Genomic DNA, 55539 nt, shown 5'->3' with positions numbered 1-55539 from the left:
CGCTGCCGTTCTACCTCTGTCTGTCTGCTGTCTGTGCCGTCGCCGGACACAACTGGACGATCTTTCTTGGTTTTAAGGGAGGGAAGGGGGTGGCGACAAGCCTTGGGGTACTGATTGCATTTTCCATATTGATCGATAGATTTTTTATTCTTGTCCTCCTCATCACGGGATCATGGCTTATCCTCTTCCTCGCAACAGGTTTCGTGTCCCTGGCATCCGTTATCTGTTCGGCAGCGCTTCCCTTGCTTGGACTCATCCTTCAGCTTCCTGTCAGTATCGAGATCTTCCTCGTCGTTCTCGGCATCTTCTCGCTTGTCCGTCATAAAGCCAACATCTCCAGGCTGTTACAAAAAAAAGAATCCCGTTTCAATACCACCTCGCTGTTTAAAAAGATCTTTAAATAGCGGCATCTCCTTCGTCCCTTCCTAAAAAAATATCCTATCTCTTTTTTTTGCCAGACCTTACAGGAAAGCGCTTTCCCGCGAGGCCTTCCCAGCTATTGTTTTCACTTTTTTTCTGTGCCATATTTTTAATGCAAGATACTGGAGTCAGTTACGATACCCAGCTTCAAAATTTGCCGGGTTGCCATAAGTAAAACAGGCAAAAAAGAAAGGCAGCTCGGCTCGTTTTTTATATGGGGCGGGGAGGAACGCGGATAGCGCGAAAGGATCTCATGAGAGACATGGTCTTCAAAAACCTCACTTCGATGGACAAGAGAAAGAGGGTCCTGTGGGCTTCCGAGACCTTCAATGAGGACGGCATTCTCACGAAGATCCACAAGTATCTCATTTATATCATCAAGGAAGTCCCTGTCCAGGAAAACTACACGAACGAAAAGCCAGAAATCTATGTCCTCAAATACAGGGACACCGGCGAAAAGACGGAAAAATTCCACATCCGCATGAAAGGCGGCATTTACTGCATCGCCAACGGGAAGTGCTTTTTCGTCACCTTCTGCCATACCTTAAAGATAGACCTCTGCGAGGCGCCTCAAAACGCCCATTCGTAAACGGCCGATCCTTCCGAATTCCTGTTCTTCTCTTAAGAACGCATTTGTGATACAATCTTTTCATGTCCCCCGGTTGCCCCCACTGCGGCAGATGGATCCAAGATGACGACGCTCTTTTGTGTCTTTATTGCGGGTCGTCTCTGCGGAGAGGATCCGGGTTCCTGGGGCAGATCAAGGCCGGAAGATGGAAATACGCAGCCCTGATCGTCCTTGCCATCATCATCGCAGCGTTCATCCTCCTGCAAATAATATAGAAACCGATCTTATGTTTATCGAACTCGCCAAACATCGCCAGAGTTGCCGGTCCTACCTGCCCAAAAACGTCCCGCGGCAGATGGTGCTCGACTGCCTGGAAGCCGCGCGTCTGGCGCCAAGCGCCTGTAATTCCCAGCCGTGGCATTTCATTGTCGTAGACGAGCCGGCCACGAAAGACACATTGTGTCAGGCGTCCCTGAGCGGCCCTTATGCGATGAACCGTTTCGTCAAAGAAGCGCCCGTGATCATCGCCGTCGTCACGGAGAAAGCCGGGTTCCTGACCCGTGTGATAGGTTCTTTGCGCGGCACGCCCTATTGGCTGATGGATATAGGAATCGCCGTCGAGCACTTTGTCCTGCAGGCCGCCGAATCAGGTTTGGCTACTTGCTGGATCGGATGGTTCGACGAAAGACAAGCCGCAAGGGTCCTGCGTGTGCCGCGCGCCAAAAAAATCGTCTGCCTCATCTCTTTGGGCTACTCGGATGAGACGCTGCGCGAAAAAAACAGGAAACCCGCCCAGGAAATATACTCGTTCAATCAATATAATGCCACGGGCCTAGAACCAAAAACGCCCCAATAAAAAGGAGGAAATATGTCCAAAGCCCAATTGAGCAAACAGATCCTCGTCACGACCAATGATAAGGTAGGTGAATTTGCCAATGTCACGACAGCCTTGTCGGACGCCAAGGTCAATCTCAAGGGCATCTGCGCATGGGGAGAAGAAGGCAAGGCCCACTTCGCCCTCCTCGCGGACAATAGCGCAGCCGCCAAGAGCGCATTGAAAAATAAGGGATTCCAAGTGGCCGAAGAAGACGTCGTCACGGTGATGCTGGAAGACAAGGTGGGAGCGGCGGCCGCCGTTGCCAAAAAGATCAAGGACGCCGGCATCAATCTGGATTACGTCTACGGGACGGTCTGCGGCTGCGCGCAAACCAGCGCCATGCTCGTCATCAGCTCCAAGGAAAACGCCAAGGTCATCTCTGTGATCAACGGATAGATCAACCTGCACAGATACGAGATAAAATTGTCTTGACTTTTGGAGAGGGGTATATAAAATTAAGGAATAGTTTTGATTCCTTGTATTGAAAAATCAGCAAAAAGACTCATTCCGCCAAAAACTGGATAAAGAAAGAAAAAGACTCCCCGCTTGACCTCTTGCCAATTTCGCTCGCAGGCGCCTTGGTCTCGCCGGAGGCAAGCCAGGGCGCTCGCGAAATCGGCCTGGCCTGCCAAGGGGCAGGCAGGAAGTCATCTCGCCAGAGGCGGAAGTAAGGAGGTTCGATGTTAGCCTGGATCCTGATCGTCATCGGCGTTTTATGCAGATTTCTGCCTCATGTTCCCAATGTCACCCCTGTAGCCGCGATAGCGCTCTTTGCTGCCGCGCACCTGCCTAGTCGCAGACTGGCTATCATCGTGCCGCTCGTCCTCATGATCACCAGCGACCTGTTCCTCGGCATGTACAACACCGTCATCTTCACCTGGGGGTCCGTCCTTTTGATCAGCATGATCGGCATCTCCCTGCGCCATGCCCGTGCGGTCACGACCGTCCTGGCCGGCTCGCTTTTGTCTTCCCTGGTCTTTTTTGTCGTGACAAATTTCGGCGTCTGGCTCGCCGGGTGGTACCCCCAGACCCTGCAGGGATTGCAGGCGTGCTTCATCGCCGCCGTGCCTTTCTTCAGATATTTTCTCGCTGGAACGCTTGTTTCCAGCGTCGTTCTCTTCGGCACCTACGAGATTGCCGCCAGGCTCGTCAAAGGAACACGCCTGGAAACCGCTCTTTTGAAGTAACATTATTATTTCTATAGGCCGTTCCGTCAGCACCACCCAGTAACGGAACAAGGGAAGTGTCGTGATTCAGCACGAATTTTATTTAAAATTCATGCTGGAAATTCGGCCGCGGTCCCGCCGCTGTAATCCTGCGTCCCGGCTAGAATTGCCGGGGCAAAGCAGAGACTCACACAGCCACTGCTCTTTTTTTAAAAGAGCGGGAAGGCTCGTCTCTTAAGCTGCAGGTAAGCCAGAAGACCTGCCTATAGTTTCAGACCTTTTGGCTGCGAGGGTTCAGGCCGAGGCACGATACATTTGGTGCTTTACCCTTGACTTCTTTATGAGGTCAAGGGTTTTTTATTTTGGGGGGAGTGTCATGAGAAAAAGAACAGGGATCGTTGTGGCGATGGCCCTCGTCTTGTCATCCGTCCGGATGGCCTGGGCCGAAACAAAAGGAAAGAAAGAAGACGTCATCGAAATGGAACGCATCGTGGTGACGGCATCACGTGCAGCCGAAGAGATCAAGAACGCAAGCAAATACACGACCATCATCGACGAAGAGGATATCCGGGAATCCAATGCCCAGACGATCCCGGACATCCTGCGCGCCCAGGCGGGAATCGAGATCCGCGACTATACGGGTACGGGGAAAACAGTCAATGTCGATATGCGCGGATTCGGCGAAACAGGGCCCAGCAACATGCTCGTCCTGATCGACGGCCGCAGGGTCAATGCCATCGACCTCAGCAATACCGACTGGAGCCAGATATCCCTCTCGCAGGTCGAACGCATCGAGATCGTCAGGGGCGCTTCCAGCGTCCTTTATGGCGACAACGCATCGGGCGGCGTCATCAACATCATCACGAAGAAAGGAAAAGGCCGGCCTGCCTTCAAGCTGGAAACAAAAGGAGGCAGCTACAACACCTTCGGCACGCTTGTGGAAGTCTCGGCGGCCAACGATAAAAGCTCGGCATGGGCATCCGGCGAATATTACGATACAAAAGGATACCGCCAAAACAGCAACCTGCTGCGCGACGATTTCGCCATGCGGCTGAACCATGCCTTCGGCCAGGCCTGGTCCAGCGGCCTGTCTTTTGGTTATCATACGGATAATTATCGCCTCCCGGGCGCCTTGAGCGAAGCCCAGATGCTCGCCTTCGGCCGGCGCGCCACGACCAAGCCCGACGACCTGGCGCAGACGGAAGACTACTATACGGATCTGGAACTCAAGGCGGATTTTAAAGAAAAGGGACAACTTCAAACCAACGTCTCCTTCCGCAACAGGGACGTCGATTCACAGTATTTCTCGTCGTCCTGGTCGAACGAGAACCACATTACGACCGTCGGCATCACGCCCAAATATACGATAGACGCTTCTCTGGCCAATATGCCGAACACGCTTATTTTCGGCGCCGACCTGTATTTTGACGAAGACAACATCTTAGACGGCATGATGGGCGCTGCCAACGATAAGATCCTCATCACCAAACATACACAAGGCATCTATCTGCAAGACCGTATCCAGGCGACGGATCGCCTGTCGCTCAAAGCGGGTTACCGCCACGAGATGGCGCAATATCTCTTTCACCAGATCACGCAGGTCGACCTGAAAGAAAAGAAAAACCTCACAACAGACGTCTATGACATAGGCATTGTCTATCTCCTCGGAGACACGACAAACTTTTACTGCGACTATTCCTCAAGCTTCCGCTTTCCTCTTGTGGACGAATTTTTTACCTCCAACACCTGGGGTTCCGGAGGACTCAACACAGGACTCAAACCCCAGGAAGGCAAAGATATCGAGGTGGGCATCCGCCACAAGATCTCCCGTCAGGCCAACGTCACCCTGAACTACTTCCATCATGCGATCACCAATGAAATATACCTCAATCCAATGACCTACCAAAACAGTAATTACGACAAGACAACCCACCAGGGCCTCGAAGCCCAGGGCGAATACGCCGTCAACTCTCAATTCAAACTCACGGCCAATTACACTTATACGGACGCCGTGTTCGGCAAGGGATCGTTCGAAGGCAACACCATCCCCGCGGTCCCCATGCATAAGGCTTCCGGAGGCTTCCGTTGGACGCCTGACCAGGCCTTCACGCTCAATTTTCTGGTCAACTATGTCGGATCCATGTATCTCGTCAGCGACCAACAAAACGCTTATCCAAAAATGGCTGATTACGTCACGGTCGATCTGAATGCGAGCCGTCGCTGGAAGAATATGGAACTCTTTGCCGGCATCGACAATATCTTTGATGCGGAATATTCCGAATACGGCGTTGTCTCCGTATTCAGCAGCACGCGCAACTTCTATCCGGCGCCCGGACGGCGGTTCATGGCCGGCTGCCGCCTGACGTTCTGAAATGAAATAAGGATCCCCGCCCCGGTCATGTCCGGGGCGGGGAGGATCACGTTGCCATCCAGCCATATATTCTGTTACAATATTGCTATGAAGGAAAACACCCTTTTCTACAGGTGTCTGGCGTTCTCAGCCATCTTCCACGCTGGATTGATAGCGGCCCTGCCTTACCACATCCTGACATACGCGCCGAGCCAAAGGCCTATCGAAGTCGCTTATGTCCAGAGCTTCGGTCATGAAAAAGAAGGCAGGGATATCTCGCCTGAGCCGGTCGCCCAAAAAGAACGCATTCAGACACCGAGCCCGCAGATACAAGCCTCTGAAGACCGCAAAAATATCCTTGATGATTTCCTCAAGGCGGAGATCTTCCGGCAGGAGCGGGAAGAAGACCTCCCTCAACAAATGAAGCCGGCAGCCGAGGGCCCAAAAAAGAAATCCGTCCAGACCCCCAATATCCCCGGCGAAGTTTTTCAGTCGCCGGAATATAAGAATTATTACCAGATCGTACGCGAAAAGATCCGCAGACAGGCGTACAGGAACTACAGGCATATCCAAGAAGGAGAGGTCTTTTTGACTTTCACGCTCACGCGCTCAGGCGAACTCAAAGAAGCGCATGTGGATACGGCCAAATCCGTGAATGACGAGTATCTGCGCCGGATTGCCTTAGAGAGCGTCCAGGAATCATCGCCTTTCCCGGAATTCCCGATAAAACTCCAGGATAAAGAACAGCTTGCCTTTAATGTCATCATCTCTTTCGAGCTGAAATAATACGCCCTCCTCGAAGAGCCAGGCAGGCGCAACAACAAGAACCGCAAAATGTTGCGGCTTTCAACACGCCTGAAACGGATGAATCTGCCTGTTGACAGCTTTGAAACGAAATGATATGATTAGCGAATTGTGAAGAGGGGAAAGGGACAAACGTTACCCCTTGTGTTTACATCTTGGAAATTTCTGTCTCACCCAGCCTCGTCTCGGCCCTGACCGACAGGTCGGGCCAGGACTCGGACGGGCCCCGTTACAAATTCCATTTGTAACGGGGCGGGTTCCGCAGGAAGCGGAATACCGCCACAGGAAATGGTGCACTTGCCGGTCAGATAAGGCAAGGTGTGGCCCGTTCATCTGGGGCCAGGTGCAGCCATAAATTCTCAAGATACACCGCCGCAGGAAGCGGCGCACTGGCCTTTCCGATAAGGCCAAGTGGTGGAGTTAACCCAGAAAGGGTAGGCCTCCGCAATACCACATAGCGGAGGGCCTAATTCCGCCAGAGGCGGAAAAATACATCAAAGAGAGACTCTTCGGCCAAAACGCTTGTCAATTTCACTCACAAACGCCAGAGTCGTTCGTGAAATTGACTTAACGCAGGCCTCAGAGTCATCCCGCCAGAGGCGGGATGAGGAGAATCGATGTCGGAAGTTGAAGTCAGGAAAGACGAGTCTTTCGAGGCGGCACTTCGGCGTTTCAAGAGGAAGATCGAACGCGAAGGCATCCTCAAAGAGGTCAAAGACCGCAAGCACTACGAAAAACCCAGCGAAAAGAAGAGAAAAAAGGCCCGCAGGAAATTCTGACCTATGTTGGCGCTGTCCACCGTCTGGAATGCCGGCCGAAGAGAGACAGGCCTTGAGGTTATCAAAGAAATCCAGGACACCGGCATCTCTTGCGTTGAGTTGAACTTTTTTCTCGACTCAAAGATGGTGGAAGAGATCCTGGATTATTGCCGCACGCACGGACTTTCCATCGTCAGTCTCCATAATTTTTGTCCGGTCCCCGATGGACTGGAACGCCTCAAAACTCTTCCAGATCACTTTTCGCTTGCCAGCCTTGACGAAACCGAAAGGCTTTTAGCCGTTGCCCATACACGCAATACCCTGCTTGTGGCCCACCGTTGCGGGGCGTCGTGTGTCGTCCTGCATTGCGGCCGCGCGGAGATAAGAGACAAGACGCGGCATCTCATCCGGCTGGCGCAGGAAAGCAAGAAGGAAACGCCGCAATACCGGGAGGATTTCGCAGCCTTCGTCAAAGAACGCAAAACCAAAAGCCGCGACCACATCCCGCAACTCATCAAAAGCCTAAAAGCCCTGAGCGACACGGCCGAAGAATGCGGCCTCAAGCTCGGCATCGAAAACAGGTTCTATTACCGCGAAATCCCCTTTCTGGACGAATTCAGGGAAATCTTTTGCGCGCTCAAAGGCAGGCCCGTAGGATTATGGCTCGATGTCGGCCATAACTTCATCCTCGAGCAGCTGGGTTTTCTGCCGCACGGAAAACTCCTGAAAGATTACGGCGACCGCTTGATCGGCATTCATCTGCACAATGTCAACAACCTCGTCGACCACCAGGCGGCCATGACCGGCCAGGTGAATTTCAACGATTTCAAGCCTTACGTCCGGCCTGAAACCATCAAAGTCATGGAGCTCCACGGCCACGTGACGCAGGACGAAGTCAGGCAATCGGCCGTTTATTTCCGGGAGACCTTCGGTGATTAGGCAACCGGCTGTCGCAGGCCAGTTCTATCCTTCGGATCCCCAACGTCTCAAAAGCCTCATTGCCTCTCTTCTGGACAAGAAAGAGACAAAGAAGGAGCGGGCCGTCGCCTGTGTCCTGCCGCATGCAGGTTACGTCTATTCAGCCAAAGTAGCGGCTGCGGTGCTGTCTTCGATCGACCTGCCAGATACCTGCGTCATCCTCGGGCCGAACCATACGGGTTTCGGGACACCTGCCGGCATCATGACAGAAGGGAAGTGGCAGATGCCTTTCGGAACGATCGACATCGACGATAAAATGGCCCATTCCATCCTGAAACGCTCCAGTTATCTGCAGGAAGACGAAGTGGCCCACGCCTATGAACACTCGATCGAAGTCCAGCTGCCCCTCATCCGCCAGATCAAAGGCGCAACGTTCCGTTTTGTGCCCATCATCCTTGCCAGCGATGAAAAATTGATGTATAAAGATATAGCGCACAGCATCGCGACGGCGGTCCAGGAGGCTAAAAAAGACGTCCTCATCGTTGCCAGTTCCGATATGACTCATTACGAACCGCAGAAACTGGCGATGGAAAAAGATCAAAAAGCCATCGAGGCGGTCCTGGCCCTGGATGCAGACGGCCTGGAAGAAAGAATCCAGCGCCTCCAGATCTCTATGTGCGGATACATACCGGCCATCGTCGCGATCATGGCAGCCAAAGAACTCGGGGCCAGGACCGCACGGCTGGCCGCTTATCAGACAAGCGGAGATGTTTCCGGCGACTACTCATCAGTCGTCGGGTATGCCGGGATCGTGATCTCTTAATATGAATTCGACAAAATAACAGCGAGGGCGCATGATGGACGAAAATTTAAAAAAGAAAGTAGACGAGGGTTGGAAAGACAAGATCAAGCAGGAACCGGCAGATGTCCCGCCGGATGCCGGAAAAGAAAAAGAAATACCCGAGCCGAGCTTTCGCCTTTTCGTGACAAGTCTGGCCATGCAGGCGTGGATTGCCCTGGGGGCCATCCCGAATCCCATGACCGATAAAACGGAAGAAGACATCGCCCAGGCCAAATTCCTGATCGACAGCATTGAGATGCTCGAACAGAAAACCAAGGGAAATCTCGACAAAGAGGAGGCGGAAATGCTCGAACACCTCCTTTATGAATTACGCATGGCCTACGTGGGTAAAACAACGAAAGTTCAATAAAGGATAAACCATGAAAAGAATCCTCGTGATCCACGGCCCCAACCTGGACCTTTTGGGAAAAAGGGAGCCTCAGGTCTACGGCAAAACAAGCCTGGCCGAAATCAACCGCTCCCTGAAACAAACGGCTAAAAAATCAAAAATCAGCCTGACCATCGCCCAATCCAATCATGAAGGAGAGATCGTAGACCTTATCGGCGGCGCCCGCGGAAAATTCGACATGATCATCATCAACCCGGCGGCTTACACCCACACGAGCATCGCCATCAGGGATGCGATTGCGGCTTCTGCGGTCAAAACCATCGAAGTGCACCTGTCGAACATTCATGCCCGCGAAGAATTCCGGCAGACCTCTCTGATCGCGCCCGTTTGTATCGGCCAGATATCCGGCTTCGGCGCCCGGAGCTACTCTCTGGCGCTTTTCGCCGCCGAGGCGCTCCTCAAGAACAGGAACAAGTGAAGGCCGACAAACGCCTCTCAAATATCCGCGCCCTGCTCGTCCAAGAGGGCATCGACGGCCTGTTGCTCAATTCAGAGGCGAATGTCTCCTATGCCGCCGGCTTCGATGCGCCGGATGCCTACGGCTTTGTCTCCGGGAAAAGCGTCTCCATCATTACAGATTTCCGCTACGTCGAAGACTTCAAGCGGTTTGCCAAATCTCCTGTCCATATCCTCCAATATGAAAAATCCCTTTTTGACACAGCTGCCCGCCTGATCCTTGAACACAAAACAAAAAAGATCGGCTTTGAGGCGCGTCATCTGACATTCGCAGAATGTGAAGTCCTGAATAAACTGCTCGGAAAAAAGGCCTCTTTCATCCCCTTGCAGCAGACCATCGAACACCTGCGGGAAATCAAAGACGCACAGGAGATCGCCCATATCTGCCAGGGCATCCGGATCGCCCAAAAGACCCTTGCCTTCGCCAAGGCAAAGGTGAAACCAGGCCGCTCGGAGATGGCAGTTGCCGCAGATATCGAACGGTTTGCCCGCCTCAACGGCGCGCACGCCGTCGCTTTCGAAACCATCGTGGCCTCAGGCCCAAATTCGTCCTATCCGCATGCCCGCCCGACCGACAGGATCCTCAAAGAAGGAGACGCCGTGGTCGTGGACATGGGTGTCGAGGTCAACGGCTACAAAAGCGACTTGACACGCACATTTTTTTTGGGTAAAATTAAACCCGTTGTTCTTAAAGCCGCAAAGGTTGTCCGCAAGGCCCAGGAACTGGCTATCCGCGGTATCAAACCTGGGATCCCCATCTGTTCCATAGACGAAATTGCGCGCCATTATATTGCGCAACAAGGATTTGGAAAGAATTTCGGGCACGCGTTAGGCCATGGAGTCGGTCTCGAGGTTCACGAATCGCCTTCCATCAATAAAAAGAACACTCGCAAGCTTGAACCAGGAATGGTTTTTACGATAGAACCCGGCATCTACCTTCCGGGCCGATTTGGAATACGGATGGAGGAAATGGTGCTTGTAACTCAAGAAGGAGTGGAGGTACTAAGTGGCAACAATAGGGATTAACCAGGTAAAAGTGGGGCTGACCATCGATTTGGATGGGACGCCGTTTATGGTCGTTAATGTCGAACACGTCAAGCCCGGCAAAGGCTCTGCTTTCGTGAGGACAAAGCTTAAAAGCCTCAAAAACGATGCGGTGCTGGACAGGACGTATAAATCCGACGACAAGATCGAAGAGGCCTTCATCGAAGAGCGCAACCTTCAGTATTCTTATCATTCCGGAGATTTTTACCACTTCATCGATTCGGAATCCTATGAAGACCTCGCCATAGAAAAGAACAAGCTTCGCGCGACCGAAAAATTCCTGAAAGACGACCTGGAAGTCGCCGCCCTTTACTACAAGGGAGAGCTGATCGCCGTCAATCTTCCCAATTTCGTCGTCTATACGATCACCCACACCGAACCGGGCATAAAAGGCGATACGGCCAAGAGCGGCACAAAACCGGCAACGCTGGAATCCGGCGCCGTCGTCCAGGTCCCGCTCTTCATCGACGTGGGGACGCGCATCAAGGTCGACACCAGGACCGGTGAATATATTGAACGGGCCGTATAACGGGCCGTGCCGTCTGTTTGTTCTTAAAAGCGGAGATTGAAGGCAAAGGGAGGCCTGCGGTATGAATATCAAAGAGATTAAGGAAATGATTAATCTCATGAATGAGAACAATCTCACGGAACTCGAGATTGAAAAGGAAGGCCTGCGGGTTCGGCTAAAAAAAGGCTCCGAAGGCCAGGTAATCGTTGAACAGCCGCAACATAAAACACCCCTGTCTGTCCCGGTCATGCCGGAGTTCCATCCCGTCCAGACGCCGGCCGCCGCCAAAGAGGCCCCCCGTGAACGCGCATCGGGAAAAAACCTTATCGAGATCAAGTCTCCCATGGTCGGGACGTTCTATCGAGCCCCGTCTCCGGAATCGCCGCCCTTCATCGAAATCAACCAAAACGTGGAAATCGGCCAGGTCGTCTGCATCGTCGAAGCCATGAAGCTGATGAACGAGATCAAATCCGAAATCAGAGGCAAGATCGTCGACATCCTGGTCAACAACGCCGAGCCCGTCGAATTCGGACAGGCATTATTCCTGGTTGAGCCGGCCTAAAATCTCATGTTCTCGAAAATCCTTATCGCCAACCGTGGTGAAATCGCCCTGCGCATCATCCGCGCCTGCAAGGAAATGGGCATCAAGACGGTCGCCATCTATTCCGTGGCCGACAAAGATTCCCTGCATGTGCGCATGGCGGACGAGGCCGTCTGCGTCGGTCCCGCCGCGCCGTCGGCCAGCTATCTCAACATTCCGGCCGTCATCAGCGCGGCCGAAATCACGGATGTAGAAGCCATCCATCCGGGCTATGGGTTCCTCTCCGAAAACGCGCACTTCGCGGAGATCTGCGAATCCTGCCAGATCGCCTTTATCGGGCCGTCGCCGCAGAACATACGCCTTTTGGGCGACAAGATGGCCGCCAAAGAGACCATGAGCAAGGCGGGCCTGCCCATCACGCCCGGCTCAAACTCCGTCGTCAAAACCAAGGAAGAAGCGCTTAAAATCGCCCGCCGCATCAAATATCCCGTCATCATCAAGGCGACCGCCGGCGGCGGCGGCCGGGGCATGCGTATCTGCCATAACGACATCCGCCTCATCAGTTCGCTGATGACGGCGCAGGCAGAGGCGGAGAAGGCCTTCGGGGTCCAGGACGTCTATATCGAAAAGTACATCGAAGAACCCCGACACGTCGAATTCCAGATCATCGCCGACCATTACGGCAACGTCATCCACCTGGGCGAACGTGACTGCAGCATCCAGAGACGCCATCAAAAACTCCTGGAGGAATCCCCGTCATCCGCCCTCGACAGCAAACTCCGCAAAAAGATCGGAGACCTGGTCATCAAAGGCGTCAAGGCCGCAGGCTACCGTAACGTCGGCACGATCGAGTTCCTGCTGGATAAGGAAAAAAATTTCTACTTCATGGAAATGAACACGCGCATCCAGGTCGAGCATCCCGTCACGGAGATGGTCACGGGAATCGACCTTATCAAGGAACAGATCAAGATCGCGGCTGGAGAGAAGCTTAAAATACGCCAGGAAGACGTCAAGATAGAAGGCGCGGCCATGGAATGCCGCATCAACGCCGAAGACCCCCAGAACAATTTCATGCCTTCGCCCGGCCGTATCGAGACCCTCAACCTTCCGGGCGGACCTCGTGTACGGATAGACACCCATGTCTACCAGGGATACCAGATCAGTCCGCATTACGATTCGATGGTCGCCAAATTGATCGTGCACAGGGAAAACAGGCACGAGGTCATCAAAACGATGCTGCGCGCGCTCGACGAATTCGTAATTGAACCCATCAAAACGACCATCCCTTTCCATAAACAGCTTCTCAACCACCCGTCATTCCGAAAAGGGGACATCTCGACCCATTTTATCGAGCAAATCCTCAAAACAAACACGGAAGGGGAATCCAAGGAGGCAAAAACGTGATCCCCGAAGCAGACAAAACAGAGCTGGGCATCATCAAGATCCACAATAATGTCATTGCCTCCATCGCCTATCTGGCGGCATTGGAGATTGACGGCGTTTCCAGGGTATGCGATGATATGAAATCGCGGATGCTGCACTTCATCGGCAAAAAGACCCAGAGCGGCGCCATTGACATCCGCTCGGAAAAAAACGAAGAAATCTCCATCATCGTGCCCATCATCATCAAATACGGACACAAGATCCCGGATGTGGCCATGAAAGTGCAAGAGAGGATAAAGGCGGCCGTAGAGGAAGCCACGGATTTGACGATACGCGACGTCGTCATTAAAATCAAAGGCGTGGACAAATGAAGCTCCGCGGACGAAAACCGCGGGATCCCGAACCGGGGTCGAACGGAAAGATTTAGCACGCGAAAGAGAGGGAGCTCATGAGAACCGCATTAAGCATATTTTTTTATACGGTCGTCTTCGCCTTCCTGGGAACGCTTGCCATGTGTTTTGCTTTCCATGTCTTAGACATCCGCGATGTCGTGATGCAGCTCAACCGTTTCTATACCGACAGCTATCTGCGCTTCCTGACGGGGTTGTCCGGATTCATTTTCATTCTCCTGAGCTTTGCCGCGGCCCAGGCGATCACAGGAAAGATCCAGAGAGAAAAAACAATCGCCTTCTCCAACCCCAACGGCCAGGTCACCATCACCCTTTCGGCCGTCGAAGATCTGATCAAACGTCTCGCCCAGCAGATGAGCGAGATCAGGGAGGCCAAGGCGGATGTCCGGGCGCATAAAAAAGAGATTTCCATCGGCATGCGTGTCGTTTTGGCGCAGGAAACGCATATTCCCGATTTCACGGCCAAGCTCCAAGACCTGATCGCCACGAAGATCCAAGAGGTCTTTGGTATCGACGAAGCGATCAACGTCAGGATCCATGTGGCCAAGATCGTCTCGGGACCGGACAAAAACAACAAGAAACGGCAGGAACCTCCGCGGGACGAGATCTCCATCCCTTATCAGGGGATCAAGATCTAAAGGTCAAACCATAACGGTCCCTTGTCTCTTAAAAAAAGACGCTGATGGAGACGCGGGATCGATTTCAGACAAAACGATTCAGCGGGAAATCGAGAGGACTAAAACATGAGAATCGGAGTACTCACGGGCGGAGGGGACTGCCCAGGATTAAACCCCGTCATCCGCGCCATCGTCAGGAAAGCGTATAACGACAAGCATGAAGTCATCGGTTTCAAGAACGGCTGGAAAGGCATCATAGAAGGCGACACCGTGCCGCTGGACCTCAACGCCGTTTCCGGCATCCTGCCGAAGGGCGGGACCATCCTGGGCACCAGCCGCACCAACCCTTATAAAAAAGACAAAGGCGTCGAGAATGTCAAAGAATCGTTTAAAAAATTTAAACTCGACGCCCTCGTCGCCATCGGCGGAGAAGACACCCTGGGTGTCGCCAATAAACTCGTCAAGGAAGGTCTCAACGTCGTCGGCGTCCCGAAAACGATCGATAACGACCTCAACGCAACAGACTACACCTTCGGTTTCGACACGGCCGTCAATATCGCCATGGAGTGCATCGACAGGCTCCATACGACCGCGGAAAGCCATCACCGCATCATGGTCGCCGAAGTCATGGGCCGCCACGCAGGCTGGATCGCCACGCACGCCGGCATCGCCGGCGGGGCGGACGTCGTCCTGATCCCGGAGATCCCCATCGATCTCGACAAGACATGCGAGATCCTCAAAAAGAGACACCAGAGAGGCCGGACCTTCAGCATCGTCGTTGTCGCCGAAGGCGCCCGCCTCAAAGAATCCGATGTCACCAAAGATCAAAGTCTGGATGAATTCGGACACGTGAAGCTCGGGGGCATCGGCGATTACCTGGGCAAGGAGATCGAGAAACGCACGGGCTTCGAGACGCGCGTCAGCGTCCTGGGCCATATCCAGAGAGGCGGATCCCCCACGGCCTTCGACAGGGTCCTGGGCACGCGCTTCGGCATCAAGGCCGTCGAACTGGTCGAGAACAAACAGTTCGGCCAAATGGTCAGCCTCGCCGGAACAAAGATCATCGGCGTCCCCCTGGAAAGAGGCGTTGAAAAACTCAAAACCGTCGATATGGAGCTCTACGATATCGCCAAGGAATTCTTTGGCTGAGCCGAAGGATAAGAAGATGAAGCAAGCCATTAAAACCCTTCTGCGGGATTCTCTGGATATTCATACCAGGATCCTGCAGGACGAGGATGCGGTTTCCCGCATCGAGAAGGCGGCCGGCATGATTGCGGCTGCCCTGAAATCAGGGAACAAAGTCCTTATCTTCGGCAACGGCGGAAGCGCAGCCGACAGCCAGCACTTCGCCACAGAACTCGTCAGCCGCTTCCAGAAAGAACGGGAAGCCTATGCGGCCATTGCACTCACGACGGACACATCCCTCTTGAGCGCCATCGGCAACGATTACGATTTCAGCAGGGTCTTCGCGCGCCAGATCGAAGCTTTGGGACGCGCCGGGGACATTGCCTTTGCCATCTCGACAAGCGGAGGGGCCAAAAATGTCGTGGCTGCCGTCCAGACCGCCAAAGCCAAAGGCCTGAAAACGATCGCCCTGACAGGCGGCACAGGAGGAGGGCTGGCCCAGGAAGCCGGCCTGGCCTTGATCGTCCCTTCAAAAACAACAGCCCGGATCCAGGAAATCCACATCCTTGTCATCCATATCATCTGCCAGATGATCGAAGACCGCGCGTAGGCCATGCACAAAAAAATCGTAACGCTCCGCCGCCTGAAAGATATTTTACGGTGTTCTTCCGCGAAAAAAGTCGTCTTTACCAACGGCTGTTTTGACATCCTGCATTACGGACACGTGGCCTACCTGGAAAAAGCCAAAACACTCGGCGATATTCTCATCGTCGGACTCAATAGCGATGTCTCTGTCCGCCGCCTGAAAGGAAAAAAACGGCCCGTCAACGATGAAACAGACAGGGCGCACGTCCTGGCGGCCCTGGCATGCGTGGACTATGTCGTTCTGTTCCGCCAGGACACGCCCCTGGAACTCATCAGGGCGCTCAAACCCGATGTCCTGGCCAAAGGGGGCGACTGGAACGTCTCCCGCATTGTCGGCGCCGAAGAAGTCCTCGCCGACGGAGGCAAGGTCTGCGTAATCCCTTATATCAAAAACAGATCGACAACCGCAATCATTGAGAAGATCAGGCGGTTATCTTAAACTCCAAAAACCGAGTGCAAAAAAATTCCAAAGACGCCGAAAGAGAAATTTACAGGGTCTTGGACGCAAATGTCAACCGCGCCAAAGAAGGCCTGCGGGTCTGCGAAGACATCGCAAGATTTTGCCTCAAAGACGCATCTCTCAGCCGACGCCTGCGCTGCCTGCGCCATGCCGTAACAAAAATCCTCAAATCCAGCCGTGTCGACCGCCTCAGGATGGTCCTGGAACGCAAGAGCGCGCAAGACCCTGGCAGGACATTCGCCAATAAGACGACGAAACGCTCTACGGCCCACCTTTTTTTGGCGAACATGCAGAGGACAAAAGAGGCCCTCCGGGTCCTTGAGGAATTTTTAAAACTGCTGGACAACCAGGCCAGCCGAAAAATCCAAAAGACGCGCTTCGACACTTATGAATTGGAAAAAACAAGTCTTAAAAAATTCCCGTCTTTACTTGATCCTCGATAAAGACGTCTGCGGGCCGCAAAAACTTAAAAGCATCATGGCTGCAGCGCTTGCAGGCGGCGTGGACATCGTGCAATTACGCGACAAGACGTCCATGGCAAGGGAAATGATCGCCTTCGCCAAACCGCTGGCATCCATGACCCGCAAGGCCGGACGCCTGTTCATCGTCAACGACCGTATCGATGTCGCGAAAGCGGTTGACGCCGACGGCGTCCATTTAGGCCAGGATGATGCGCCCGTTGCCGTGGCCAGGAAATTGCTCGGCCCAGATGCGCTTATCGGCATCTCATGCCATAGCTTAAAGGACGTGCGCGCAAGCCGCAAAATGCCGGTCGACTACCTGGGATTCGGACCTGTTTTTGCCACTCTTACCAAGCCCGGCATGCGTCCCCGCGGATTAGCACTTTTGCGTCAAGCCCTCTCCTTGACATCTCGACCTGTCTTTGCCATCGGCGGCATCGATCTCGGCCGTCTCCCAAGCATCCTGTCGGCCGGGTCGGACCGCACAGCCGTCTGCAGGGAAATCTGCCTGGCAAAGGATATCGCCTCAACAACCCGTAAACTCAAAGCCATTTTGAAAAAAAACCATGTATAATGAACTGCTCCGAGATGAACATTTCCGTGCAACGGCCGCGCTCGCCGCCGAAAAAGAGAAGATCTCTTGCGAAACACTCCTCAAAAGCGTGGCCGCCGGCCGTTGCGTCATCCCGCTCAATAACCGCAGACAAATCACGTCCCCTTGCGGCATCGGGGAGAATCTCTCCACTAAAATCAATGTAAATCTCGGAACATCGCCGGACAAGATCAACCTTAAAGCAGAGCTCGAAAAGCTCGCCTTGGCCGTCGACCTCGGCGCAGACGCCGTCATGGACCTGAGCCTGGGGGGCGATTTAAAAAAAATACGCCGGTCTATCCTTGAGGCATCACCGCTTCCAGTCGGCACCGTTCCGATCTACGAGGCCGCCATGGGGGCACAAAAAAAACGGGGTTCTTTTCTCAAGATGGAGGCCGAGGACATCTTCGATGTGCTGGAAGGACAGGCCTGCGATGGAGTTGATTTTTTCACGATCCATTGCGGCATCAACAAAAAAAGTCTTGAAGTCTTCCTGAAGTCCAGAAGGCTCCTGGATATCGTCAGCCGGGGAGGGGCCATCCTCGTCAACTGGATGAGGAAAAATGGAAAAGAAAATCCTCTCTTCGAATATTTCGACAGGGTGCTCGACATTGCGCGGCGTTACAGGATCACCCTGAGCCTCGGCGACGGCATGCGGCCGGGATGTATTGCCGATGCAACAGACGCCCCCCAGATAGCCGAACTGAAAGAACTCGGAAAATTGACGCAGAGAGCCAGAAAAGCCGGCGTCCAGGTCATTATCGAAGGCCCCGGACATATCCCCTTGCATGAAATCAAAAAAAATATGGAGCTGGAGAAAAAAATCTGCGATGGGGCCCCATTTTACGTCCTGGGCCCTCTGGTAACGGATATCGGAGCCGGATACGACCACATCACGGGTGCGATCGGAGGGGCCTTGGCCGCATATTACGGCGCCGACTTCCTGTGTTATCTGACTCCTGCCGAGCATATCCGCCATCCGTCCGTAGAAGATACCCGCCAGGGGATCGTGGCATCAAAGATCGCCGCCCATGCCGCCGACATCGCCCGCGGCCTCAAGGGCGCTGCCGGACAAGACCGTCTTATGGCTATCGCCAGAAAGCACAGGGACTGGCAGAAACAGATCCGGTGTGCCATCGACCCCAAAAAAACGAAAGAATACAAACTGTCTTCCAAACCAAAAACCAAAGGCGTCTGCACCATGTGCGGAGAATTCTGCTCGATCAGACTCATCGATACCTGCCTGCCGACCCGGCCGATCGCCAAAGGCAGACCTACCGGTAAAAAAGCCAAAAGCCATCATTAAGACTTATTGACGAAGATTCCTCCTGGTGATAGAATAAAACACCTGTGCGGACAGGATGTTTAAAAATTTGCGAGCTACCTGATTTGCGGGTGTAATTCAATGGTAGAATGGCAGCTTCCCAAGCTGTACACGGCGGTTCGATTCCGCTCACCCGCTTAGGAAAAATTTGTGGGTTCCCTGCCGGGGATTCCTCTTGCTCGCTTAAAATTCGTTTAGCTGTCGGTTTCATTATATGTCTTACATAAAATTCCTCGTAGCTGTATGGCTTGTGGTTGGATTATCTGCATGCGCAAGCGCACCAACAACGCCCCAAGCCCGTCAAGACACCGTTGCCGCCCTGCCCGTCGTATCGCCTTCTTCCTCATTACCGGCAACCACACATACGGTCGCCGCAGGAGAAACCCTCTGGCGCATCGCCCGCATGTACCAAACGGACCCGGAAGAGATTGCCCGTTTCAACAAAATCCAGGATTCAACGATAATTTCGGCAGGCCAAAGGCTCGTCATCCCCGGAGGACAACGCAAGAAAATTACGCCGGCATCCAATTTTACGGCCGGCGGCGGCACCGAAGACTTCATCTGGCCCATCAAGGGACACATCACAGCCTATTTCCGTCAAAAAACCAGGGGAGCCAACAATAAAGGCATCGACATTTCGACACGCGACACGCAAAACATCATGGCCTCGCGGGACGGGCGGGTTGTTTTCATCGGAAAGCTGACGGGATACGGACAGACCATCATCCTGGATCATAAAGACGGATTACGCACCGTCTACTGCGGCTACGCGACATCCAGCGTCAAGCTGGGGGACGAAGTCAAACAGGGGACCGTCCTCGCCAAGGCAGGCAATGTTTCCGGCAAGGATACGGACTCGCTCCATTTTGAAATCCGCAGAAAACACAGGCCGCAAAACCCGCTCTTTTATCTGGATTGACATGGATAACGTCATTGCGTCTTTACGCAAAGAAATCTTGGATCTGCTCCATAAACGCCTCTCGGATTTCCGGGACGGATACCGGCAGAATGTCGCTATCCTCGGCGAAGAGCTGATCGGCAAGACCACCGTTCTGAAGAAATTCCTGGACGGGTTCAAAGAAGAGGGGATCATCCCGATCTATGTGGAAATCTTCCCCCATGAATATTCCCTCTTCCTCAAAAGATGCCTCAACAGCCTTTTGTTCAACTATCTTAAAGACGCCCAGCTTCTCTCCTCCAGAGAAACATTGGACATCCTGGTCAAACGCACCAAAGACCTCCTGCCCCAAACGGCGGCAGCTGCGGAATCCCTATTGAAAAAAATTGATAAAGACCGCCCCGAACGGCTGTTTTCGGAGCTCTTCGACCTCTTCGACCTCTTCGCTACGGAAAGCCAGCGCCGGATCGTCATCGTCTTCGACGAATTCCACCACCTGAAAAAACTAGGGTATGACGAGATCTGCAGCGATCTCGGCAAAAGGATCATGCTGCAGAAGAACACCCTTTTTATCTTTTCCAGTTCCCATAAAGCCCTTGCCAAAGACATCCTCCTGAGCGACCTTTCGCTTCTCTTCGGGAATTTTGAAACGCTGGAACTGGAAAATTTCACAGGGCCCGGCAGCGAACGGATCATTGCGAAAATCTTCGGCGATGTCGAGATCTCGAAAGATCTGATGGATTTCCTGATCTACTTCACGGGAGGCCACCCGTTTTACCTCAAGATCCTTTCCGAAGAAGCGGCCGTTGCATGCCGCGCCGCCCAGCAAAAAACCCTGACCGCCGACATCCTCATCCAGACCCTTGAAAAGCTCCTCTTCCACGACTGGGGGGTCTTCAACCTGCGCTTCACGATGCGCCTGGCCCTCCTGACCCTCGGACGCAATAAAAACGACTTCGTCTATCTTCTGGATGCCGTCGCCCTTGGAAAAAACCGCCTCAAAGACCTGGCGCCCCAGTTAAGACAGCAACGTTCACAGGTCATCCAGAAATGCAACAAACTCATCGATCTCGGCATCCTGACCAAGAACGGATCTTTTTATGTCATCACGGACAGGCTTCTGGCCTTCTGGCTCAAATTCGCCCACGCGGAAAAACTTAACAGCTTGAGCCACGACCTGACGGAACAGGTGGCCCATTTCCACCGCCAGATCCAAAACGAGATCGACGCCTTCTTCAACGTCTCCAAAAAACCGGTTGCCGACAGGATCTGCGAAGTCTTCAACCAGTTCGAGATCGACGATGAGATCCTCATCGACCGCAAGAAATTCCAGCTCGACGCCTTCAAAGAGCTTAAACTCGTCACGTTCGAAAATTCCAATCTGCGCGTCGGCATCTTCGGTAAAACCCAGGACAACCTCTGGATCGCCGCCATCAAAGAAGACGGCATCAACGAACACGACGTCACGGAATTCATTGCCATGGTCAAATCCTTCAAACAGAAAAAGGTACACAAGATCATCATCGGACTGGGAGAGATCGACCGCAATGCAAAACTCCTGGCCAAAGAATCCCGTATCGCCACCTGGGGTATCGAAAACATCAATGACCTCTTGGAACTCTACGGCAAACCGGGGATCATAAAATAATGCGCATCTGCATCATTTCCGATACCCATATACCGGACAGATATGAAGAACTCCCAGTCCAGCTCGTCTCAGAAATAAAACAATCGGATCTCGTCATTCATGCGGGCGACTTTACATCTTATGATCTCTATCAGCAGATCAGGCATCTCAAACCGCTCAAGGCGGTCCTCGGCAACATGGATACCCCGGAGTTACGCGAGCATCTGAAAGAAAAAGAAACATTCACCGTCAAAAATTTCAAAATCGGCATCATGCATGGTTACGGCAACCCCGCGATGATGCTGCAAACAATCAAGGAAAATTTCGATAATTCCTTCGACCTCGTCGTTTTCGGACATTCGCACACGCCTTTCCAGGAAAAATCCGGCAAGACGACCTATCTCAATCCGGGAAGCCCCACCGACAAGATCTTTGCTCCATATAATACCTTCGGGATCGTCGAGATCAACGGAGACTTGCGCGCAAAGATCGAAAGGATAGGGCCATGAATCCCGTTGCATCTTACGATGAAACATCTCCCGGGAAACTTGTGTTTTACGATGACACCGGCGTCTTATGGCGTGAAATCCACAAGAAGAGGGGGGTCTGGCGGAATGAATAAACTCTGGGCTCCGTGGAGGATCGGCTACATCAAAAAGATCAAAAAAGAAAAGGGATGCCTTTTCTGCCATGCCCGCCTGAAGAAAAACGACTGCAGGCATTATGTCTTCCTGCGCACCCGCACTTCCTTGGCCATGCTCAACATTTACCCTTATAACAACGGCCATATCATGGTGGCGCCCTCGCGCCATGTTGCCTCCTTGGACAGGCTAAGCAGGGAGGAAATGTCGGATCTGATGGACTGCCTCAAAAAATCCCAGGCGCTCCTGCGGAAGATCCTGAAACCCGAAGGATTCAATATCGGGATCAACGAGGGACGCGTGGCCGGCGCCGGCATTGAAGGCCATCTTCACATCCATGTCGTGCCGCGATGGCGGGGAGATTCGAACTTTATGCCCGTCATCGCCGATACGAAAGTAATTTCTCAATCTCTGCAATCTTTATACAAGGAACTGACGCGATGAATTCTCCCGTCAAGGCCGTCAGGAAAGCCGCCGCTCAAACCTCATCGACAGAAAAAGTTCCGGTCTTTCCTGGAGGAGTCAACATCCACGAACTGGAAGACCGGTATCTGGCATCTTACGCGGCCAAGTCGAAAGATTCCCGCGGCCGCCGCTACAAAGAACCGGAACACGCCTATCGCAGCCTCTATCAACGCGACCGCGACCGCATCATCCACAGCGCCGCCTTCAGAAGGCTGGAATACAAAACCCAGGTCTTTGTCAACCACGAGGGCGATTACTACCGCACCCGCCTGACCCACTCCCTGGAAGTCTCGCAGATCGCACGAACCCTGGCCAAGGCCCTGAGGCTCAATGAAGAACTTACGGAAGCGCTTTCGCTGGCGCATGATCTCGGCCACACGCCTTTCGGCCACGCAGGAGAAGAGATCCTCAACAAGCTCATGAAGGACTACGGCGGCTTCAACCACAATCTCCACACCTTAAAGATCGTCGATAAACTCGAGGAGCGTTATCCGGAATTCCCGGGCCTCAATCTGACATGGGAAACGCGCGAGGGGATCGTCAAACACACCACTTCCTACGACAAGGCGCGCATCCCCAGAGAGCTAGAACCCCATTTAATGCCTTCACTTGAAGCACAAATTGTTGACATCGCCGACGAAATCGCTTATGATAATCATGATCTCGATGATGGACTCACGTCGGGGTTGATCTCCGAATCGGCCCTGGAGAGCGTCGCTTTCTGGCGTAACACCAAAGAAAAGATCGAGCGGCGCTTTCCTGGCATCGAGGCATCAAAGAAAAAACACCAGATCATTCGCAACCTGATCGCCATCCTCGTGGACGACGCCATCGAGGAATCGAGCCGCCGCTTGAAACAATACAAGATCGGGAATATCGATGACGTCAGGAAACACCCGGGACGCTTGGTGGATTTCAGCGACGCCCTGAAACAACAGAGACAACCCCTGCGCGCGTTCCTGAAAAAGGAGCTCTACAGCCATTACCGGGTCAACCGGATGTCCGACAAAGCCAGAAGATTCATCGAAGAGATTTTCCGTGCCTACATTCATAATACGGCCATGCTTCCCGCCGAACATCAACAAAAGATCAAGACAAAAAAAGACGCCTACGAAGTCGTCTGCGACTATATCGCAGGTATGACAGACCGCTTTGCTCTCGATGAGCACGAAAAATTATTCAATCCTTACAAAAAAGTATAAGGCCCTAGTCTCGGCCCTGCATTCGATCTACCGACTGATCAACACAACCTACGATCTGACCGATCTGGCATCCCGCCTCACAAAACTCCTGTCCCAGATTTTCAAAGCCGATAACAGCACCTTTGTCCTCCTGACATCCTCCAAAAACAACAAAAAGATCGCAACGCGCTGCTTCATAGAAAACAACAAGCGCTTGTTATCCAACAAAAAGGTCCCTGTCAAGAGCAGCCTAGAAAGCAAACTGGTCGCCACAAGTTCCGCCATCAAAAAAGACGACATTCTGGCCGTTCCCTTGATCAGCGACGACATCATCGGCTACATCATCGTCCGGCGCAACAAAAAAACCATCAAAAAAGAGGGAGGATTCGACTATTTCGACCTCGAGACCCTGATGACGTTGGCCGGACAGATCGTCATGGCGATCAAAAACATCCAGCTTTACCTAGAGCAGGAAAAAATGGTAATGGGCACCATCAAATCCCTGGTCACAGTTCTTGATTCCAAGGTCCCGCCGGCCTATGCCCATACGCCGTATTTTTCGCGTCTCGTCAAGGCCTTGGCGGAAGAAATGCATCTGAACAAAAAAGAAGTCGACAGTCTCAAATATGCCAGCATGCTCCACGACGCCGGCAAGGTCAACATCCCGACTGAAATCCTGACAAAAACCTCTCACCTCACGGGAGAGGAATATGACATCGTCAAACGCCATCCCATCAAGAGCGCGGAAATCATCAAGCACGTCCAGATCCTCAAGCCCGTCCTGCCCATCATCCTTCACCATCACGAAAAATTCGACGGTTCAGGCTATCCTTCGCGTCTCAAAAAGAGCCAAATCCCCATCGGCGCCAGGATCATGTCCGTTGCCGACGCCTTTGACGCCATGGTGTACGGCCGCCCCTATAGGGAACGCGTTTCTGTCAAAGATGCCCTGGATGAAATCAGACAGTACAGCGGCACACAATTCGATCCTTCGATCGTCAAGTGCCTTATCAAGGTTTTTCATAATAAAAAGTTAAAAAAGTACTTGAATTTGACTCAATAGTAACTATAATAGTCCCAACATGATAAACACAAATTCCAGGGGCGAGCAGATCGAATTCGAAGTTTTTCCTAAACAGGACAAATCGGATTATTCGTATCTCTCTGGAATTAAAGAAGATGGGGCAAGAAATTCTTCATCGGTCAATGTTGTGCTCTCCTCACAGAGCATCATTATCCTTTTTATCTGCGTATTGATGCTTTTGATTGCCAGTTTCACGCTGGGTGTTGAAAAAGGCAAGCTGATCACGGCAAAAGCTGTAGGGGAAATCAAAGAACCGCAGCTGCCTGCTGCCCCGGAAAAAGTCGCCCTGCCGGCAACAGGCGAGAATCGCAACATAGCGGAGAATGCGGCCGCTGAACCTCAAAAGATTCAGATCGCCGCAGCCGCTGTAGCTTCCGCGCCGGCACCGGTTAAAGAAACACAGGCGCCGACAGGCGGCTACGCCATCCAGGTTGCGTCTTTAAAGAACGAGAGCGCTGCTAAGGGACTGTCGGAGACACTCGCAAAGAAAGGGTTCACGGCTTTTGTCAGGCCGTCGGGAAACTACCTCGTCGTCTTGGCGGGAAATTATTCCAGCAGGGAAGAGGCCCAGGGAAAGATAAAGGAACTGAAGAAAACATATTCTGATTGTTTCATTAAAAAAATCTAGCCCAGAAGGGGCAGACCTGCGCAATTCCGAATAAGCGCAGGGCCTAGTCCAGAAAGGACAGACCTGCGCATGCCGCAGAAAGTGGCATACTGGCTCATCCGATTGAGCCAGGTAATACCGAATAAGCGCAGGGTCTATAAAGGAACCAAATCACATGTCTATCCATCCATCTCTGGGAGCGGCCGTCAAAGGCAAACAGGCTAAATCAGTCCTCAAGAGGACCGAACGCATCAAGTACCTGATGAACAAGGGTCTCTGGAAAGAGGACAGCAAAGTTTTTGGTCTGCCCAAGATCAAGGCCGTTCGCATCAAGATCAAAAAAGAGAAAGCTGCTGAAAAACCGGCCGAAGAAGGCGCCGTTGCAGCAGCTGGTGCGCCTGCCGCCACCCCGGCTCCGGATCAGAAGGCAAAAGCCCCTGCGAAGAAGTAAAACGACCGGATACGCGCCACGCCGGCTTGTTTGCCCCGCAAGAGAATCCAGCACCATAACATGGGTATCCTGATATCCCTTTTGGTCTTTTTTTCAGCCATTGTCGTGCATGAATTCAGTCATGCCTTTGTCGCCTATAAACGCGGCGACATGACGGCTGCCAGGAGCGGACGGCTGACGCTCAACCCGCTGGCCCATATCGACCCTTTCGGCACAATCCTCCTGCCCATCTTTTTGATCGCTGTCAAGTCGCCCGTCCTTTTCGGCTGGGCCAAACCAGTCCCTATCGATTTTTCCGCGCTGAAAAACCCGAAAAAAGATATCATCTGGGTCGGCCTCGCCGGACCCGCAGCCAACCTCCTGTTGGCGCTCGCGGCAACGCTCGTCGTCAAATCAGGGGTTGTTTCCGAAACGATCCCGGCGCAGATCGCCGGATATGTCATCCTCGTCAATGTCATCCTCGCCGTCTTCAATCTAGTCCCCATTCCGCCCCTAGACGGATCCCGCATCGTCATGGGGTTATTGCCCCTGCCGCTCGCCATCCGTTACGCCGCGATAGAACCCTATGGATTTATCATCCTCTTTGCGTTATTATATTTAGGACTCTTCAATATCATCGTCTGGCCCATCGTCGGTTGGGTCATTCATATCCTCGGTCTCATATGAAAACGATCAAGGTCGTCCTGGGTTCCGGTTCCTACAACATCTACGTCGGCAAAAACATCCTCAAACACATGGAACGCCTGGCCAAAAATGCCGGTCTGCCCGGCCGCGGCGTCATCATCTCAACGCCCCCTATCCTGAAACTTTTTGAAAAGAAAGTCAAAAAAACCTCGGGGGGCATCCTGCTGCGCTTTCTCGCCATTCCCGATACAGAAAAAAGCAAAAATGCAAACCTCGCGCTGAAGATAATCGAAAAAATCTTGCCCTTTGACAAAAGCAGGGGGGTGTTTCTGGCGGCGCTGGGGGGAGGGGTCGCAGGAGATCTGACGGGATTCGTTGCCGCCATCTACAAGCGAGGAATCCCTTATATACAGATCCCCACCTCGTTATTGGCGCAGGTCGATTCGTCTATCGGCGGCAAGACAGCCGTCGACACACGCTGCGGCAAAAATCTCATCGGCGCTTTTTACCAGCCGCGTTTCGTGCTTGCGGACACCGGTCTTCTGACAACCTTGCCTAAAAAGGAACTTATGGCCGGCCTCTCCGAAGCCGTTAAATACGGCCTGATCAAAGATCCGGACCTTTACAGATGGATCGCGCGCAACGCCGGCAAACTTTTGAAACGGCATCCAGGCTGCCTGGAACATCTTGTATGCCGTTGCGCAGACATCAAGGCCCGCGTGGTCGGCAGGGATGAACGAGACACAAAAGATATCCGGATCATCCTTAACTTCGGACACACCATCGGCCATGCAGTGGAAGCGGCCTCGGATTTTTCCTTGTCGCACGGCCTATCCGTGGCCATCGGCATGGCCTGTGCCTGCGACATGTCCGCGGCCCTGGGGTTGCTCGACAAGAAAGAAAGGGACGATGTGGTCACCCTCCTGACAACCATCGGCTTACCGACAAATATCCCGAAAAAAATCCTGCGCAGGACAATGCAGGCGCTGGCTCATGACAAAAAATTCAGGGAAGGGAAGAACCGTTTTGTCCTGCTCAAACGCATCGGAGAAACACAGATCGTCGAAAATATTCCGACGGACATCATTCGGAAGGTCTTGCTAGGAAGGTTATCTTGACCGCAGGACGATTTTCTGGCCCTCAAAGCTCAATTCCACCTCATCAGAGCTGATCTTCTCAACCTTCGCGCCATCCACCGTACCGCCTTCAGGAACAACTTTGCCGTTGATCAAGGCCAGGCTTTCCGCATCGCTGTAAAGAATACCCGAAAGAGACAATGCGGGCATGGTCGAAGGGGCTGCTGATTCTGCCGGTAGCGTTTGAATCTGAGGCGTTTCAACAACAGGCGCGGACGCCGCGGTCGCAGGGGAAGAAGGGACAGCTGCCGGGGCGGGGTGAAGTTCGGGGAACTTCTGGGTCTTTTTAGGTCCGGAAAAAAACGCAAAGAGCGCGGCAGCCAGAAAAAAACCACAGACGCCAAAAACAACAATAAACCATAGCATCTTATCGGTCTTGAAGCAGGGCAACAACCCCTTGGCGACCGCGGCTGGCTCCTGTTTCTGAAGAGACAATTCTTCTTTTTGTCCTGATTTCAGTTCGGGATTCTCCATAGAATTAAGAAAATTATAACACTCGCTTTTTCTTTGTCAATCCCGTTAGAAAAGGACTGCAAGCCTTTCTAACGAAAAAGCTGACAGAGGGCTTTTTCTCCGTGCCTCCGCCTTAAAACATCCCGCCCATGGGCAGGGTTTTCTAACGGGATAAAACGCTAAATGGAGCCCCACGGCTTTACAGCCCTCGGCTTTGCCGAGAGGCGAGCCGTGGTGCCTGTCTGTCTTCCAGCGGTCAAACGGCATCTCGTCCGGTTTTCGGCGGGACCTCGCCGGCTGACAGCCGGCGGGCATCCACAGGTTCACACCCGTGGTTTTCCCGCCAGAGGCTCTCTGGCCCGTCCAAGGCGGCTGCGCGAAGGCGGATAAAACACAAAGAAAGACCGGAGACCCGACCACAAACTGTTTGACACAAAAAAACTTATGTGATATTCTTAGTTGGACTTGGAGCGATACCTATGAATTTTCAGGAAAAACGACAAGCCAAACGCATCCGCGTCAACCTGCCCGTTACCTATGAACTCCTTGGGACTGAGAGACTTTCAGGAAAGACGGTCTCCAAGGACCTGAGCACCACGGGCCTGCGGATGAACATGCCGTCTTTTTTCCCGAGCGAAAGCTCCTTCCTCATCAAGCTTAACTTTCCGGAAGTCAACAAGATCATCGAGGGAATCGCGAAAGTCGTCTGGTCTCAACGGATTGCGTTCTCCGATCACTACCAGGCAGGGCTCCATTTTTCGGAATTGAACCCCTATTTTAGAAAATGGCTCCAGGAATACGTCGTCATCAATGACGCGATGGCGCGGTAAGAATAACTTTGTGGCTCAATAAAAACAAACGGACCCCTCGCATTGACAACTTGAAAATTTTCTTCTACACCCAGTCTTCGCTCGGCCCGGAACCCGGGCCAGGCTCAGACGGGCAGAACTAAATTTTCAAGTTATGCTTCGGGGTTAACCCTGCCGGAGGCAGGGTTAAGGAGAACAATCGTGGCAGACAGCAAAGAATCCAAAAAAGTCAATTGCGCCAAATGCAATAAACCCTTAAAAAGAATAAAACGTTACTACAGGAACGGCAAATTCTATTGCAACAGAAAATGCTTTACCGCTTCCAAAGCGAAGGCCGCCGCACCCGCGGCATAACGCCAAATAACCATGACTTCTGCGCAGGAAAGAAGACGTTTCGCCAGGGCCGACAAGAACCTGGCCATTAAGATCAAGGACAGGGACGCCGACTTTGTCACCGAAACAAAAAACGTCAGTTGTATCGGCGCCTATTGTGAGATTGACGGCTACGTCCCCGTCCTGACAAAATTAAGGGTCACGCTTCTTTTGCCGAAATCCAGGAATCTCAAAGACTCCAAGCACATCACCTGCGAAGGGACGGTGGTGCGCATCGAAAAATCATCTCACCCGGTAGAAAGCAATAAATACAACATTGCGATCTACTTTAACCAGATATCAAAGTCGGACATGAAACTCGTCGACCGCTACGTCAAGCACTGCGTCGAGAACGCAGCGCTCAGCACGTCCCCGAAGATCCAGCTGTAGGCTCATGGGCACCCCTTTAAGGTCCCTCCCCGCAAAGCTCATCACAGGCCTGATCGCAAAAGACACCGAACGGCTTGAATGCGCCCGCAAATTCCTTGAAAGGCGTTTTGGGCGCGCCGATAGGACATCGGCCGTTTTTGCTTTCGACCAGACCCATTATTACGAAAGGGAGCTAGGCGAAGGCTTACGGCGGCAGTTTCTGTCTTTTGAAAGGCTCATCGCAGCGGACACATTGGCTGCGATCAAACAATGGACGAACAGCCTGGAAATCAGGCCATTCCGTGGAGCCCAGAAAAGAACCGTCAACATCGACCCCGGTTACATCAGCCTGGCAAAACTCGTTTTGGCGACCACAAAAAACCACAGCCACCGCATCTATCTCCGCCAAGGCATCTTTGAAGAAGTGACTCTCGTTTTCCGCGGCCATACCTTTGCACCCCTGGAATGGACATATCCCGATTACCGCCAAGAATCCCATATCGCTTTTTTCAACGAAGTCAGAAAAACATACAAACAACAGATAGAAAAAAAATATGGCGTATCCCAGTTATATCGATGCGTATAAACAGGGGGTGCTGGCCCAAAAATCCAAGGAAGCCCTGCGGATGCTGGAACACTGCATGATCTGCCCCAGGAGATGCGGAACGAACAGGCTGCGCGACGAACAAGGTTTCTGCCGCACAGGACGGCTGGCCGTTACCTGCAGCTATTTCGCCCATCACGGCGAAGAACCGCCGATCTCAGGTGAACGCGGCTCAGGAACCATCTTTTTTTCCCGCTGTAATCTCCGTTGTCTCTATTGTCAAAACTACCAGTTCAGCCAGAAAGACGAAGGGAGACCCATGGAGGCGCGGGAATTGGCAGATGGCATGCTCTCACTCCAAAAAGAAGGGTGCCACAACATCAACGTGGTCACGCCCACCCATGTCATGCCCCAGATCCTCGAAGCGCTCCTCTTGGCCGTCGGTGACGGCCTGGACATCCCCATCGTCTACAACACGTCGGGCTATGAGCTCCCGGAAACCCTCAAGATCCTCGAAGGCATCGTGGACATCTATTTGCCGGACATGCGTTACTCAAACGAAGAAGCGGCGCGGATATTTTCCGGCGCGGCCGACTATCCTGCCGTCAATCGCGAGGCCATAAAAGAAATGCACAGACAGGCCGGTGCCGCCATTTTTAACGACGACGGGAGCATCCGCAAGGGCATGATCATCAGGCATCTGGTCCTGCCGGAAGATATAAGCGGGACAGAAGAGATCCTCAGGTTTATCGCCGAAGAAATCTCATGCGAAACGTATGTAAGTCTCATGAGCCAGTACTTTCCGGCCTATCTGGCAGACAAACATCCCCCTCTCGACAGGCGTCTGCGTCTGGAAGAATTCGAAGAAGCAGCGGCAAACCTCAAAAAATTTGGTTTGAACAACGGCTGGATCCAAGAGTCCGGCGGCCTCCAGCGTTTTGCGGGAACCCACATCAAAAGAAATACCTGACGTGCCATGAATCCCGCTGGACCTCTCTGTTTTCGGGATCCCGTCGAGGCCAGGACGGACAGGTAATCCCGCCCGGATGCCTATGGCGGTGTCTTCGAGCACCGCCAATCTCTCCCTTTACAGGCGGGGCATTCTGGAAACGGGATAAAAACGCTCGTCGAAAGGTCTGTTGAGATGAAAATCAAGGCTAGGCCGGAAGATTTTGTCGTCGAAGAAATACTCGCTGGCGCGCCGAAAAAAAACGGCCCCTACACGCTGCTACGCCTCATCAAACGCCAGTGCAACACCCTTGATGCCGTCCAAGAGATCGCTGCACGCCTCCGCAAACCCCTGGCAGACATCTCCTACGGCGGCCGCAAAGACAAACACGCCTGCGCCACCCAGTTCATCACGGTCAAGGGGGCCGTTGCGTCCCTGCACACCAAGACGCCGAAATTCCGCCTCGAGACAGCAGGATATCTCGATCGCCCCATGGGACCGGACCTCATCGCGGCAAACAAGTTCCGTATCGTCGTCCGCAACGTAAACCGGCACGAAAAAGAGAAGGCCGTGCCGAGGCTCAAGGAAATTCCCCGCAAGGGCTTTTTCAATTATTTTGACGACCAGCGGTTCGGCCCCTTTGATCCTGCCCAGGGCTTCCTAGCAGAAAAGATCATCAGAAAACATTTCAACGGTGCCGTGAAATTTTACCTGACCCACAGGGTTTCCGAAGACAAAAAAGAGGACGTCCGGCGCAAGGCATTCTTCTTCGAACATTGGGGGGAATGGACGCTATGCCTCAAAGAAGCCGCCAGCCGCACGGAAAAGGGATGGCTGTCACACCTCTCTGAACACCCGAAAGACTTCCTTGCGCTCTTACGCAAGATCCCCGCCGGCGAGCTTGCTTTCCATTTTGCCTCCTTTCAGGCCTTCCTTTGGAATGAAGTCCTGCGGCGGCTCATCCGCCGCACAGCAAAGATCACCAGCAGATATCCAGGCTTGGCAGGAGACTATCTTTTTGCTGAAGAAGGAGCCGAAATAACGGGCGTCATCCCGACGATATCTTCCAAAATGCTCATGGCAGACAATAAAACCGCAGAGACGTACCATGAGCTCCTGCAAGAAAAAGGACTGAAAACCTCCATCTTCAACCTGACAAAAATCAGGCAGGCCTATTTTAAAAGCATCGATAGGACCATCCAGGCCATTCCGGAAGACATGACCTATACTTTCAGCCGCGGAGAAACGGAAAAAGAGAGGGAGGATCTGACGCTTGCCTTCACGCTGCCGCGCGGTTGTTACGCCACGATGCTTATCAAACAGGTGTTCGCTGCCGCCTGATCTCCATCTCGCAAAAATATACTCGCAAAAACATAAAAACCTGAGCCAAGGAAAGATCTAACCCAGAAAGGGTAGACCTCCGTCTTCCTCTAAACGGAGGGTCTAACCCGGAAAGGGTAGACCCCCGCATTCCACATAAAGGAAGGGTCTAATCTTCGCCGCATTCTGCGGCTCGAGTGGAATCTCTCCGCCGGACTAAAGTCCGGGGCTTAGGGGTTTCTTTCCTGGATGACCCCGTATCGTAAGATATCGTAAAAATTTCTCGCCCAGGGCTGCCGGGCACTAAATTTTTCCGATACTCTGCGGGGTTACCCAGAAAGGGTAGACCTTCCTCATTCTACATAAAGGAAGGGTCTAATCTTCGCCGCATTCTGCGGCTCGATTAAAGAATGATTGACACATCTTATTCTTTTAGATAGACTTATCACAAGAGGAAAAATGATGAATAAAAAACAGCTTATCGTTTTAGTCGCTGGAATTTTGGCCCTCATCCTCATCGCCTGGTTCACGCCCCGCTACAAAGTGACCGCCATCGGCGGCGACAATTACATCATCACCGAACAAACCAGCTCTCTCTACGAAAGGTCTCGCGGCGCCGTCAGGCTCCACTGGGACAAAATCCTTTTATACGAAGGCCTCGCCATCCCCATCTGCGGCCTTCTCATGTGGGCCTTCCGGAGGAAAAATGGATAATATTTTCTTCGAACTCAAGAACCAGGTCTATGAGACCGCCGTGCTTGTCGTCGCCTTTTGCAAAAGCGTCAATCTCTATATCGCCGGCGGCGTACTCCTGGTCTTTTATCTTGCTGTCTTGCGCAAATGGATGCCTAAAAAAATCCTGTCATTCTGTCTGACAATATCCTTGCTCTTCATCTTTTATCTCCGCATAGACAACCTGCTCTTGACGACTTTCTCGCAGGAGGCCTCGAGCTTCAGCATCGGCGTCTTCCGCACGGTCAGCATCATCACGGCAGGTGTCATCTTCCTGTATTATGCGACCATAAGACAGTGATATGTCGAAAAATAAAAAAATCCTCCTCGTCATTGAAGACCAGGGGCTGGAAAAAATCCTCACATATCTCCTGAAAGCCTGGAACTACGACGTCTTCGCCTGTTCCGACGGAAATCAGGCCTTGCCGACCGCCGCCCAGCGCTGCCCCGACTTGATCGTGATCGACGCCCATCTCACAGCGGCCGACGGCCTGAAGCTCTGCAAAATGTTAAAGCACGACTTTGTCACCTCCTACATTCCCATCATCATCCTGATCGAAAAAAAACAATTGCGCCGCAACCTTCTTGAGATCGAACAGGGCGTCGACGACTTCCTGATCAAACCGCCTGACCCTATCGACCTCGAAATCCGCATCGCCCTGTCCTTGCGCAGCGCTGCGCACCAATTTCATGCCAACGCGCTGACGAAACTCCCCGGGAACAAATCCATCGAAAAACTGGTGAAGGACCACATTGAAAACAACAAAATATTCTCCTTTGCATACGTGGACATCAATAATTTCAAGGCCTTCAATGACAAATATGGATATATCGCAGGAGACCGCGTCATCCTCCAGACAGCTAAAATCCTGACATCGGCCGTCAAGAAATTCGGCAACAGCGACGATTTTGTCGGTCATGTCGGCGGCGACGATTTCGTTTATGTGACGACACCGCAGAGAGAAGAGATCGTCGCCCAGGAGTGCATCGGCGAGTTCGACCGCCTGATCCCGCTGCATTATTCGGCACAAGACAGGCAAAACGGACACATCAAGGCCAAGGACCGCACGGGGCGGCTGACGGACATCTCGCTCATGGGGTTGTCCATCGCCATCGTCAATAACCGCAATTTCAAAATCGCATCCATCTTCCAGCTCATCGAAGTCGCTTTCGAAATCAAAAATTTCCTTAAAAAACACCGCACAAGCAACTATTTGGTCAACCGCCGTGTCACAGATGCGGGATTGCACGAACGCAAAAACCTTCAGGAAGAATATTCTCTGGAACTCAGGAAACATCATCCCCTTCTTAAATCCTGCAAGCCGATCGGCCAGATCATGCTGGAAACCCATCTTTTGAACGAAACGCAGCTCAATGAAACGCTGCACTATCACTGGACGACAGGACAACGCCTGGGCGAAGCCGCTGTTTCCATGGGTTTTGTGGAAGAGGCCGATGTCAAACGGCTTATCGACCATCAACCGTCATTTCGCCATACGAAGGAATAATTTATTGGAAAACAAATTCAAACAAGGGATAAACATTTATCTCTTGCTCAAACACTCGAAAATTTTTTCCATGAGGGCCTGACCAGCTTTGCTAGCCGGCCGCTCGGTAAAAATTTTCTTCGCGAGTTCGTCCAAGAGACGGGCAGGGTTGATTTTGAAGGTAAAAACCTTACTATAGGCAAAATCAGGGAGGGTTCATGAAACGCTGTCGTGTATGCAACATTCCGCTGGAGGGCCGGTGGGCCCGCATCCTCAAAAACATCCTACGTCTGGAACGAAGCGCTAAAGATTCCGACCTCTGCAACAAATGCGCCGCCAAGGGTGCAGACGCCGGGCCGTCCTCCGTTTACGTCTGCCCGATCTGTAGCAGACAGATCGACGAAAAAACGGCATTAACGCACGTCAAGACGGAAGAATATCTCATCGAGCTGATCCGCCGGGACCATCCGGAATGGAAAGAAGGACAAGGCGCCTGTCCGAAATGCATGGACTATTACCGCCAACTGATCAAGCAGGCGAAGATTTGAATGGAGAACCGAGGGAGGATATGATGAATCCAAAAATAATTTCCGGTTTCTGTTTCGGACTGCTGGTGGCGGTGACTCTCTGTGGAAGCGTCGCGACACAATCCGCTGCACAGGAACAGAAGGCGGCCGTCAAGCTCTTCTATGTTTATTCCGACAAAGGCGCCGCGAACAGCAACTTTTTCATTCCATCCGGCTGGATGGGGGATTATGCGGACCTGACGCTGGATAACGGCTGGTCCGATGATGTCTACGCCGGCGACACGTGCATCAAGATCAGCTATTCGAACAGGGCCTCCAGCGGCGCCCGCTGGGCCGGGATATACTGGCAAAACCCGGCCAACAACTGGGGAAGCAAGGAAAACGCCGGCGTCGACCTGCGAGGCGTATCCCGCCTCACCTTCTGGGCCCGTGGAGAGAGGGGAGGCGAAAGGATCGAAGAATTCAAGATGGGAGGAATCTCGGGTCCCTACCCGGATTCCGATACGGCCGGCATCGGACCCGTCGTCTTAACGCCGGAATGGAAACAATACAGTATCGACCTGCGGGGCAAAGACCTGTCCCATATCATCGGCGGATTTGCCTGGTCGGCCAACCTGGACGGCAACCCGAAAGGCTGCACATTCTATCTCGACGAGATTCGATATGAATGATCCGGCAAATAGCTATATGATCACGCTCAAGATCGTCCTCCTCGGAGCCATCCAGGGAATAACGGAATTCCTGCCGGTCAGCAGTTCCGGACACCTCGTCATCATTCAACGGTTCCTGGGACTGCAAGAGAATCTTGTCTTCCTTGACGTCTCTCTCCATATCGGCACGCTCGCGGCCCTGGCGACATTCTTCTATAAAGACATCGTCGCCGCATGCAAAGACACAAAAGCCATCTTGCGCATCCTGATCGTCACCGCAATCACGGGGATGATCGGAATGACGTTCAAGAAGACATTTGAATCTTTTTTTAATGCACCGGCGCCGGTGAGCGCTTTGTTGATCCTCAACGGACTCTTCATTCTTTCGACGGGCTTCATCAAAAAAGGCGGCCGCCTGCCGGGTTACGCCGACAGCGCTCTCATGGGATTAAGCCAGGGTATCGCCATCACGCCCGGCATCTCAAGATCCGGCTCAACAATCGGCACCCTTTTGATGAGAAAAGTTGAGCCGGGACAAGCCTTCCGTTTTTCCTTTCTGGCATCCATCCCGGCGATCGCCGGGGCGTTTGCGCTTGAAGCCAAAGATACCGACTGGACGAAAATCGCCGAATACCGGCCGCTAGATGTGACAGCGGGCATCATCACCTCATACCTTTGCGGCCTCCTGGCCCTCTTCATCCTAAAAAAGGCCCTGCTGGGCGGACGCTTTCACGTTTTCGGATATTATTGCGTCCTGGCGGGGGCGGCCTTTCTCCTCCTTCTGAAATGATGCTCCAAGAACAAAATATCTCCGGCAGCCTCATCGATATCCTCCTGCGTGCCCATCGCTATTACCCGGACAGGACAGCGCTGATCTTCGGCTCCAAAGAGATCAGCTATGCAGAACTCCTCCAGGAGTCTTGCCGCGTTGCATCCGCCGTAAGGAAGACGGGGGCAAAAGAAGGAGAGAGGATCGCTATCCTGCTGGACAATTCTCCGGAATTCGTCTATGCCTACTTCGGAATCCTGCTGAACCGCAATATTATCGTTCCCATCAACCACATGTTCAAAAGGGAAGAGGTCAAATATATCCTCGACGATTCAGGGGCAAAGGGATTAGTCACCTCCGCCGCCTATACGCTTGTCGCCGATGAATTAAAAACGATGGCGGCAAGTCTGGCGTTTGTGCTTCAAACTTCACAAATAAAAGGAGTGCCCGTCGAGGCGTCTCTGGCCCGGTTCGCCGACATCCCCAAAAGACCTGCGGATCCGGCTGTCTTCCTCTACACATCCGGCACAACAGGTCATCCCAAGGCCGCCATGCTGACGCACAACAACCTGTTATCCAACATCCGCTCATCGTCCCGGTGCATCCGCGTCACGCCGAAAGACACCTTTATCTCTTTTTTACCGCTCTTCCACTCTTTCGCAGCGACCGTTTGCATGCTGATGCCTCTGGATGCCGGAGCCAAAACCATCATCATGAAATCGCCCCGGCCGATCAAAAAGCTCCTGAGAACGATCCGTAAAAACCGCATCACGATATTCGTCGGCATCCCGTCCATCTACGGCATCCTCAAAGAAATGAAGTTGCCCCCGTTCCTGCCGCCGTTTCTTCTGAAATTTATAAACCCCGTCAGGCTCGCCATTTCCGGGGCCGCGGCCCTTCCCGTTGAAGTCTTCCTGGGATTTGAAAAAAAATTCCGCCTGCCGCTTTTGGAGGGTTACGGGTTGACAGAGGCGTCTCCTGTCGTCTCCCTTAATCCGCTCAAAGGACCACGCAAGCCCGGATCCATCGGCCTGCCCATCCCGGACATAAAAGCCAAAATCATCGATGAACACGGACAAGCTCTCGGCCCAGGACAAGAAGGAGAATTGTGCGTGAAGGGACCAAATGTCATGCTCGGCTACTATAAAAAAGAAGAAGACAACCGCCAGACCCTCCGGGAAGGATGGCTCTTGACGGGCGACATGGCCAAAATCGACAAGGATGGATACATCTTCATCATGGGGCGCAAGAAAGACATGGTCAATGTCCGGGGGTTGAATGTTTATCCGCGCGAGATCGAAGAAGTCCTCTACCGGGACCCCCGCATCAAGGAAGCGGCGGTCATCGGCGTTCCCGATCCGCACAAAGGGGAGGTTCCCAAGGGATATGTCGTCCTCAAAACAGCCGGATCAATGACAGAACACGACATTATCGCTTACCTGCGCGGGCATCTGGCCGACTATAAAATCCCTAGAAAAATCGAGATCCGGACGGAACTCCCGAAAAACTCAACCGGCAAGATCCTTAAACGCATCCTAATCGAAGAAAATATCGCTCCACCGCACAGAACCGGATGAGTTTCTATTGACACCCCCTGGGTTCAAGTCCATAATAATATATAAAAGAAAGAGTTTATTCATTTCTTTAAAATCTTTTTGGGCCCACGGGCTAAGAATGACCCTCCCGCGAGGCAGGGATACCGAGAAGCCATGACAGAGATCAAAAGCAGGAATTACAGAAAATCGCGGGCCAAAAACGCCTTGCGCAAAACATCAAAAAAAATCCTCCAGATGGGTATTGTTGTCATCATCGGAGAATACCTCCTTTTGAATGTCATCCAGCTCTCGCTGTCGGAACCGAATCCCTTGTTCTTCTACCGCAGCGTCCCTAACCGTATCGTCAATCTGGCTGTCGGCGAAAAACCCATCCTGAGGGTCGCCCAGGCCTACGACTCGATCAAGAACAACATGGAATTTGACAAGATAATCCAAAACCAGTTTCCCGCCCAGATCAAAGGAAGCCGTCCTGATTTCCGGACGACGGATCTCCAGGACCAGGAAGGCGCAAAGGTTGGTTACGTCGTTAAATTCTAAACCGAGCGAAAGGAGACAGATGAACGATCTTAAAAAAACAATCCAGAAAAAAATCGAAGAGGTCTGGCCAGACGCCCAAAAAAATATTTCCAAGATCAGCCATAAAACGCTCAAAACCCTGAAAAAAAGCGAAAAACAACTCCTGGCGATCTACGACAAGACAAAGAAAAAAACCGAACAACTGATCCTGCAGGCCAAGCGCGAAGAACTTTACTACGAACTGGGGAAAGCCATGGCGCCGCTCTTGTCCTCAGACCAGCTCAAGAATAAAACCATTTTAAAAATTTACAGCGAAATCCAGGAGGTCAATAAACAGCTGCGTTCAAAAGCCAGATCATGAAGGGCGCAGGCGTCTGCGGCGGCATAACGGCCCGGCAGGCAAACATCCTGGGTTTTATCCAAAAAACCGTCAATCACACCGGAAGACCTCCGACTATCCGGGAAATCGGCAAACACTTCGGTTTCAAATCCACGGGGACAACGCGCGGCCACCTCAAAAGTCTCTCGCGCAAAGGGTTTATTACCCTGACACCTCGCCAGTCGCGTGCCATCAATCTCAAGACGCCTGTCGCCTTCCGGATCCCCGTGATCGGCAGCATTGCGACGGGAATGACGGATATCTCCCTTGAGGAGGTCGATGAATACGTTTACCTCGACGAACTCATCCCGGGTCCGGAAAAACCGGTTTTTGCCTTGAAGGTTCAGGACGACAGCATGAAGGACAATGGGATCACTGCGGGAAACATCGCTATCGTGCGGCGTCAACGCATGGCCGATGCCGGCCAGATCGTTGCGGCGCTTGTCGGCCATGAAGCCACGATCAAAACCATCGAAAAAGACAAGGCCGGCTTCTACCTGAAGCCGGCCAATGTCTCTTGTCCCGATATCCGCGAACCTTTCAGCATCCTGGGCAGGGTCGTCGCGGTCATCAAAAAATTCTAGCCAAAAACGCTTCCCGTCCTTTCCAAAAGAAAAACTATACCAATCCTTCTTTGCGGCGCTTCTTCAAAACACACGCACTCCTGTCGCGCAGGACATAAAGAACAAGCAGCCCCAGAGGACCCAATATTCCCAAAAAACTCACAAGCCACCCATATCCTTTGCCGCGGCCATACATATACCCGCCGCAGGCCAAAAGGATATAGCCCCCCGCCATCATCGTGTAACCAAAATAGAAATAAGAAAATCCGAGACAGGAGACGATATAGCCGAGGCCGCCGAACAAAAAACCTCCCCACACACCCAAGATTGTCTGCGTTCTGTATTCTTTGAGCATCGCATCCTTTTCTGTTGGCGCCTGATGGAACGCATTGTACCACAGGCTTGCGCTTCTTTCATAAAGAATTGTCATCCGGGGACTTTTTATGTACAATATTTGTTATTATGGATCTTCTGATTTTCGTCATGGGGCTTGTATTTCTGGGGCTGATCGGTGCCGGTGTGTTCGTTCTTCTCAGGGAGCCGGCTTCTTCGAAAATGCTCGGCACCATGCTGGCCGCCAAACCGGCCGAAGGCGAGTCTGCGACCGCCGACCCCGTTCTGGGGCTCCAAAAGAAAATACTCCACCACGAAGAACGCATTGCCACCCTGGAAAAAGAACTGGAGGCTTCGCGCGAAGAAAGCGAACGGTTACGCGGCCGCGAACAAGAATTGTTGAAAGAGCGGTCGAATGCGGCCTTTGACTCCGAAAGCTTCGATAAACTTAAAGAAGAGCACAGCTCCCTGAAAAAAGAATTAACGACAAAGGAAGAGGCCCTTGAGAGCGAAATCTCCGTCAGACGGCGGCAGAACACGGAACTCACCCAGTTGCGCCTCGAACACGAAACCTTGAAGAAAAAAACAACGGAGACTGAAGACGCCTTGCGCAAGGCCCAAACGACGATCGAGGGCCTCAGGGAAGAGAATAAAAATATGAAGATCCTTTTGGAACAGCAAAAGAAAATTGTCGAAGAACATAATGTCAACAAGAACGAAGGACAATGGGTCTCACGCATCGAATTTGAAAGAGTGGAGGCGGCCCTGAAAGAAAAAGAACGGCTGATTGAAAAACTACAATCCCCGCAAAAAGAATGAACCAAAGACGCCGAAACACAACGATCTTTCTCTTCTGGACGCCGCTCCTCGTCTTTCTTTTGGCACAGGCACAGCCGTGTCAGGCGGACCCCAAAGTCACGCCGCCAAAAAAAATCGAATACGACGGCTGGCTCCTTTCGTATAACCCGTCATGGAAAAACGAAGAAACCTACCTGGAGACAAACCTCGATGACGACCCGGAACCCGAAATCATCATCAGTTTTGTGGCGATGCATGTCACGGAGCCCGAAAAATCCAAAGAAGAACCAAAGCCTTTCAGCGTGGCCGAAAAAGAACTCCTGCCTGTCTATAATTACGTCTTCTACCAGATTTATGACATGGGTCCCGACAAGAATTACCACCTCATCAGGACCCTGACAGGCATGGACCGCCCCGGGCAGGTTTATGTCGCGCCGCTGGAAAAAGCAAAATCGCCTGTCATCATCTTTGTGAACCCCGGAGGGACTCACTACAAAGATATTACCGCCTACCGGTGGCAAGAGGGAGGCTACCGTCAGGTATTCGACCACGGCACCAGCGGCGAGGTGGCCATCGTGACAACACCGGAAAAACCAAAGATCATCCTGGAGAAAGACACATATGTCTGGCAGGCTGAAAAAGGCCGTTTTGAACCGGAGAAGAGAGAAGAACCGGCGCAGGAAACAACTTAAAAAGATATAGAAAAATAACGGTTTTAGGTTATAATTGTAGACATGGAAGACAAATCTCTCGACATATTGCTTGTTGATAACGAAGCGGAATTCTGCGAATCGATGTCGTATTGGCTGGAGACCAAGCACCATCGCGTGCATGTCTGCTATTCCGGCGAAGAAGCGCTCACTTTGATCAAGAACACACCCCTGGACATCGTCTTTTTGGACATCCAGATGCCCGGCATGGATGGCATGGCCGTTCTGAGAGAAATCCGCAGCTTTAATACCTCCTTGCCCGTCGTGATGGTCACGGGATACCCCAAAGAAGAAAGAATGACCGAAGCCATTTCTCTGGGGGTATCAGGTTTCTTTCCGAAGACATCCAGTTTTGAAGAACTGGGGCGCATCATCAAAGCATCGATCCGGACGCACAAAGATTTACACTAGGATCCGTCATCCGCCTCCAAATGGAGATCCGCGCACGCCAAAAAAACAACATCATCATTCTTGACCTGATAGGCCGCATCGATGTAAATGCGGCCCATTTTGTCGAATGCGTCGGCCAATGCCTGCACGACGGCCTTACGGACATCCTCTGCAATTTTGACGAAGTCGATGCCATCGATTACATGGGCATCTCCGCCCTCGTCTTGGCGTACAAGGAAGTCACTAACAGCAACGGCCGGATGAAATTCTGCCAAATCCCCGTTCACGTCAAAAATGTCCTATCTGTCGCAGGGCTGGACCGCGTGATCGACATGCATCCGACGGAAGAAATCGCATTAGCGGCCTTCAACGAGGACCAAATCATAGAAAACATCCAAAAACTCCAGTTGCGCAGACGTTTCAAACGCCTCCCCATCGACATCAAGATCGAACTGCGGCCCAAGCATCAAAAAAATCAGGTCTGCCAGAAGGCTGAAATTGTGAACCTCAGCGGCATCGGCGCCTACATCTTCGGATGTCAGCAGTTCAATCTGGGCGATGAATTCGTCCTTACGATGCAACTCTCCCAAAAAGAAACGCCTCTCGTGCTCGACGTTAAAGTCGTCTGGCTCCCCGATAAACACATTCAACCGCATCTCTATCCAGGCGTCGGCGTAGAATTCCATAAGATCTCTCAATCCGACCAGCAAAAACTCCTGGATTTTATTGAAAAAAATCTTTCCAGGATCATTTCAGAAAAATAAATAGAACGCTCGCGAAGGAACAAAAGACCTATTCCAAGTATCGCTTGACAGGGTATGGGGGATTGCTATAATCAGCCTTAACTCGCTGAAAATAAAGCTGTTGCCCTGAAAAAGACGCTCTGCGTTCTCCGGGGCGGCTGAGAATATCTTACACTTCTAGGGAGGCGTTATGAAAACAGGTCTGGTGATCGCAGGTATGCTTTTTTTCTTGGTCGGTTGCAAAACCATGGAAGCGCAGCCCACGGAACAAAACGTCGAGGCAGCCGTGCCGGCGGCTTCTCCTGCGCCCGCACCTCCTGACACTTCCTCTTCGCCTGCCCCGTCTTCTCTAACGATGGAGATACCGAGAGGCAGCTCTCAGAACCCCGCCATAGCGCCGGCGGCGGCGGTGCCGACAGTTGTCGTTCCGGAAAAACCGACAAAAAAAGAGATCCAAACAGCCCTGAAGAACGCAGGCTATTACGCAGGCGACATCGATGGAAAATTCGGCCCAAAAACGAAAAAGGCTGTCGAGGAATTCCAGACAGCCAACAATCTGTCCGTCGATGGGGTCGTCGGGCCGCAAACCTGGGATCTTTTGAAAAAATATCTTAATTCTGAAACACAGCCATCGGAAACACAGCAACAGTAAACATCCCGGCTTAGTCAAAAGGAGAAGTAGCTATGTTCGCCCGCGCATTTCTTAAAAAGATCGGCCTAAAAACCTGCTTTGCCATGCTCTGCTGCGCCCTTCTGTCCGTTTACGGCACAGCCGCAGCTTCCACCAAGGAAGAAAAAAGAAAAACAGACATCCAGAACACCCAGGAAAAATTCTCCTGGTGGCCAACGGACGCAAAGCCGGAACCCGTCAAAGACGCCCAGCGCGGCGGCTATTGGTGGTGGCCAACCCAGCCAGGTCAGGAAGGACCGCTATGGGGCAACCGTGGTTATGTGTATGTCTACAAGATCATCTACGATTATAAATCGGATGAGTTGCCTGCCCCCAAACCGCAGGAACTCAGACCTTCTCTTGTGATCAAAAAGATCATCAAAAATGTCAAAATCTATTTTGACTACAACAAGAGCACGATCCGGGAGGACGCAGCGGTCATTCTGAAAGACGCCGCACAGACTCTCCGGCGCAATCCCGATTCCGATATCCTCGTGACAGGAAACTGCGATACGCGGGGTTCCGAAGCCTATAATGAAAAACTCGGCCGCAAGAGGGCGGAGGCCGTGCAGAATTTTCTCGTCGGCCAGGGCGTGGATGAAGAGAGGATACGCATCATCAGCCGCGGCAAGCTGGATGCCGTCGCGCCCGTCACAGACATCGTCGGGATGCAAAAAGACCGCAATGCGCAATTCATGATCGCAGAGGTCGAAGAGGTCATGATCCCCTATCAAGGAGAGGCTCCGGGAGAAGCCGCCTCGCAGGAACAGGTTGTGACGGAAGAAAGCTCCCCAGAAAACAAAGTTGTTGAGAAAGAAACGGTAGAAAGCGCCGTCCAGGTCGCGACCAAAGAATACACCGTCAAGAAAAACGACTCTCTGTGGTCTATCGCCAAGGCGGAACTCGGTAGCGGCCACCGGTGGAAATACCTCTACGAGATCAACAAAGACCGCATCAAGAATCCCAACAAACTGAAGGTAGGCACAAAGATCGTTATCCCCATCGAGTAAACCCGTTAGAGAGCTTCGTTCTCTAGCGGGGTAAAACACGAGGTCTCCCCCGGGGAAGAGATCTTCCCCGGGGGAGATCCATCTCAACAGCATGGGCATATCCAAAACCCTATGGGACCGATGCCGGGCCGTTGAACTCAAGCGGCAGACAACGCAAACTTATAAAAATACTGTCGGGACGAAAAAAAATCTTGTTTTTATCCTCACGGACCGCTGCAATTTCTCCTGCCGCCATTGCCTCAGGGGCCCGGACAAAAAAGACGACCTGGACCTCGAACTAGCCAAAGGGATCATCGAGGAATCCTGCCGTTTCGGCTTCCGGCATGTGGCGATCACGGGGGGCGAACCGTTCTTGTATCCGCGCCTGCCGGAACTTTTGGAATACATCTGCGCAAACCATAATACTTTTTCAATCGTCTCCAACGGTTCCCTCTTCGCCGAACACTTGAATACCATCAAGACCTGCCGCAGGAACTTGTCTTCCATCGCCTTCAGCCTCGAAAGCAGCGATCCCCGCCAACACGACCATGTCCGTCAAAACGGTTCCTATGAAAAGCTTATGGAGGCATTCTTTCTCTGCCGGAAGACCGGCATCCCCTTCACGATCCTCACGGCTGTCAGCACGGCAAACTTCGAACAACTCTTTGATATCGCTATTCTTAGCCGTAAAAAGGGCGCTCAACGGCTCGTCCTGACGACGATCTTGCCCTGTCCGCGCGCGCAGGACCACCAGTATGTGCTGGACGCCAAGCGGCGCGAAGAACTATTTCTGACCACGGCCGCTCTCTCGAAGGTCACCGGCATACCCATCGGCGTAGGCGCAGATATCCGTACAGCGGATCCAATCCGGATGTGTGCATCGCTCAGCCTCAACGAGATTACCGTCAACGCCGGGGGCGAGATAGTGCAATGTTGTGAATTGGCCAATTTCGATAATGAAAATATCCGCAAGTCCACCCTTGTCTGCTCCATGAAAGACAAGACGTTTGCGCAAGCGCTTGAGATTTGTTCCCAGCGGCTCTCTAGGCTGGAACAAGACCGTATCAAAGAACTCCAAAAGACGCAAGACCCGAACCACGTCGACGTCAACAGTTGTTTTTACTGCGTTCACAAACTAGGAAGTAAAGAATGGGCCCGCCCATGACATCCGACAGCCTTATTTACGGATTGAGCGTCCTGTTCTTTGCCTCAATCGTCTTCTGGGCTGTCTCAGCCTATGCCGAAATGATCATCTACAAAGCCATCAGGGAGGCTTCGTACCTGCTCCAGGACATTCTAAAAACGCGCGGCGAAAGCGGTAAAGAAAGACCGACAGACTACGCTATTGTCGAAGGCCGTTATAAAGACCGTACGATGATCTGCCGCATCAACAGGATCGCGGCCCGTTCCTGGTGGAATTTTAAACTCGGCCTCCATTGCCACATCGAGCCCTTGCGCGTGGCGACGCAAGGCCCTGCAGACCAAAATCATATTTGTTATCCGGCCCTGTCCACGACTTTTACCAGATCATTCGGCCCAAGCGAGAAACTTTCAAAAAACGACATCCTGAACATATTCGAAGACCTGACTAGGGCCGCAGAATTCATCGAAAACCCAACGGCCTCCTGAGACATAGATTCCAACATGACACCGTGTTATAATATTTTTATGTCCCAATGCCTTTCTTATCCCCTCAAAAACACCCCAAAAACCATCGAAAGCATCCTAACCCGCATCCCAAGGACCGCGTGGCTTGCGTTTTTCTTCTTTTGTATGTTCATGCCGGCAAAACCGGCGCTCGCGCAAGTTTGGCATACGGTCAAAAGCGATCACTTTGTCGTCTTCTATCAGGAAGGGGAATGTTTCGCACAAAAGGTCGCCGACAAAGCCGAACGGTATTACCAATCGATCGCTTACGACATAGGCTATCCCCGTTATTCCAAATTCTGGATATGGGAAAACCGTGTCAAGATTTACCTCTACCCGGACAAGCCGGATTACCTCAGAAACACCAGCAGCCCGGAATGGACAGAAGGCCTGGCGGACTACAAGAACCGCTGCATTGCCAGCTATGTAGGAAGCGAGAGCTTCACAGAAAACGTCCTGCCGCATGAAATCGCCCACCTGATCTTTCGCGATTTTGTCGGCTTCGAAAACGACATCCCTTTATGGCTGGACGAAGGCATCGCCCAATGGTGGACATCAGGAAACAAAAACCGGATCATCCAGGTGGTCGCCAAGCAACTTTATGCGCGGGACGCTATTTTGTCGATCGACGACATTTCAAATTTCGAGATACCGAAAATCCGGCAATTCCGCTACGTGGAAAAAGTCCGGACAAAAGACAACGAACCAGCCATCCTCATCCTGACACCGGAACAACTCATCAACACCTTTTATCTGCAATCCGCATCTCTGGTGGATTTCATGAGAAGGCGCTATGGCCAAGACCGGTTTACCAGGTTTTGCCGCGAATTGCGCGACGGCAAATCCATAGACAAAGCCATCCAGTCTGTCTATGGCGACTATTTCCAAGATCTGTATGGACTCGAAAGGACCTGGCGCGAATATCTTGCCAACTGATCATCCTGGAAGGCCGCCAACGGCCGACACGCCATGGAATTCATCCAAAATCGATGCCGTCTTCTTGGATGAAAAAATGCCCAGTCTGGAAGAGATACAAATCTCCAGCAAGGTCAGAAGGACCTATCCCGACAGGCGAACGATCATCCTAACAGCGCAACAGCTCCAGAAATAATCATCCAAGCGGTCAAAAGAGACATAAGGCAAAAAATGAAGAAAGAACATGTGGCCGACGGCATCTTATTTGCTGATTTTTACCAACTCACCATGGCCCAGCTTTACTATCGCACGGGGCTCCACAAAAAAACGGCCCAGTTCGATTACTCTTTTCGCCATTACCCCGATTACGGCGAACACCGGGCGGGATACTGTATCCATGCGGGCCTCGAAAGCTTCCTGGAATGGATGGAAAAATCCCGCTTTGGCGAAGAAGAATTACAATATCTACGCGCCCAAAAAGGGAAGTCGGGACATCGGCTCTTTGCAGACGATTTTCTGACATGGTTGAAAAACAAAAGCGGCTTTGAAGATATCTCGATCGCGGCGGTCCCCGAAGGCCGAGTCATCCATCCAGGCGTCCCGCTCGTCATCGTCAAGGGACCTCTGGCCGCAGCGCAAATGCTGGAATCATCCCTTTTAAACCATATTAATTTCCAGACACTGGTCGCAACCAAGGCCTGCCGCATCAAAGAATCCGGATGCCGGCAGACGATGATAGACTTCGGCATGCGCAGGGCTCAAGGAAAAGGGGCCAATGCCGCCACGCGCGCCGCCCTCATTGGAGGGGCTGATTTTTCCTCGAACACCGGGGCGTCCTGTCTCCTCGGATATCCGCCCAAAGGAACCCACGCCCACAGCATGGTCCAGGCATTTATGGCCCTGGATGGCGGAGGAGGAGAACTGGCTGCATTTCGCGCTTACGCAGGCATCTATCCCGACGACTGTCTGTTGCTGGTCGACACCATCGACACGCTAAAAAGCGGCATACCAAATGCCATCAAGGTCTTCGATGAGCTTAAAAAGAAGGGTCACAAACCCGTCGGAGTCAGACTGGATTCGGGAGACCTGGCTTATCTGGCTATCCGGTCCGCCAGGATGCTCGATGAGGCCGGATTTCCGGATACGACAATCGTCCTTTCCAACCAGCTGGATGAGCTGGTCGTCTGGCAAATCATCGCGCAGATCCGACAGGAAGCCGGTGCCTATGGCGTCAACCCGGAACGTCTCATCGCACGCCTGAACTACGGAGTAGGTACGCGGCTTGTCACATCGTATGGAGACCCGGCCCTCGACGGCGTCTATAAACTGGCGGCGATCAAAGACGGCAGGCGCTGGAAGGCCGCCATCAAGCTTTCGGAAACGCCGGAAAAAATCATCAATCCCGGAGGCAAATCCGTCTGGCGCATCTATGACGCAAGAGGCAAGGCTTTCGCGGACTGCGTGGCCCTTCAAGACGAAAATCCGCGCAAAGAAGATACCCTTTTGCTGCACCACCCGACAGAAGAACAGATCCAGGAAACAATCCGCGCCTGCAACATCTCCAAGATAGAACCTCTATTGACCGGTATCCTGAAGAACGGCCGGCGGATCCGCCGCCAAGCGACCCTTGAAGAGATGCGCCGGCTCCGTCAGAACGACATCGACAGACTCGACCCAGGCGTCAGACGTCTCATCAATCCTCACCGATATCATGTGTCGTTGAGCAAAAAACTCTGGGACCTCAAACAACAGCTTGTCCATCAGCAGAAAACGAAAACCCTGAAAGAAAAAAAACGGTGTCCGGATCTCTGGAAAGGCCGTTCGTTAGCGTCAAGAAAGGGGACACAATGAAAAAGACGATCACGTTCAAAGGAAAACCATTGCTCTTGCAGGGCAGGATACCCGGCGAAGGCTCACCCGCCCCGGATTTCAAGTTGACAAATCAAAACCTGGAAGACGTCGATATTTCCAGATATGGGAACAAAACGAAAATCCTGACGACCTTTCTGTCGTTGGATACGCCTGTTTGCGAAATGCAGGTCAAGGAATTCAACAAGAAGGCATCGCAATTATCCGAAGATGTCGTCATCATAGCCATCAGCAACGACCTTCCCTTTGCCCAGAAAAGGTTCTGTCAGGCCCATGAAATCTCGCAAATAGAGGTCCTGTCCGATTACCGTTACGGCTCCTTCGGCTTCCACTACGGCCTCCTCATCAAAGAACTCAATTTACTTGCGCGCGCCGTCATGATCATCGACAAAGATAACATCCTGCGCTACTCACAGATCGTCGCGGAGGCGACGCAACCTCCGGACTACGTTGCCGCGCTCCAAAGGCTGGATGATATCCTGAAACACCCCGTCCCCGCGGCCGCAACGCAGAGAACCCCTCATTGCGTCCCCTGTCAGGCAGGAACGCCTCCGCTGAAAGAAGATGAAGTGAGACAACGGCTGGCAAAACAGCAGGGATGGGCATCTCCGGACGCCAAAAGAATCGAAAAAATATTCAAAAGAAAAACATTCATGGGGATCAAGGACCTTGTCGACCAAATTGCGATGGCATGCGAAGAAGAGGGACACCATCCCACATTGACGTGGACCTATCACACGCTTAAGGTCGCATTGACCACGCACGCCTCCGGCGGGCTGACGGACAACGATTTCATCGTCGCCGGAATCGTAGACGAGCTGGCGGCGTGAACTTTCGACGCCGATGCATTCCATCGTCCCCCAGGCGACGAAGACCATGAAACCCGCAACGCTGAACCTGGAAGGCTTGCCGGAAATCACCTTGATTCCCAGCCGCGGCCGGCACAAAACGATATCCCTGCGTATTCACGATAACGGACGAGTCGCCCTGCGTTTCCCGGCGCGCATGGACATCAGGCATGCCATAGGCTTCATCCGCTCAAAAACGAAATGGCTGGAGAAAAAGCTCACGGCTTTCCGTCTGGCCTCACAGACACAGGAGGCCAAAGGCTTCTTTGAAGGAAAACCCATCCTTTACCTTGGCAGGCTCTTCCCGCTGTGTCTGGACCTTCCGCAACAAGAGAAGGACGGTGCCGGACAACTTGTCTTTACCGGAGAAAAATTCTTTCTGCCGGCGCGCCTCAAGGATACCGCTGAAAGACTATTTTTATGCTGGTACAAGAAAGCAGCCTCGAACCTCCTGATGCCGGCCATAAAACATTACAGCGCCATGATGCGCGTCGTCCCCGAAAACATCAGGATATCCTCAGCCCGAAGCCGATGGGGATCCTGTTCCTCCAGGGACACCCTGAGCTTTTCATGGCGCATCGCCTTCTTGCCTCAGGACATCATCGATTATATCGTCGTCCATGAACTGGCCCATCTGACGCACAAAAATCACAGCCGCGCCTTCTGGGATACCGTCGGAAACTTTATCGGCGACTACTGGACCAAGAATAAATGGCTGAGAAACCACCGCGCCTGTGGTCCTATCTGAAAAAATCCGAAAAAACACAAATCGTCTCTTTACAAACATTTATGTGGCGATATAATCAACCTAACGGCCCTTATTTATCTCGAAGTCGTTTTATCATTCCGATTTTTCCTGTTCAACCCAGCGTTTATTAACTCAATCAAGCCAAACTAAAACATGACGACACATCCGCTCTTCCTCTGGTTTCAGACCGCCGCGCTTCCAGTATCGGTGTTCCTCGTCACCATCTTCGCCGGCGCGATCGTCAAAAAGGTCATCTTTGCCCGTCTTAACCAATGGGCCCTTGCCACCAAACACCAGATCGACGACATCATCATTGAGAGCATCCGCCAACCCATCATGATCTGGTTCGTTATGCTGGGGCTCTATCTGGCCCTCGGCGTCACCAGCCTCCCCGAAAACTGGGTGCAGGCTACGGGAAAAATCCTCGTAGTCCTCGGCATCTTTTCGGCGACATTGGCGATAGCCACGATCGTCGGAAAACTCATCAACCTCTATGCCTCTAAGATCGAGGGCGTCATGCCGGTCACCTCGCTGACACAGAATATCGGCAGGATCATCATCTTCGGTATCGGCGTCATGATCATCATGAACAGCCTGGGCATCTCCATCACACCGATCCTGGCAACCCTGGGTGTGGGAGGGCTGGCCGTTGCCTTGGCCCTCCAGGATACGCTGTCCAATCTCTTTGCTGGATTTCATACGACGATCGCCCGGCAGGTGCGCGTCGGGGACTACGTCAAGCTGGAGACAGGAGAGGAGGGATACGTCACCGACATCAACTGGCGCACGACGAAAATCCGCATGCTTCCCAACAATGTCGTCCTGGTGCCGAACGCCAAGCTCACACAGGCCGTCATCATCAATTATTATCTGCCGGACAGGGAGATGTCCGTCCTCGTCGAGGTCGGCGTGCATTATGACAGCGATCTCGACAAGGTCGAGCGCGTCACCTGCGAGGCCGCCAAAGAGGTCATGAAAGAAGTCCCCGGCGGGGTGCCCGGATTCGAACCGTTCATCCGTTTCCATACGTTCGCCGATTCCAGCATCAACTTCTCTGTCATCTTGAGGGCAAAAGAATTCACAGACCAGTATCTCGTCAAACACGAATTCATCAAACGTCTCCATAAACGCTACGCAAAAGAAAATATCAATATCCCGTATCCCATCCGGGCGATCAACTACAGGCAGGAAGACGCCCAAAAACAGAAATAAACTATGTGGACAAAAGAAACCCTCCATCAACTCGTCGGCGAAAAGTTGGGCGATTATCTTTTTATCGTCGTCTCCAACAGGGAACCCTACGTTCATCAGTTTAAAAAAGGAAAAGTTGAATACATCCGCGGCGCCGGCGGTGTTATCACGGCGCTGGACCCCGTCATGCAGGCCTCAAACGGCTTATGGGTTGCTCAGGGATCCGGAGATGCCGACAGGAAAGTAACGGACAAAGACGGCAAGCTCCGCGTCCCTCCCGACAACCCATCCTACACGCTCAAGCGCGTCTGGCTCACCAAAGAAGAAGAAAATGGCTACTATTTCGGCTATTCCAATGAGGCCATCTGGCCCATGTGCCACTTGACATTCCAACGGCCGGTATTCCGCGAAGAGGACTGGAAACATTACGAAGGGGTTAACCAAAAATTCGCAGATGCGATCTTAAACGAAATAGGGGATAAAAAGGCCTTCATCTGGATCCAAGATTACCATCTTTGTCTTCTGCCCCGTTATCTCAAAGAAAAAGCAGGCAGCCAGCTCATCATTGCGCACTTCTGGCATATCCCGTGGCCGTCACACGAAGTCTTTCGCATCTGTCCCCAGAGAAAGGAGATCCTTGAAGGGCTCCTCGCCAATGACCTGCTTGGTTTCCACATCCGTTACCATTGCGATAATTTCCTGACAGCCGTCGACAGGGAATTAGAAAGCAAAATCGACAGGGAGCGCTTCTCCGTTATCAAGGGGGGGCACGAAACGCTTATCCGCCCCTATCCCATCAGCGTCGATTTTGAAGGTATTAGTTCCGCTGCGGCATCCGAAAGCGTCCAAAAAATACAAGAAGCCCTGGTCGAGGAGTTCCACCTGGAAAACCAGACGGTGCTGTTGGGCATCGACCGCATTGATTACACAAAAGGTATCCCCGAAAGGATGCTGGCCGTTGACCGCCTCCTGGAAAAAGTGCCGGACCTCAAAGAAAAAATCACGCTCTTCCAGGTCGGCGAGATCAGCCGTCTCCATATCCCCAGATATAAAGCCTTGAACGACGAAATCAACGCCCTCGTCGAACAGATCAACTGGAAACATTCAACGGATAACTGGAGACCCATCATCCTTGTGCGCCGCCACTTAAATTTCCAGGAGCTTCTGGCCCTGCATCGCCATGCCCGCGTCTGCCTGGTGAGTTCCCTCCACGACGGAATGAATCTTGTCGCCAAGGAATTTGTTTCCAGTCGCATCGACAACAAAGGCGCTCTCGTTTTAAGCGAGTTTACCGGCGCCTCGCGCGAGCTGACAGACGCCATCCTCGTCAATCCCTACGACCGGGAAAACATTTCGGAAGGCATCTATGTGGCTTTGAATCTTCCGGAAGACGAAGAACAGAAACGCATGGTAAAAATGCGGGAGATCGTACAAAACAACAACATCTTCCGCTGGGCAGGAAAGATCATCTCCGAATTGTTGAAATTTGAATTCAAGGAATAAAACAGCTGCTATGATGAAGAGCCTCTTTCGTGATTGGGACCGCATCCGGCAGCGCATCCGGCAGCATCCGCTTCTCATCTGCCTGGATTATGACGGGACATTAAGCCCAATCGCGCCGACACCCCCGCAGGCCGTCCTGCCGACAAAAACAAAACAGGTCCTTCGAACTCTTGCCGCTGTCCCCGGAGTGCTCCTGGCGGTCATCAGCGGCAGGGCGATCTCCGATCTCAAATCCATGATCGGCCTAAAAAACATCGTCTATTCCGGAAATCACGGTTTTGAGGCAGAGGGAAGCGGTGTCAGGTTCAAAATCCGCATCCCGTCCGCCTACAACAGGGTCATTGCCCGTCTGGAAAGAACGCTCAAAGACAGATACAAAACAATAAGGGGGGTCGTCGTTGAAAACAAAAAACCCTTCCTGGCCGTCCATTACCGTCTCGCAGAGAAAAATAACTTTCCGAGTATCCGGGGGATCTTCCGGGAGACTGTAAAAGAGGCAGCCGCAAAAAATCTTATCCGCATGAAAACCGGCAAGATGATCCTGGAAATCCAGCCGCCCGTGGATTGGGACAAGGGCAAGATCGTCTTGTGGTTGCTGAAAAAAAGAAGAGGGACTGCCAAAGGAAGAAACGTCTTGCCCCTCTACGTCGGAGATGATATAACAGACGAAGACGCATTCCGTGCGCTGAAGAACAAGGGAATAACCGTTTTCGTCGGGGTGCCGGGGACGTCTTCGGCGCAATATTACCTCTCGAACACGGACAAGGTCCACAAGTTCCTGGAACGCATCGTATTGCTGAAATCTCCCAAATAAATCATGACAGAACCCATCAAGGCCAAGGAACCTTTCCGCTTTTACACCCGGTGGCATCTCTCGGAGCTCTTGGGCATCAAGGCTTCCAATTTAGAACAACTCCTGGAACATATCAAAGGCGTGCCTGGCTCTTGCATCTACCATCACACCCACCGCTTCCTGCAGCAGCACCAGTATCTCTCTCCGGAGCCTCCGAATGACTTCGCCTATTGGGTGAGGGAAGTCCTGGGCGACGATGAACTGGGAGAGAGGCTGGCCAGCATCGACACGATCCAGTACAAGACGATCCGCTCCCTGCGTGAAAAAATCGTCGAGACGATCGAGAAATACCTCAAACACAATCCCAAGGCGAACCTCCGTTTTGCCGGAGAAGACGAACAATTTCATTTCATCAAATCCGTCAGTTTTATCGCCCCCACGAATGAGGCGGCGACGGACCTAAGGGAATTTGCCGAGGCGCTCAGGAAGGTCACGATCGATTCCATCTACTTTCACATCTTTGAGGCGCATCTGAGGCTGGAAAAAGGGACCAACGACTTTTCCAACTGGCTGGATACGTCACTGCAGGAAAAAGCGTTGGCCGAAAAAATTGCCAAGCTCGATCCCTACACATATACGCTGGACGGTCTTAGAAAAACGATCTTGAAGATCGTCGAAAAAAGATTGGCGGCTTGACCCATGGTGCACATCAACGACTACATCCCTATTGTCGGACAGTCCACGATCGACGACCTGAAGCTGCTTGCCGAACGCCTCAAGGGCAAAGTCATCCAGCATGTCAATTCTACGTCCGTCGGCGGAGGGGTAGCAGAAATCCTCAACCGCATGGTGCCCCTCTTGGGCGAGCTCGGCGTCGACAGCCGCTGGGATCTGATCAAAGGGGGATCCCAATTTTTTGACGTTACAAAAAAATTCCACAACGCCCTGCACGGCCGGCCTGAAGACATTACGGACCACGATCTGGAAATCTTCATGGAAACCACCGAGACGAATCTAGGACTCATGAACACCTACGGCGACGTCGTCTTCATCCACGATCCCCAGCCGATCGGCCTCATCAAAAAGAAAGCCGGGAATAAATGGTTGTGGCGCTGCCATATCGATGTCTCGCATCCTCATAAAAAAGTTTGGGATTTCCTGATGTCGTTCATTCCGAACTACGACGCTGCTGTCTTTTCATCGCCGATCTTCTCGCAGCGCCTGCCGATCCGTCAATACCTGATCTCGCCTTCTATCGATCCCCTGAGCGACAAAAACAAGGAACTCCCTCAGGAGGTCATCGACGCGGCCCTCGCCAAATACAACATCGTCAAAGACAAACCCATCATCACGCAGATCTCACGCTTTGACAGGCTCAAAGACCCTTCAGGCGTCATCGACGCCTACCTGCAAGTCAAAAGATACATTGATTGTCAGCTCATTTTGGCGGGGGGAACGGCCACGGATGATCCCGAAGGCATCCAAGTCCTGGCCGAAGTCCAGGAAAAGGCAAAAAAAGACAAGGACATCCATGTCCTTCTCCTGCCACAAGATGATATCCTCATCAATGCCCTGCAAAGGGCTTCCGACGTCATCGTCCAGAAATCTCTCAAGGAAGGATTCGGCCTGACGGTTGCCGAAGCGCTCTGGAAAGCCAAACCAATCGTCGCTTCCCATGTAGGAGGCATCTCGCTGCAGGTAAAACATAAATTTTCTGGACTGATGTGCCATTCCATCGAGGGTGCCGCCTTTGCCATCAAACAACTCCTCAATAATCCTGAATATGCCAAGAAGCTCGGAGAAAACGGACGCCAGCACATCAAAAATAACTTCCTCCTCACGCGGCACCTGAAAGAATATATGCTCCTATTCTTATCCCTCTATCATCCAGAGGACATTGTCTACCTCTAAAAAGACAAAAATTTTTGTTCCGGCTGCCAGCCGCAAAACGACAAAGTGTTTATTTCCGGAGCCCCACGGACCTGCCCCCGGCCCTGGCCTTGCCC

68 protein-coding genes, 1 tRNA gene, 1 pseudogene and 1 riboswitch (1 of these 71 cut by a window edge) are annotated in these 55539 nt (G+C 52.4%); of the genes and pseudogenes, 68 read left to right on the top strand and 2 right to left on the bottom strand.

Annotated elements, in window-relative coordinates; all coding sequences use genetic code 11:
* The 36 genes and pseudogenes from plsY to aroB all read left to right on the top strand — a co-directional run.
* On the top strand, positions 1–404 hold the 3' portion of the coding sequence (plsY, locus tag BU251_RS03810; RefSeq protein ID WP_164908850.1) for a glycerol-3-phosphate 1-O-acyltransferase PlsY. Its footprint begins 262 nt before the window's first position; the window shows 404 of its 666 coding nt (coding positions 263–666); the start codon falls outside the window, past its left edge; its stop codon occupies positions 402–404.
* A gap of 269 nt (positions 405–673) precedes the next feature.
* Positions 674–1009, top strand: a complete 336-nt coding sequence (locus BU251_RS03805) for a hypothetical protein (protein WP_128699571.1) — start codon at positions 674–676, stop codon at positions 1007–1009.
* A gap of 62 nt (positions 1010–1071) precedes the next feature.
* Positions 1072–1263 carry a hypothetical protein gene (locus BU251_RS09405; protein WP_164908849.1) on the top strand — a complete coding sequence of 64 codons (192 nt, stop codon included), beginning with the start codon at positions 1072–1074 and terminating at the stop codon, positions 1261–1263.
* 11 nt (positions 1264–1274) lie between these two features.
* Positions 1275–1844 (top strand): nitroreductase family protein, encoded by a 570-nt coding sequence (locus BU251_RS03800; protein WP_164908848.1) that lies wholly within the window; start codon positions 1275–1277, stop codon positions 1842–1844.
* A gap of 12 nt (positions 1845–1856) precedes the next feature.
* Positions 1857–2261 carry a hypothetical protein gene (locus BU251_RS03795; protein WP_128699569.1) on the top strand — a complete coding sequence of 135 codons (405 nt, stop codon included), beginning with the start codon at positions 1857–1859 and terminating at the stop codon, positions 2259–2261.
* A gap of 284 nt (positions 2262–2545) precedes the next feature.
* Positions 2546–3052 carry a DUF6580 family putative transport protein gene (locus BU251_RS03790; RefSeq protein ID WP_128699568.1) on the top strand — a complete coding sequence of 169 codons (507 nt, stop codon included), beginning with the start codon at positions 2546–2548 and terminating at the stop codon, positions 3050–3052.
* A riboswitch (cobalamin riboswitch) is annotated at positions 3051–3312 on the top strand. It overlaps the preceding gene by 2 nt.
* Positions 3313–3407: 95 nt before the next feature.
* Positions 3408–5402, top strand: coding sequence for a TonB-dependent receptor (locus BU251_RS03785; RefSeq protein WP_164908847.1), 1995 nt, complete (start codon positions 3408–3410; stop codon positions 5400–5402).
* An 87-nt stretch (positions 5403–5489) separates the two neighbouring features.
* Positions 5490–6167: an energy transducer TonB family protein gene (locus BU251_RS03780; RefSeq protein WP_164908846.1), complete on the top strand. Its 678-nt coding sequence runs from the start codon at positions 5490–5492 to the stop codon at positions 6165–6167.
* A 635-nt stretch (positions 6168–6802) separates the two neighbouring features.
* On the top strand, positions 6803–6964 hold the full coding sequence (gene rpsU, locus BU251_RS03775; RefSeq protein WP_128699565.1) for a 30S ribosomal protein S21: 162 nt from the start codon (positions 6803–6805) through the stop codon (positions 6962–6964).
* A 3-nt stretch (positions 6965–6967) separates the two neighbouring features.
* Positions 6968–7882: a sugar phosphate isomerase/epimerase family protein gene (locus BU251_RS03770; protein WP_128699564.1), complete on the top strand. Its 915-nt coding sequence runs from the start codon at positions 6968–6970 to the stop codon at positions 7880–7882.
* Positions 7875–8684 carry an AmmeMemoRadiSam system protein B gene (gene amrB, locus BU251_RS03765; RefSeq protein WP_164908845.1) on the top strand — a complete coding sequence of 270 codons (810 nt, stop codon included), beginning with the start codon at positions 7875–7877 and terminating at the stop codon, positions 8682–8684. Before BU251_RS03770 ends, amrB begins: the two co-directional genes overlap by 8 nt.
* 31 nt (positions 8685–8715) lie before the next feature.
* A complete protein-coding gene (locus BU251_RS03760; RefSeq protein WP_128699562.1) occupies positions 8716–9072 on the top strand; it encodes a DUF1844 domain-containing protein in 357 nt (118 codons plus the stop codon).
* 10 nt (positions 9073–9082) lie between these two features.
* On the top strand, positions 9083–9529 hold the full coding sequence (gene aroQ, locus BU251_RS03755; RefSeq protein WP_128699561.1) for a type II 3-dehydroquinate dehydratase: 447 nt from the start codon (positions 9083–9085) through the stop codon (positions 9527–9529).
* Entirely contained in the window at positions 9526–10593 is a 1068-nt protein-coding gene (locus tag BU251_RS03750; protein WP_128699560.1) for a M24 family metallopeptidase, read from the top strand. The genes aroQ and BU251_RS03750 overlap by 4 nt, the downstream gene beginning before the upstream one ends.
* The gene (efp, locus tag BU251_RS03745) at positions 10574–11140 is read left to right on the top strand and encodes an elongation factor P (protein WP_420885792.1); all 567 of its coding nucleotides are present in this window, start codon (positions 10574–10576) and stop codon (positions 11138–11140) included. Before BU251_RS03750 ends, efp begins: the two co-directional genes overlap by 20 nt.
* A 61-nt stretch (positions 11141–11201) precedes the next feature.
* Positions 11202–11681: an acetyl-CoA carboxylase biotin carboxyl carrier protein gene (gene accB, locus BU251_RS03740; protein WP_128699559.1), complete on the top strand. Its 480-nt coding sequence runs from the start codon at positions 11202–11204 to the stop codon at positions 11679–11681.
* A gap of 6 nt (positions 11682–11687) precedes the next feature.
* The gene (accC, locus tag BU251_RS03735) at positions 11688–13064 is read left to right on the top strand and encodes an acetyl-CoA carboxylase biotin carboxylase subunit (RefSeq protein WP_128699558.1); all 1377 of its coding nucleotides are present in this window, start codon (positions 11688–11690) and stop codon (positions 13062–13064) included.
* Positions 13061–13414 carry an Asp23/Gls24 family envelope stress response protein gene (locus BU251_RS03730; protein ID WP_164908844.1) on the top strand — a complete coding sequence of 118 codons (354 nt, stop codon included), beginning with the start codon at positions 13061–13063 and terminating at the stop codon, positions 13412–13414. Before accC ends, BU251_RS03730 begins: the two co-directional genes overlap by 4 nt.
* 77 nt (positions 13415–13491) lie before the next feature.
* Entirely contained in the window at positions 13492–14091 is a 600-nt protein-coding gene (gene amaP / locus BU251_RS03725) for an alkaline shock response membrane anchor protein AmaP (protein ID WP_128699556.1), read from the top strand.
* Positions 14092–14196: 105 nt separating this feature from the next.
* Entirely contained in the window at positions 14197–15219 is a 1023-nt protein-coding gene (locus BU251_RS03720; protein WP_128699555.1) for a 6-phosphofructokinase, read from the top strand.
* 16 nt (positions 15220–15235) lie between these two features.
* Positions 15236–15805 (top strand): D-sedoheptulose-7-phosphate isomerase, encoded by a 570-nt coding sequence (locus BU251_RS03715; protein ID WP_128699554.1) that lies wholly within the window; start codon positions 15236–15238, stop codon positions 15803–15805.
* A 60-nt stretch (positions 15806–15865) separates the two neighbouring features.
* A pseudogene (rfaE2, locus tag BU251_RS03710) lies at positions 15866–16279 on the top strand (D-glycero-beta-D-manno-heptose 1-phosphate adenylyltransferase); the annotation flags it as partial.
* Positions 16280–16338: 59 nt separating this feature from the next.
* Entirely contained in the window at positions 16339–16743 is a 405-nt protein-coding gene (locus BU251_RS03705) for a hypothetical protein (RefSeq protein ID WP_128699552.1), read from the top strand.
* Complete coding sequence (gene thiE, locus BU251_RS03700; protein ID WP_128699551.1) at positions 16688–17335, top strand: thiamine phosphate synthase; 648 nt, start codon at positions 16688–16690, stop codon at positions 17333–17335. The genes BU251_RS03705 and thiE overlap by 56 nt, the downstream gene beginning before the upstream one ends.
* Positions 17328–18659, top strand: a complete 1332-nt coding sequence (gene thiC, locus BU251_RS03695; RefSeq protein ID WP_128699550.1) for a phosphomethylpyrimidine synthase ThiC — start codon at positions 17328–17330, stop codon at positions 18657–18659. The genes thiE and thiC overlap by 8 nt, the downstream gene beginning before the upstream one ends.
* An 85-nt stretch (positions 18660–18744) precedes the next feature.
* Positions 18745–18815 (top strand) — tRNA-Gly (locus BU251_RS03690).
* A 76-nt stretch (positions 18816–18891) separates the two neighbouring features.
* Positions 18892–19596, top strand: a complete 705-nt coding sequence (locus BU251_RS03685; protein ID WP_128699549.1) for a LysM peptidoglycan-binding domain-containing M23 family metallopeptidase — start codon at positions 18892–18894, stop codon at positions 19594–19596.
* A 1-nt stretch (position 19597) separates the two neighbouring features.
* Positions 19598–21223: an AAA family ATPase gene (locus BU251_RS03680; RefSeq protein ID WP_164908843.1), complete on the top strand. Its 1626-nt coding sequence runs from the start codon at positions 19598–19600 to the stop codon at positions 21221–21223.
* A complete protein-coding gene (locus BU251_RS03675; RefSeq protein ID WP_128699547.1) occupies positions 21223–21711 on the top strand; it encodes a metallophosphoesterase family protein in 489 nt (162 codons plus the stop codon). Before BU251_RS03680 ends, BU251_RS03675 begins: the two co-directional genes overlap by 1 nt.
* A gap of 105 nt (positions 21712–21816) precedes the next feature.
* A complete protein-coding gene (locus BU251_RS03670; protein ID WP_128699546.1) occupies positions 21817–22287 on the top strand; it encodes an HIT family protein in 471 nt (156 codons plus the stop codon).
* On the top strand, positions 22284–23510 hold the full coding sequence (locus tag BU251_RS03665) for a deoxyguanosinetriphosphate triphosphohydrolase (protein ID WP_128699545.1): 1227 nt from the start codon (positions 22284–22286) through the stop codon (positions 23508–23510). The genes BU251_RS03670 and BU251_RS03665 overlap by 4 nt, the downstream gene beginning before the upstream one ends.
* The gene (locus tag BU251_RS03660; protein ID WP_128699544.1) at positions 23470–24552 is read left to right on the top strand and encodes an HD-GYP domain-containing protein; all 1083 of its coding nucleotides are present in this window, start codon (positions 23470–23472) and stop codon (positions 24550–24552) included. Before BU251_RS03665 ends, BU251_RS03660 begins: the two co-directional genes overlap by 41 nt.
* Positions 24553–24571: 19 nt before the next feature.
* Positions 24572–25201, top strand: a complete 630-nt coding sequence (locus BU251_RS03655; RefSeq protein ID WP_128699543.1) for an SPOR domain-containing protein — start codon at positions 24572–24574, stop codon at positions 25199–25201.
* Positions 25202–25355: 154 nt separating this feature from the next.
* Positions 25356–25631, top strand: a complete 276-nt coding sequence (locus tag BU251_RS03650) for a small basic protein (protein WP_128699542.1) — start codon at positions 25356–25358, stop codon at positions 25629–25631.
* Between the two features lie 60 nt (positions 25632–25691).
* Entirely contained in the window at positions 25692–26297 is a 606-nt protein-coding gene (locus BU251_RS03645; protein WP_128699541.1) for a site-2 protease family protein, read from the top strand.
* On the top strand, positions 26294–27373 hold the full coding sequence (aroB, locus tag BU251_RS03640) for a 3-dehydroquinate synthase (protein WP_128699540.1): 1080 nt from the start codon (positions 26294–26296) through the stop codon (positions 27371–27373). The genes BU251_RS03645 and aroB overlap by 4 nt, the downstream gene beginning before the upstream one ends.
* Here aroB and BU251_RS03635 read toward each other — a convergent pair.
* Complete coding sequence (locus BU251_RS03635) at positions 27365–27865, bottom strand: general secretion pathway protein GspB (RefSeq protein WP_128699539.1); 501 nt, start codon at positions 27863–27865, stop codon at positions 27365–27367. The genes aroB and BU251_RS03635 overlap by 9 nt on opposite strands.
* Before the next feature lie 458 nt (positions 27866–28323).
* Between BU251_RS03635 and BU251_RS03630 the strand changes: the two genes are divergently transcribed.
* From BU251_RS03630 to lexA, 15 genes are all read left to right on the top strand, one after another.
* A complete protein-coding gene (locus tag BU251_RS03630; protein ID WP_128699538.1) occupies positions 28324–28674 on the top strand; it encodes a PilZ domain-containing protein in 351 nt (116 codons plus the stop codon).
* Between the two features lie 345 nt (positions 28675–29019).
* Positions 29020–29415, top strand: a complete 396-nt coding sequence (locus BU251_RS03625) for a PilZ domain-containing protein (protein WP_128699537.1) — start codon at positions 29020–29022, stop codon at positions 29413–29415.
* 4 nt (positions 29416–29419) lie between these two features.
* Complete coding sequence (locus BU251_RS03620) at positions 29420–29980, top strand: DUF4416 family protein (protein WP_128699536.1); 561 nt, start codon at positions 29420–29422, stop codon at positions 29978–29980.
* Complete coding sequence (locus BU251_RS03615) at positions 29949–30908, top strand: radical SAM protein (RefSeq protein ID WP_128699535.1); 960 nt, start codon at positions 29949–29951, stop codon at positions 30906–30908. Before BU251_RS03620 ends, BU251_RS03615 begins: the two co-directional genes overlap by 32 nt.
* Positions 30909–31082: 174 nt before the next feature.
* Positions 31083–32228, top strand: a complete 1146-nt coding sequence (truD, locus tag BU251_RS03610; RefSeq protein WP_128699534.1) for a tRNA pseudouridine(13) synthase TruD — start codon at positions 31083–31085, stop codon at positions 32226–32228.
* 438 nt (positions 32229–32666) lie between these two features.
* Positions 32667–32921, top strand: a complete 255-nt coding sequence (locus BU251_RS03605; protein ID WP_128699533.1) for a hypothetical protein — start codon at positions 32667–32669, stop codon at positions 32919–32921.
* On the top strand, positions 32914–33240 hold the full coding sequence (locus BU251_RS03600; RefSeq protein ID WP_128699532.1) for a hypothetical protein: 327 nt from the start codon (positions 32914–32916) through the stop codon (positions 33238–33240). The genes BU251_RS03605 and BU251_RS03600 overlap by 8 nt, the downstream gene beginning before the upstream one ends.
* 1 nt (position 33241) lies before the next feature.
* The gene (locus BU251_RS03595; protein ID WP_128699531.1) at positions 33242–34447 is read left to right on the top strand and encodes a GGDEF domain-containing response regulator; all 1206 of its coding nucleotides are present in this window, start codon (positions 33242–33244) and stop codon (positions 34445–34447) included.
* Positions 34448–34644: 197 nt separating this feature from the next.
* Positions 34645–34974, top strand: coding sequence for a hypothetical protein (locus tag BU251_RS03590; RefSeq protein WP_128699530.1), 330 nt, complete (start codon positions 34645–34647; stop codon positions 34972–34974).
* A 20-nt stretch (positions 34975–34994) separates the two neighbouring features.
* The gene (locus tag BU251_RS03585) at positions 34995–35624 is read left to right on the top strand and encodes a hypothetical protein (RefSeq protein WP_128699529.1); all 630 of its coding nucleotides are present in this window, start codon (positions 34995–34997) and stop codon (positions 35622–35624) included.
* Entirely contained in the window at positions 35617–36393 is a 777-nt protein-coding gene (locus BU251_RS03580) for an undecaprenyl-diphosphate phosphatase (RefSeq protein ID WP_128699528.1), read from the top strand. The genes BU251_RS03585 and BU251_RS03580 overlap by 8 nt, the downstream gene beginning before the upstream one ends.
* Positions 36390–37949 carry a long-chain-fatty-acid--CoA ligase gene (locus BU251_RS03575; protein WP_128699527.1) on the top strand — a complete coding sequence of 520 codons (1560 nt, stop codon included), beginning with the start codon at positions 36390–36392 and terminating at the stop codon, positions 37947–37949. The genes BU251_RS03580 and BU251_RS03575 overlap by 4 nt, the downstream gene beginning before the upstream one ends.
* 132 nt (positions 37950–38081) lie before the next feature.
* A complete protein-coding gene (locus BU251_RS03570; RefSeq protein WP_128699526.1) occupies positions 38082–38465 on the top strand; it encodes a hypothetical protein in 384 nt (127 codons plus the stop codon).
* A gap of 19 nt (positions 38466–38484) precedes the next feature.
* On the top strand, positions 38485–38805 hold the full coding sequence (locus BU251_RS03565; protein ID WP_128699525.1) for a hypothetical protein: 321 nt from the start codon (positions 38485–38487) through the stop codon (positions 38803–38805).
* On the top strand, positions 38802–39407 hold the full coding sequence (gene lexA, locus BU251_RS03560) for a transcriptional repressor LexA (protein ID WP_128699524.1): 606 nt from the start codon (positions 38802–38804) through the stop codon (positions 39405–39407). The genes BU251_RS03565 and lexA overlap by 4 nt, the downstream gene beginning before the upstream one ends.
* A gap of 34 nt (positions 39408–39441) precedes the next feature.
* Here the strand turns inward: lexA and BU251_RS03555 are convergent, their stop codons facing one another.
* Complete coding sequence (locus BU251_RS03555) at positions 39442–39816, bottom strand: hypothetical protein (protein WP_128699523.1); 375 nt, start codon at positions 39814–39816, stop codon at positions 39442–39444.
* 32 nt (positions 39817–39848) lie between these two features.
* Here BU251_RS03555 and BU251_RS03550 point away from each other — a divergent pair, with 32 nt between their 5' ends.
* The 17 genes from BU251_RS03550 (at position 39849) to BU251_RS03470 (ending at position 55444) form a co-directional block, all read left to right on the top strand.
* Positions 39849–40538 (top strand): hypothetical protein, encoded by a 690-nt coding sequence (locus tag BU251_RS03550; protein ID WP_128699522.1) that lies wholly within the window; start codon positions 39849–39851, stop codon positions 40536–40538.
* Complete coding sequence (locus tag BU251_RS03545) at positions 40535–41209, top strand: hypothetical protein (protein WP_128699521.1); 675 nt, start codon at positions 40535–40537, stop codon at positions 41207–41209. Before BU251_RS03550 ends, BU251_RS03545 begins: the two co-directional genes overlap by 4 nt.
* A gap of 42 nt (positions 41210–41251) precedes the next feature.
* On the top strand, positions 41252–41638 hold the full coding sequence (locus BU251_RS03540; RefSeq protein ID WP_128699520.1) for a response regulator: 387 nt from the start codon (positions 41252–41254) through the stop codon (positions 41636–41638).
* Between the two features lie 20 nt (positions 41639–41658).
* A complete protein-coding gene (locus BU251_RS03535) occupies positions 41659–42381 on the top strand; it encodes an anti-sigma factor antagonist (RefSeq protein ID WP_128699519.1) in 723 nt (240 codons plus the stop codon).
* A gap of 169 nt (positions 42382–42550) precedes the next feature.
* Complete coding sequence (locus BU251_RS09520; RefSeq protein WP_228767843.1) at positions 42551–43012, top strand: peptidoglycan-binding domain-containing protein; 462 nt, start codon at positions 42551–42553, stop codon at positions 43010–43012.
* A 32-nt stretch (positions 43013–43044) separates the two neighbouring features.
* Positions 43045–44040 carry an OmpA family protein gene (locus tag BU251_RS03525; protein WP_128699518.1) on the top strand — a complete coding sequence of 332 codons (996 nt, stop codon included), beginning with the start codon at positions 43045–43047 and terminating at the stop codon, positions 44038–44040.
* Positions 44041–44131: 91 nt separating this feature from the next.
* Complete coding sequence (locus BU251_RS03520) at positions 44132–45184, top strand: radical SAM protein (RefSeq protein WP_128699517.1); 1053 nt, start codon at positions 44132–44134, stop codon at positions 45182–45184.
* Positions 45181–45648 (top strand): hypothetical protein, encoded by a 468-nt coding sequence (locus tag BU251_RS03515; protein ID WP_128699516.1) that lies wholly within the window; start codon positions 45181–45183, stop codon positions 45646–45648. Before BU251_RS03520 ends, BU251_RS03515 begins: the two co-directional genes overlap by 4 nt.
* Before the next feature lie 144 nt (positions 45649–45792).
* On the top strand, positions 45793–46602 hold the full coding sequence (locus BU251_RS03510) for a peptidase MA family metallohydrolase (protein WP_128699515.1): 810 nt from the start codon (positions 45793–45795) through the stop codon (positions 46600–46602).
* Positions 46603–46812: 210 nt separating this feature from the next.
* Positions 46813–48432 carry a nicotinate phosphoribosyltransferase gene (locus BU251_RS03505; protein WP_128699514.1) on the top strand — a complete coding sequence of 540 codons (1620 nt, stop codon included), beginning with the start codon at positions 46813–46815 and terminating at the stop codon, positions 48430–48432.
* A complete protein-coding gene (gene tpx / locus BU251_RS03500; RefSeq protein ID WP_128699513.1) occupies positions 48429–49280 on the top strand; it encodes a thiol peroxidase in 852 nt (283 codons plus the stop codon). The genes BU251_RS03505 and tpx overlap by 4 nt, the downstream gene beginning before the upstream one ends.
* 13 nt (positions 49281–49293) lie before the next feature.
* Complete coding sequence (locus BU251_RS03495; RefSeq protein WP_128699512.1) at positions 49294–50046, top strand: M48 family metallopeptidase; 753 nt, start codon at positions 49294–49296, stop codon at positions 50044–50046.
* 153 nt (positions 50047–50199) lie between these two features.
* Complete coding sequence (locus tag BU251_RS03490) at positions 50200–51258, top strand: mechanosensitive ion channel family protein (RefSeq protein WP_128699511.1); 1059 nt, start codon at positions 50200–50202, stop codon at positions 51256–51258.
* 3 nt (positions 51259–51261) lie between these two features.
* Positions 51262–52740: an alpha,alpha-trehalose-phosphate synthase (UDP-forming) gene (locus tag BU251_RS03485; protein ID WP_128699510.1), complete on the top strand. Its 1479-nt coding sequence runs from the start codon at positions 51262–51264 to the stop codon at positions 52738–52740.
* A 10-nt stretch (positions 52741–52750) separates the two neighbouring features.
* Entirely contained in the window at positions 52751–53554 is an 804-nt protein-coding gene (gene otsB, locus BU251_RS03480) for a trehalose-phosphatase (protein ID WP_128699509.1), read from the top strand.
* Between the two features lie 3 nt (positions 53555–53557).
* Positions 53558–54229 carry a DUF5752 family protein gene (locus BU251_RS03475; protein WP_228767842.1) on the top strand — a complete coding sequence of 224 codons (672 nt, stop codon included), beginning with the start codon at positions 53558–53560 and terminating at the stop codon, positions 54227–54229.
* A gap of 3 nt (positions 54230–54232) precedes the next feature.
* The gene (locus BU251_RS03470; protein ID WP_194946682.1) at positions 54233–55444 is read left to right on the top strand and encodes a glycosyltransferase; all 1212 of its coding nucleotides are present in this window, start codon (positions 54233–54235) and stop codon (positions 55442–55444) included.
* Positions 55445–55539 lie beyond the last annotated feature (95 nt).

Origin of the sequence: Candidatus Velamenicoccus archaeovorus, from assembly GCF_004102945.1 — a bacterium.
Taxonomy (GTDB): Bacteria; Omnitrophota; Gorgyraeia; order Velamenicoccales; family Velamenicoccaceae; genus Velamenicoccus; species Velamenicoccus archaeovorus.
This window is presented reverse-complemented; position numbering and strand designations above follow the sequence as displayed.

Bases quoted from the DNA above. Each gene is read 5' to 3' on its own strand.
- BU251_RS03685 (WP_128699549.1), top strand. From the start codon at position 18,892: ATGTCTTACATAAAATTCCTCGTAGCTGTATGGCTTGTGGTTGGATTA.
- BU251_RS03790 (WP_128699568.1), top strand. From the start codon at position 2,546: ATGTTAGCCTGGATCCTGATCGTCATCGGCGTTTTATGCAGATTTCTG.
- BU251_RS03470 (WP_194946682.1), top strand. From the start codon at position 54,233: ATGGTGCACATCAACGACTACATCCCTATTGTCGGACAGTCCACGATC.
- BU251_RS03780 (WP_164908846.1), top strand. From the start codon at position 5,490: ATGAAGGAAAACACCCTTTTCTACAGGTGTCTGGCGTTCTCAGCCATC.
- BU251_RS03575 (WP_128699527.1), top strand. From the start codon at position 36,390: ATGATGCTCCAAGAACAAAATATCTCCGGCAGCCTCATCGATATCCTC.
- BU251_RS03605 (WP_128699533.1), top strand. From the start codon at position 32,667: ATGATGAATAAAAAACAGCTTATCGTTTTAGTCGCTGGAATTTTGGCC.
- BU251_RS03520 (WP_128699517.1), top strand. From the start codon at position 44,132: ATGGGCATATCCAAAACCCTATGGGACCGATGCCGGGCCGTTGAACTC.
- BU251_RS03635 (WP_128699539.1), bottom strand. From the start codon at position 27,865: ATGGAGAATCCCGAACTGAAATCAGGACAAAAAGAAGAATTGTCTCTT.
- BU251_RS03620 (WP_128699536.1), top strand. From the start codon at position 29,420: ATGGGCACCCCTTTAAGGTCCCTCCCCGCAAAGCTCATCACAGGCCTG.
- BU251_RS03535 (WP_128699519.1), top strand. From the start codon at position 41,659: ATGGAGATCCGCGCACGCCAAAAAAACAACATCATCATTCTTGACCTG.
- BU251_RS03795 (WP_128699569.1), top strand. From the start codon at position 1,857: ATGTCCAAAGCCCAATTGAGCAAACAGATCCTCGTCACGACCAATGAT.
- BU251_RS03515 (WP_128699516.1), top strand. From the start codon at position 45,181: ATGACATCCGACAGCCTTATTTACGGATTGAGCGTCCTGTTCTTTGCC.
- BU251_RS03805 (WP_128699571.1), top strand. From the start codon at position 674: ATGAGAGACATGGTCTTCAAAAACCTCACTTCGATGGACAAGAGAAAG.
- rpsU (WP_128699565.1), top strand. From the start codon at position 6,803: ATGTCGGAAGTTGAAGTCAGGAAAGACGAGTCTTTCGAGGCGGCACTT.
- BU251_RS03720 (WP_128699555.1), top strand. From the start codon at position 14,197: ATGAGAATCGGAGTACTCACGGGCGGAGGGGACTGCCCAGGATTAAAC.
- BU251_RS03770 (WP_128699564.1), top strand. From the start codon at position 6,968: ATGTTGGCGCTGTCCACCGTCTGGAATGCCGGCCGAAGAGAGACAGGC.
- BU251_RS03525 (WP_128699518.1), top strand. From the start codon at position 43,045: ATGTTCGCCCGCGCATTTCTTAAAAAGATCGGCCTAAAAACCTGCTTT.
- BU251_RS03645 (WP_128699541.1), top strand. From the start codon at position 25,692: ATGGGTATCCTGATATCCCTTTTGGTCTTTTTTTCAGCCATTGTCGTG.
- BU251_RS03565 (WP_128699525.1), top strand. From the start codon at position 38,485: ATGAACGATCTTAAAAAAACAATCCAGAAAAAAATCGAAGAGGTCTGG.
- BU251_RS03615 (WP_128699535.1), top strand. From the start codon at position 29,949: ATGGCGTATCCCAGTTATATCGATGCGTATAAACAGGGGGTGCTGGCC.
- BU251_RS03580 (WP_128699528.1), top strand. From the start codon at position 35,617: ATGAATGATCCGGCAAATAGCTATATGATCACGCTCAAGATCGTCCTC.
- BU251_RS03495 (WP_128699512.1), top strand. From the start codon at position 49,294: ATGCATTCCATCGTCCCCCAGGCGACGAAGACCATGAAACCCGCAACG.
- thiE (WP_128699551.1), top strand. From the start codon at position 16,688: ATGAATTGGAAAAAACAAGTCTTAAAAAATTCCCGTCTTTACTTGATC.
- BU251_RS03660 (WP_128699544.1), top strand. From the start codon at position 23,470: ATGAGCACGAAAAATTATTCAATCCTTACAAAAAAGTATAAGGCCCTA.
- accB (WP_128699559.1), top strand. From the start codon at position 11,202: ATGAATATCAAAGAGATTAAGGAAATGATTAATCTCATGAATGAGAAC.
- BU251_RS03680 (WP_164908843.1), top strand. From the start codon at position 19,598: ATGGATAACGTCATTGCGTCTTTACGCAAAGAAATCTTGGATCTGCTC.
- BU251_RS03510 (WP_128699515.1), top strand. From the start codon at position 45,793: ATGTTCATGCCGGCAAAACCGGCGCTCGCGCAAGTTTGGCATACGGTC.
- BU251_RS03675 (WP_128699547.1), top strand. From the start codon at position 21,223: ATGCGCATCTGCATCATTTCCGATACCCATATACCGGACAGATATGAA.
- BU251_RS03715 (WP_128699554.1), top strand. From the start codon at position 15,236: ATGAAGCAAGCCATTAAAACCCTTCTGCGGGATTCTCTGGATATTCAT.
- BU251_RS03600 (WP_128699532.1), top strand. From the start codon at position 32,914: ATGGATAATATTTTCTTCGAACTCAAGAACCAGGTCTATGAGACCGCC.
- BU251_RS03475 (WP_228767842.1), top strand. From the start codon at position 53,558: ATGACAGAACCCATCAAGGCCAAGGAACCTTTCCGCTTTTACACCCGG.
- BU251_RS03670 (WP_128699546.1), top strand. From the start codon at position 21,817: ATGAATAAACTCTGGGCTCCGTGGAGGATCGGCTACATCAAAAAGATC.
- BU251_RS03655 (WP_128699543.1), top strand. From the start codon at position 24,572: ATGATAAACACAAATTCCAGGGGCGAGCAGATCGAATTCGAAGTTTTT.
- amaP (WP_128699556.1), top strand. From the start codon at position 13,492: ATGAGAACCGCATTAAGCATATTTTTTTATACGGTCGTCTTCGCCTTC.
- BU251_RS03630 (WP_128699538.1), top strand. From the start codon at position 28,324: ATGAATTTTCAGGAAAAACGACAAGCCAAACGCATCCGCGTCAACCTG.
- BU251_RS03545 (WP_128699521.1), top strand. From the start codon at position 40,535: ATGAACCAAAGACGCCGAAACACAACGATCTTTCTCTTCTGGACGCCG.
- otsB (WP_128699509.1), top strand. From the start codon at position 52,751: ATGATGAAGAGCCTCTTTCGTGATTGGGACCGCATCCGGCAGCGCATC.
- BU251_RS03555 (WP_128699523.1), bottom strand. From the start codon at position 39,816: ATGACAATTCTTTATGAAAGAAGCGCAAGCCTGTGGTACAATGCGTTC.
- BU251_RS03590 (WP_128699530.1), top strand. From the start codon at position 34,645: ATGAAACGCTGTCGTGTATGCAACATTCCGCTGGAGGGCCGGTGGGCC.
- BU251_RS03650 (WP_128699542.1), top strand. From the start codon at position 25,356: ATGTCTATCCATCCATCTCTGGGAGCGGCCGTCAAAGGCAAACAGGCT.
- truD (WP_128699534.1), top strand. From the start codon at position 31,083: ATGAAAATCAAGGCTAGGCCGGAAGATTTTGTCGTCGAAGAAATACTC.
- BU251_RS03490 (WP_128699511.1), top strand. From the start codon at position 50,200: ATGACGACACATCCGCTCTTCCTCTGGTTTCAGACCGCCGCGCTTCCA.
- BU251_RS03570 (WP_128699526.1), top strand. From the start codon at position 38,082: ATGACAGAGATCAAAAGCAGGAATTACAGAAAATCGCGGGCCAAAAAC.
- BU251_RS03595 (WP_128699531.1), top strand. From the start codon at position 33,242: ATGTCGAAAAATAAAAAAATCCTCCTCGTCATTGAAGACCAGGGGCTG.
- BU251_RS03585 (WP_128699529.1), top strand. From the start codon at position 34,995: ATGATGAATCCAAAAATAATTTCCGGTTTCTGTTTCGGACTGCTGGTG.
- aroB (WP_128699540.1), top strand. From the start codon at position 26,294: ATGAAAACGATCAAGGTCGTCCTGGGTTCCGGTTCCTACAACATCTAC.
- BU251_RS03505 (WP_128699514.1), top strand. From the start codon at position 46,813: ATGAAGAAAGAACATGTGGCCGACGGCATCTTATTTGCTGATTTTTAC.
- BU251_RS03760 (WP_128699562.1), top strand. From the start codon at position 8,716: ATGATGGACGAAAATTTAAAAAAGAAAGTAGACGAGGGTTGGAAAGAC.
- BU251_RS03485 (WP_128699510.1), top strand. From the start codon at position 51,262: ATGTGGACAAAAGAAACCCTCCATCAACTCGTCGGCGAAAAGTTGGGC.
- tpx (WP_128699513.1), top strand. From the start codon at position 48,429: ATGAAAAAGACGATCACGTTCAAAGGAAAACCATTGCTCTTGCAGGGC.
- BU251_RS03785 (WP_164908847.1), top strand. From the start codon at position 3,408: ATGAGAAAAAGAACAGGGATCGTTGTGGCGATGGCCCTCGTCTTGTCA.
- lexA (WP_128699524.1), top strand. From the start codon at position 38,802: ATGAAGGGCGCAGGCGTCTGCGGCGGCATAACGGCCCGGCAGGCAAAC.
- BU251_RS09405 (WP_164908849.1), top strand. From the start codon at position 1,072: ATGTCCCCCGGTTGCCCCCACTGCGGCAGATGGATCCAAGATGACGAC.
- BU251_RS03550 (WP_128699522.1), top strand. From the start codon at position 39,849: ATGGATCTTCTGATTTTCGTCATGGGGCTTGTATTTCTGGGGCTGATC.
- thiC (WP_128699550.1), top strand. From the start codon at position 17,328: ATGTATAATGAACTGCTCCGAGATGAACATTTCCGTGCAACGGCCGCG.
- BU251_RS03625 (WP_128699537.1), top strand. From the start codon at position 29,020: ATGACTTCTGCGCAGGAAAGAAGACGTTTCGCCAGGGCCGACAAGAAC.
- aroQ (WP_128699561.1), top strand. From the start codon at position 9,083: ATGAAAAGAATCCTCGTGATCCACGGCCCCAACCTGGACCTTTTGGGA.
- BU251_RS03665 (WP_128699545.1), top strand. From the start codon at position 22,284: ATGAATTCTCCCGTCAAGGCCGTCAGGAAAGCCGCCGCTCAAACCTCA.
- accC (WP_128699558.1), top strand. From the start codon at position 11,688: ATGTTCTCGAAAATCCTTATCGCCAACCGTGGTGAAATCGCCCTGCGC.
- BU251_RS03540 (WP_128699520.1), top strand. From the start codon at position 41,252: ATGGAAGACAAATCTCTCGACATATTGCTTGTTGATAACGAAGCGGAA.
- BU251_RS03800 (WP_164908848.1), top strand. From the start codon at position 1,275: ATGTTTATCGAACTCGCCAAACATCGCCAGAGTTGCCGGTCCTACCTG.
- BU251_RS09520 (WP_228767843.1), top strand. From the start codon at position 42,551: ATGAAAACAGGTCTGGTGATCGCAGGTATGCTTTTTTTCTTGGTCGGT.